Source organism: Massilia varians, from assembly GCF_027923905.1.
GTDB classification, from domain to species: Bacteria; Pseudomonadota; Gammaproteobacteria; order Burkholderiales; family Burkholderiaceae_D; genus Telluria; species Telluria varians_B.
Map to the genome: position 1 here is coordinate 4,540,343 of NZ_AP026966.1, position 57,114 is coordinate 4,597,456.

General features: G+C 63.4%; 54 protein-coding genes (2 of these 54 only partly in view). 23 read left to right on the plus strand and 31 right to left on the minus strand.

What is annotated here, in order from left to right:
• From MasN3_RS20495 to MasN3_RS20515, 5 genes are all read left to right on the plus strand, one after another.
• Window positions 1-202, plus strand: the final stretch of a protein-coding gene (locus MasN3_RS20495; protein WP_281909794.1) for a flagellar assembly protein FliH. It extends 500 nt beyond the left edge of the window; only the last 202 of its 702 coding nucleotides appear in the window; its start codon lies off the left edge, out of view; its stop codon occupies window positions 200-202.
• A 152-nt stretch (window positions 203-354) separates the two neighbouring features.
• The gene (locus MasN3_RS20500) at window positions 355-1,398 is read left to right on the plus strand and encodes an IS110 family transposase (protein ID WP_281909796.1); all 1,044 of its coding nucleotides are present in this window, start codon (window positions 355-357) and stop codon (window positions 1,396-1,398) included.
• Window positions 1,399-1,678: 280 nt separating this feature from the next.
• Complete coding sequence (gene fliI, locus MasN3_RS20505; RefSeq protein WP_281909797.1) at window positions 1,679-3,079, plus strand: flagellar protein export ATPase FliI; 1,401 nt, start codon at window positions 1,679-1,681, stop codon at window positions 3,077-3,079.
• Between the two features lie 37 nt (window positions 3,080-3,116).
• Entirely contained in the window at window positions 3,117-3,560 is a 444-nt protein-coding gene (gene fliJ / locus MasN3_RS20510) for a flagellar export protein FliJ (RefSeq protein WP_281909798.1), read from the plus strand.
• Window positions 3,561-3,567: 7 nt separating this feature from the next.
• On the plus strand, window positions 3,568-4,854 hold the full coding sequence (locus tag MasN3_RS20515) for a flagellar hook-length control protein FliK (RefSeq protein ID WP_281909800.1): 1,287 nt from the start codon (window positions 3,568-3,570) through the stop codon (window positions 4,852-4,854).
• A 286-nt stretch (window positions 4,855-5,140) separates the two neighbouring features.
• On the opposite strand, the gene MasN3_RS20520 is transcribed toward MasN3_RS20515, so the two are convergent.
• Window positions 5,141-6,184, minus strand: coding sequence for an IS110 family transposase (locus MasN3_RS20520; RefSeq protein WP_281909801.1), 1,044 nt, complete (start codon window positions 6,182-6,184; stop codon window positions 5,141-5,143).
• A 359-nt stretch (window positions 6,185-6,543) separates the two neighbouring features.
• On the opposite strand from MasN3_RS20520, the gene fliL reads away from it, so the two are divergent.
• From fliL to MasN3_RS20570, 10 genes are all read left to right on the plus strand, one after another.
• Window positions 6,544-7,080: a flagellar basal body-associated protein FliL gene (gene fliL, locus MasN3_RS20525; protein WP_281914559.1), complete on the plus strand. Its 537-nt coding sequence runs from the start codon at window positions 6,544-6,546 to the stop codon at window positions 7,078-7,080.
• A 10-nt stretch (window positions 7,081-7,090) separates the two neighbouring features.
• Entirely contained in the window at window positions 7,091-8,074 is a 984-nt protein-coding gene (gene fliM, locus MasN3_RS20530; RefSeq protein ID WP_281909803.1) for a flagellar motor switch protein FliM, read from the plus strand.
• Between the two features lie 22 nt (window positions 8,075-8,096).
• Entirely contained in the window at window positions 8,097-8,531 is a 435-nt protein-coding gene (gene fliN / locus MasN3_RS20535; protein WP_281909805.1) for a flagellar motor switch protein FliN, read from the plus strand.
• Window positions 8,528-9,112, plus strand: a complete 585-nt coding sequence (fliO, locus tag MasN3_RS20540; RefSeq protein WP_281909807.1) for a flagellar biosynthetic protein FliO — start codon at window positions 8,528-8,530, stop codon at window positions 9,110-9,112. Before fliN ends, fliO begins: the two co-directional genes overlap by 4 nt.
• Entirely contained in the window at window positions 9,102-9,851 is a 750-nt protein-coding gene (gene fliP / locus MasN3_RS20545; protein WP_281909809.1) for a flagellar type III secretion system pore protein FliP, read from the plus strand. The genes fliO and fliP overlap by 11 nt, the downstream gene beginning before the upstream one ends.
• A 9-nt stretch (window positions 9,852-9,860) precedes the next feature.
• On the plus strand, window positions 9,861-10,130 hold the full coding sequence (gene fliQ / locus MasN3_RS20550; RefSeq protein WP_281909811.1) for a flagellar biosynthesis protein FliQ: 270 nt from the start codon (window positions 9,861-9,863) through the stop codon (window positions 10,128-10,130).
• A gap of 16 nt (window positions 10,131-10,146) precedes the next feature.
• The gene (gene fliR / locus MasN3_RS20555) at window positions 10,147-10,995 is read left to right on the plus strand and encodes a flagellar biosynthetic protein FliR (RefSeq protein WP_281909812.1); all 849 of its coding nucleotides are present in this window, start codon (window positions 10,147-10,149) and stop codon (window positions 10,993-10,995) included.
• Between the two features lie 40 nt (window positions 10,996-11,035).
• Window positions 11,036-11,425 carry a DUF5329 domain-containing protein gene (locus MasN3_RS20560; RefSeq protein WP_281909813.1) on the plus strand — a complete coding sequence of 130 codons (390 nt, stop codon included), beginning with the start codon at window positions 11,036-11,038 and terminating at the stop codon, window positions 11,423-11,425.
• A 60-nt stretch (window positions 11,426-11,485) separates the two neighbouring features.
• Entirely contained in the window at window positions 11,486-12,094 is a 609-nt protein-coding gene (locus MasN3_RS20565) for a PH domain-containing protein (RefSeq protein WP_281909816.1), read from the plus strand.
• A gap of 103 nt (window positions 12,095-12,197) precedes the next feature.
• Entirely contained in the window at window positions 12,198-13,172 is a 975-nt protein-coding gene (locus MasN3_RS20570) for an IS1595 family transposase (RefSeq protein ID WP_281909819.1), read from the plus strand.
• A 63-nt stretch (window positions 13,173-13,235) separates the two neighbouring features.
• Here MasN3_RS20570 and MasN3_RS20575 read toward each other — a convergent pair whose 3' ends face one another.
• The 12 genes from MasN3_RS20575 to flgB all read right to left on the minus strand — a co-directional run bounded on the left by MasN3_RS20575 (window position 13,236) and on the right by flgB (window position 27,459).
• Window positions 13,236-16,034 (minus strand): TonB-dependent receptor plug domain-containing protein, encoded by a 2,799-nt coding sequence (locus MasN3_RS20575; RefSeq protein ID WP_281909822.1) that lies wholly within the window; start codon window positions 16,032-16,034, stop codon window positions 13,236-13,238.
• A 616-nt stretch (window positions 16,035-16,650) separates the two neighbouring features.
• Entirely contained in the window at window positions 16,651-17,856 is a 1,206-nt protein-coding gene (flgL, locus tag MasN3_RS20580) for a flagellar hook-associated protein FlgL (protein ID WP_281909824.1), read from the minus strand.
• Window positions 17,857-17,874: 18 nt separating this feature from the next.
• Window positions 17,875-19,839, minus strand: a complete 1,965-nt coding sequence (gene flgK / locus MasN3_RS20585; RefSeq protein ID WP_281909826.1) for a flagellar hook-associated protein FlgK — start codon at window positions 19,837-19,839, stop codon at window positions 17,875-17,877.
• A gap of 88 nt (window positions 19,840-19,927) precedes the next feature.
• A complete protein-coding gene (gene flgJ, locus MasN3_RS20590; protein WP_281909827.1) occupies window positions 19,928-20,863 on the minus strand; it encodes a flagellar assembly peptidoglycan hydrolase FlgJ in 936 nt (311 codons plus the stop codon).
• 12 nt (window positions 20,864-20,875) lie between these two features.
• Window positions 20,876-21,979, minus strand: a complete 1,104-nt coding sequence (locus tag MasN3_RS20595; RefSeq protein ID WP_281909829.1) for a flagellar basal body P-ring protein FlgI — start codon at window positions 21,977-21,979, stop codon at window positions 20,876-20,878.
• Window positions 21,980-21,990: 11 nt separating this feature from the next.
• Entirely contained in the window at window positions 21,991-22,650 is a 660-nt protein-coding gene (locus MasN3_RS20600) for a flagellar basal body L-ring protein FlgH (RefSeq protein ID WP_281909831.1), read from the minus strand.
• A 1-nt stretch (window position 22,651) separates the two neighbouring features.
• Entirely contained in the window at window positions 22,652-23,434 is a 783-nt protein-coding gene (flgG, locus tag MasN3_RS20605) for a flagellar basal-body rod protein FlgG (protein WP_281909833.1), read from the minus strand.
• A 61-nt stretch (window positions 23,435-23,495) separates the two neighbouring features.
• A complete protein-coding gene (locus MasN3_RS20610; protein ID WP_281909836.1) occupies window positions 23,496-24,239 on the minus strand; it encodes a flagellar basal body rod protein FlgF in 744 nt (247 codons plus the stop codon).
• 118 nt (window positions 24,240-24,357) lie between these two features.
• Window positions 24,358-25,866: a flagellar hook protein FlgE gene (locus MasN3_RS20615; RefSeq protein WP_281909839.1), complete on the minus strand. Its 1,509-nt coding sequence runs from the start codon at window positions 25,864-25,866 to the stop codon at window positions 24,358-24,360.
• Between the two features lie 37 nt (window positions 25,867-25,903).
• Window positions 25,904-26,614: a flagellar hook assembly protein FlgD gene (locus MasN3_RS20620; RefSeq protein WP_281909840.1), complete on the minus strand. Its 711-nt coding sequence runs from the start codon at window positions 26,612-26,614 to the stop codon at window positions 25,904-25,906.
• A gap of 13 nt (window positions 26,615-26,627) precedes the next feature.
• Window positions 26,628-27,029: a flagellar basal body rod protein FlgC gene (flgC, locus tag MasN3_RS20625; RefSeq protein ID WP_281909842.1), complete on the minus strand. Its 402-nt coding sequence runs from the start codon at window positions 27,027-27,029 to the stop codon at window positions 26,628-26,630.
• A gap of 13 nt (window positions 27,030-27,042) precedes the next feature.
• Entirely contained in the window at window positions 27,043-27,459 is a 417-nt protein-coding gene (gene flgB, locus MasN3_RS20630; RefSeq protein ID WP_281909844.1) for a flagellar basal body rod protein FlgB, read from the minus strand.
• Between the two features lie 165 nt (window positions 27,460-27,624).
• Between flgB and flgA the strand changes: the two genes are divergently transcribed.
• The 4 genes from flgA to MasN3_RS20650 all read left to right on the plus strand — a co-directional run bounded on the left by flgA (window position 27,625) and on the right by MasN3_RS20650 (window position 29,976).
• Window positions 27,625-28,311: a flagellar basal body P-ring formation chaperone FlgA gene (flgA, locus tag MasN3_RS20635; RefSeq protein WP_281909845.1), complete on the plus strand. Its 687-nt coding sequence runs from the start codon at window positions 27,625-27,627 to the stop codon at window positions 28,309-28,311.
• Between the two features lie 239 nt (window positions 28,312-28,550).
• On the plus strand, window positions 28,551-28,865 hold the full coding sequence (flgM, locus tag MasN3_RS20640) for a flagellar biosynthesis anti-sigma factor FlgM (RefSeq protein WP_281909846.1): 315 nt from the start codon (window positions 28,551-28,553) through the stop codon (window positions 28,863-28,865).
• A gap of 6 nt (window positions 28,866-28,871) precedes the next feature.
• Window positions 28,872-29,342, plus strand: a complete 471-nt coding sequence (locus tag MasN3_RS20645; RefSeq protein WP_281909848.1) for a flagella synthesis protein FlgN — start codon at window positions 28,872-28,874, stop codon at window positions 29,340-29,342.
• Between the two features lie 124 nt (window positions 29,343-29,466).
• On the plus strand, window positions 29,467-29,976 hold the full coding sequence (locus tag MasN3_RS20650) for a hypothetical protein (RefSeq protein ID WP_281909849.1): 510 nt from the start codon (window positions 29,467-29,469) through the stop codon (window positions 29,974-29,976).
• 28 nt (window positions 29,977-30,004) lie between these two features.
• On the opposite strand, the gene MasN3_RS20655 is transcribed toward MasN3_RS20650, so the two are convergent.
• From MasN3_RS20655 to MasN3_RS20670, 4 genes are all read right to left on the minus strand, one after another.
• Window positions 30,005-31,108: a hypothetical protein gene (locus tag MasN3_RS20655; protein WP_281909850.1), complete on the minus strand. Its 1,104-nt coding sequence runs from the start codon at window positions 31,106-31,108 to the stop codon at window positions 30,005-30,007.
• 123 nt (window positions 31,109-31,231) lie between these two features.
• A complete protein-coding gene (locus tag MasN3_RS20660) occupies window positions 31,232-32,119 on the minus strand; it encodes a phytanoyl-CoA dioxygenase family protein (protein WP_281909851.1) in 888 nt (295 codons plus the stop codon).
• A gap of 85 nt (window positions 32,120-32,204) precedes the next feature.
• A complete protein-coding gene (locus tag MasN3_RS20665) occupies window positions 32,205-33,440 on the minus strand; it encodes a glycosyltransferase family 4 protein (RefSeq protein WP_281909853.1) in 1,236 nt (411 codons plus the stop codon).
• 327 nt (window positions 33,441-33,767) lie between these two features.
• Window positions 33,768-36,335, minus strand: coding sequence for an EAL domain-containing protein (locus tag MasN3_RS20670; RefSeq protein WP_281909854.1), 2,568 nt, complete (start codon window positions 36,333-36,335; stop codon window positions 33,768-33,770).
• Window positions 36,336-36,559: 224 nt separating this feature from the next.
• Between MasN3_RS20670 and MasN3_RS20675 the strand changes: the two genes are divergently transcribed.
• Together MasN3_RS20675 and MasN3_RS20680 are read left to right on the plus strand one after the other, a co-directional pair.
• Window positions 36,560-37,621 carry a M35 family metallo-endopeptidase gene (locus tag MasN3_RS20675; RefSeq protein ID WP_281909855.1) on the plus strand — a complete coding sequence of 354 codons (1,062 nt, stop codon included), beginning with the start codon at window positions 36,560-36,562 and terminating at the stop codon, window positions 37,619-37,621.
• A 50-nt stretch (window positions 37,622-37,671) separates the two neighbouring features.
• Entirely contained in the window at window positions 37,672-38,889 is a 1,218-nt protein-coding gene (locus MasN3_RS20680; RefSeq protein ID WP_281909857.1) for an RNA-guided endonuclease InsQ/TnpB family protein, read from the plus strand.
• A 165-nt stretch (window positions 38,890-39,054) separates the two neighbouring features.
• Here MasN3_RS20680 and motD read toward each other — a convergent pair whose 3' ends face one another.
• The 5 genes from motD to flhF all read right to left on the minus strand — a co-directional run bounded on the left by motD (window position 39,055) and on the right by flhF (window position 43,691).
• Complete coding sequence (gene motD / locus MasN3_RS20685) at window positions 39,055-39,804, minus strand: flagellar motor protein MotD (RefSeq protein ID WP_281909859.1); 750 nt, start codon at window positions 39,802-39,804, stop codon at window positions 39,055-39,057.
• A 9-nt stretch (window positions 39,805-39,813) separates the two neighbouring features.
• On the minus strand, window positions 39,814-40,557 hold the full coding sequence (locus MasN3_RS20690) for a flagellar motor protein (protein ID WP_281909861.1): 744 nt from the start codon (window positions 40,555-40,557) through the stop codon (window positions 39,814-39,816).
• Window positions 40,539-41,276, minus strand: a complete 738-nt coding sequence (locus MasN3_RS20695) for an RNA polymerase sigma factor FliA (RefSeq protein ID WP_281909863.1) — start codon at window positions 41,274-41,276, stop codon at window positions 40,539-40,541. Before MasN3_RS20695 ends, MasN3_RS20690 begins: the two co-directional genes overlap by 19 nt.
• Before the next feature lie 167 nt (window positions 41,277-41,443).
• Complete coding sequence (locus MasN3_RS20700; protein WP_281909865.1) at window positions 41,444-42,241, minus strand: MinD/ParA family ATP-binding protein; 798 nt, start codon at window positions 42,239-42,241, stop codon at window positions 41,444-41,446.
• Window positions 42,234-43,691 (minus strand): flagellar biosynthesis protein FlhF, encoded by a 1,458-nt coding sequence (gene flhF, locus MasN3_RS20705; protein WP_281909867.1) that lies wholly within the window; start codon window positions 43,689-43,691, stop codon window positions 42,234-42,236. The genes MasN3_RS20700 and flhF overlap by 8 nt, the downstream gene beginning before the upstream one ends.
• A gap of 397 nt (window positions 43,692-44,088) precedes the next feature.
• Between flhF and MasN3_RS20710 the strand changes: the two genes are divergently transcribed.
• Window positions 44,089-44,325 carry a hypothetical protein gene (locus tag MasN3_RS20710; RefSeq protein WP_281909868.1) on the plus strand — a complete coding sequence of 79 codons (237 nt, stop codon included), beginning with the start codon at window positions 44,089-44,091 and terminating at the stop codon, window positions 44,323-44,325.
• Window positions 44,326-44,362: 37 nt separating this feature from the next.
• On the opposite strand, the gene MasN3_RS20715 is transcribed toward MasN3_RS20710, so the two are convergent.
• The 8 genes from MasN3_RS20715 to MasN3_RS20750 form a co-directional block, all read right to left on the minus strand.
• Window positions 44,363-45,517 carry an MraY family glycosyltransferase gene (locus MasN3_RS20715; RefSeq protein WP_281909870.1) on the minus strand — a complete coding sequence of 385 codons (1,155 nt, stop codon included), beginning with the start codon at window positions 45,515-45,517 and terminating at the stop codon, window positions 44,363-44,365.
• Between the two features lie 225 nt (window positions 45,518-45,742).
• The gene (gene flhA, locus MasN3_RS20720; protein WP_281909871.1) at window positions 45,743-47,863 is read right to left on the minus strand and encodes a flagellar biosynthesis protein FlhA; all 2,121 of its coding nucleotides are present in this window, start codon (window positions 47,861-47,863) and stop codon (window positions 45,743-45,745) included.
• Window positions 47,864-48,030: 167 nt separating this feature from the next.
• Complete coding sequence (flhB, locus tag MasN3_RS20725; RefSeq protein WP_281909874.1) at window positions 48,031-49,206, minus strand: flagellar biosynthesis protein FlhB; 1,176 nt, start codon at window positions 49,204-49,206, stop codon at window positions 48,031-48,033.
• A 110-nt stretch (window positions 49,207-49,316) separates the two neighbouring features.
• Window positions 49,317-49,862: a dTDP-4-dehydrorhamnose 3,5-epimerase gene (gene rfbC, locus MasN3_RS20730; protein ID WP_281909876.1), complete on the minus strand. Its 546-nt coding sequence runs from the start codon at window positions 49,860-49,862 to the stop codon at window positions 49,317-49,319.
• Window positions 49,862-50,755 (minus strand): glucose-1-phosphate thymidylyltransferase RfbA, encoded by an 894-nt coding sequence (gene rfbA, locus MasN3_RS20735; RefSeq protein ID WP_281909878.1) that lies wholly within the window; start codon window positions 50,753-50,755, stop codon window positions 49,862-49,864. The genes rfbC and rfbA overlap by 1 nt, the downstream gene beginning before the upstream one ends.
• Entirely contained in the window at window positions 50,752-51,657 is a 906-nt protein-coding gene (gene rfbD, locus MasN3_RS20740; RefSeq protein WP_281909879.1) for a dTDP-4-dehydrorhamnose reductase, read from the minus strand. The genes rfbA and rfbD overlap by 4 nt, the downstream gene beginning before the upstream one ends.
• Window positions 51,658-51,663: 6 nt before the next feature.
• A complete protein-coding gene (rfbB, locus tag MasN3_RS20745; protein WP_281909880.1) occupies window positions 51,664-52,725 on the minus strand; it encodes a dTDP-glucose 4,6-dehydratase in 1,062 nt (353 codons plus the stop codon).
• A gap of 212 nt (window positions 52,726-52,937) precedes the next feature.
• Window positions 52,938-54,101 carry an MraY family glycosyltransferase gene (locus tag MasN3_RS20750; protein ID WP_281909881.1) on the minus strand — a complete coding sequence of 388 codons (1,164 nt, stop codon included), beginning with the start codon at window positions 54,099-54,101 and terminating at the stop codon, window positions 52,938-52,940.
• Between the two features lie 261 nt (window positions 54,102-54,362).
• Here MasN3_RS20750 and MasN3_RS20755 point away from each other — a divergent pair, with 261 nt between their 5' ends.
• Window positions 54,363-56,282, plus strand: a complete 1,920-nt coding sequence (locus MasN3_RS20755) for a M64 family metallopeptidase (protein ID WP_281914560.1) — start codon at window positions 54,363-54,365, stop codon at window positions 56,280-56,282.
• A gap of 396 nt (window positions 56,283-56,678) precedes the next feature.
• Here the strand turns inward: MasN3_RS20755 and MasN3_RS20760 are convergent, their stop codons facing one another.
• Window positions 56,679-57,114, minus strand: partial view of a hypothetical protein gene (locus tag MasN3_RS20760; RefSeq protein WP_281909883.1) — the 3' portion only. The gene runs 320 nt beyond the window's last position; 436 of the gene's 756 nt are visible here — the last part of the coding sequence; its start codon lies beyond the right edge, outside the window; the stop codon is at window positions 56,679-56,681.

Below are 57,114 nucleotides of genomic sequence, written 5' to 3' on the forward strand. Positions count from 1 at the left end.
TCCGCTCGACGCCGAGATCGTGCGCCAAGCCATGGGCCAGGAACTGGTCAAGGGCGGCTGGCGCATCGTCGAAGACGCCCAGCTGTCGCGCGGCGGCTGCAAGGTCGATACCGCCAGCAACCAGATCGACGCCCAGGCGCAGGCGCGCTGGGCGCGGCTGACGCATGCCTTGCAGTCCAACGTCGACTGGCTCGGAAATTAACCGTAGTATCACCGCGTGGGGTAACCCGGGCCAGTGGCCCGGGTTACAAGCCGCCCCCCCTAATGTGATGGACTCCACCCTCCCGATATCGGCATCATTGTGCCAAGCGTGCCAGATTGGGCTGGCACGCTAAAACAAGAGGGGGAGTCACCATGAATGCTAACGCAAAAGTGATTGGTTTGGATATTGCGAAGGACGTGTTCTTCGCTGTCGGGCTCGACGAAAGCGGCAAACGGGTGTTCAAGCGTAAGCTTGCACGAGACCAGGTACTTCCAATGTTCACGCAAATGGCGCCGGCGATGATTGGTATCGAAGCCTGCGCTGGCTCACACTATTGGGCACGCAAATTCGTCGAGATGGGACATGACGTCAAGCTGGTCGCGGCACAACACGTCAAGGCTTATGTCACCGGCAACAAAAACGACATGAACGATGCTGCCGCAATTGCCGAGGCGCGTTCGCGCGGTGCGACTAAGTATGTGCCGATCAATACGGCAGCGCAGCAAGATTTGCAGATGCTGCACCGTGCCCGCAGCGCCTTGATGACCGAGCGTGTAGCGATGATCAACCGGCTCCGGGCGTTCGCGGGCGAGTATGGCCAGGTGTTTCCCAAGAGCGTGGAGAAGTTCCGTGATGGACTAAAAGCATGGTTGAACGATTCGGACAACGGCTTGTCTGGCATGGCCCTGGAGACGTTTTGGGAGCTCAAGGCCCAGCTGGACGATAAGGAAGAAAGGATCCAGGCATATGACCGCCGCCTGAATCAGGCCGCGAAATCGGAGTTGGCAAAGCAACTGATGGAAGTGCCGGGTGTAGGGCCGTTGACGGCAACGGCAGTGCAGGCAACCATCGCTGATCCGCGCCACTACAAGAGTGCGCGGGACTTTGCAGCAAATCTAGGCCTCGTGCCACGCGAGCATAGCAGTGGAGGCAAGCAGCGCTTGTATGGCATTACTCGCAAGGGCGATAGCTACCTGCGCACTCTGCTCATACACGGTGCCCGTAGCGCATTGCGAACAGCAAACGGCAAGCCCGACAAGCTCCTGCAATGGGCGACAAGGCTGGCAGAGCGACGCAGTTTCAACGTTGCCGCAACTGCACTGGCCAACAAGATGGCCAGGGTGATCTGGGCATTGATGACGCACGGACGTCCTTATGTTCCGGCCTGGTCGAAATACACGACCAGGCCGGCTTGAAAAGATGATCTACTAACTCAGCAACAAGAAGGAGCAACACCGCCAAGTTTGCGACGATGAAGAAAGAATGATGCCAACAGGTCGGACCGGCGTCGGGTGAATCCGCTGTTCGTAGTGGCCCATCGAGGCCGTCACCCTATGAGGATCCTGGCGCGCGTATCACATCAGGGCCAGAGCACTGGAAACGCTCAACACACAGGCCGAATAGATACAAGCAAACTCTTCCTAAGGCAGAAATTCAATCTTCCTCTTGCAAATCGGGTGGAGTCCATAGATACGAATGACGACAACGACTGACCGCCACACCGCCCGCTGGAAGTCCTTCATCAAGGACTGCGATTCCCTGGTCGGCCTGGCCGAGCCGATGCAGGTCTCGGGCCGCGTCACGCGCGTGGCCGGCCTGGTGATGGAATGCGTGGGACTGAAGCTGGCCGTCGGCAGCGCCTGCACCATCCCGGTGGCCAACGGCCAGCGCATCGAGGCGGAGGTGGTCGGCTTCGAGGGCGAGCGCCTGTTCCTGATGCCGCAGAGCGACGTCGAGGGCGTGGTGCCCGGCTCGCGCGTGTTCCCGGTCGAATCGGCGCTGCCGAAACCGGGCACCGTGCAGCACCCGCGCCGGCGGCCGAGCGACCGCGCGCGCCACCTGCCGGTCGGCATGCAGCTGCTGGGCCGCGTGGTGGACGGCGCCGGCCGCCCGCTGGACGGCAAGGGTCCGCTCGGCACCGACGAAGTCGGCCCGTTGAACGCGCGCCCGATCAACCCGCTCGACCGCGCCCCGATCTCGGAAACCCTGGACGTCGGCGTGCGCGCCATCAATGCCATGCTGACCGTGGGCCGCGGCCAGCGCCTCGGCCTGTTCGCCGGCACCGGCGTCGGCAAGTCGGTCCTGCTGGGGATGATCGCGCGCTACACCACCGCCGACGTCATCGTGGTCGGCCTGATCGGCGAACGCGGACGCGAAGTCAAGGAATTCATCGAGCAGATCCTGGGCCCGGAAGGCCGCGCCCGCTCGGCCGTGGTGGCCGCCCCGGCCGACTCCCCGCCCCTGATGCGCCTGCAGGGCGCGGCCTATGCCACCGCGATCGCCGAACACTTCCGCGAGCAGGGCAAGAACGTCCTCCTGATCATGGATTCGCTGACCCGCTATGCGATGGCGCAGCGCGAGATCGCCCTGGCGATCGGCGAGCCGCCCGCCACCAAGGGCTATCCGCCGTCGGTGTTCGCCAAGCTGCCGGTGCTGGTGGAGCGCGCCGGCAACGGCGTCGAGGGCGGCGGCTCGATCACCGCCTTCTATACCGTGCTGTCCGAAGGCGACGATCAGCAGGATCCGATCGCCGACGCGGCGCGCGGCATCCTGGACGGCCACATCGTCCTGAACCGCCACCTGGCCGAAGCCGGCCACTACCCGGCGATCGACATCGAACAGTCGATCTCGCGGGCGATGCACTCGATTACCTCGCACGAGCACCAGCTGGCCGCGCGCAAGCTCAAGCAGCTGTACTCGCGCTACCAGCGCTCGCGCGACCTGATCAGCGTGGGCGCCTACGCCGCCGGCAGCGACCCGGTGCTGGACCAGGCCATCGCCAAGCACGAGCAGATCGAACAATTCCTGTGCCAGGAAATCCACGACAACGCGGGCATGCTGGAAAGCTTGGGGCAATTAAGCGCCCTATTCCAGTGATTGAAAAATGCCGGGCGGAACTATACTCTGACCCGATATGGCCACTTCTTCCGCCCTCGAGACCCTGATCGACCTTGCGCAGCGCGATTCCGACGCGATCGCCAAGCGCCTGGGCGCAGCCCTCAAGGCCGTGGAAGAAGCCGAGCAGAAGCTGGTGATGCTCGATGGCTACCGCGACGAATACGTCCGTAAGCTCGACGCGGCCCAGATGGCCGGCATCACGCCCTTCGCCTACCACAACTTCGTGGCCTTCATCGGCAAGCTGGACAACGCCATCGTCGGCCAGCGCGAAGTGATCAAGCATGCGCAGTACAAGGCGGACGTGGAAAAGAAGGCATGGCAGGAAAGCGAGCGCAAGCGCCTGTCCTACCGCACCCTGAACGAACGCGCCGCCAGCGCGGCGCTGGCGGTCGAGAACAAGCGCGACCAGAAACTGATGGACGACCACGCAGCCCGTGGCGCCCGCTACAAACAACGCTAAGGTCCCCATGACGATGCAGACGACCACCCTTCCGTTCCAGGTCTCTGGCGCCAGCGCGCTGCCCCAGCCGCAAGCGCAGTTGCCACGTTCCGCCGCCGGCGTGCAGCCCAGCGAGGCCGGGCAGTTCAGCGCCACGCTGTCGCGCGCCATGGCGCCGACGCCGGCGCCGGCCCCCGCTCCGGCCAGCAAGCCGGCCGCGCCCGCGAAGCTGGCCGATAAGCCGGCCGCCCAGGGACCGAAACCCGCGGCACGCGAGCCGGCCAGGCAGAACGAGGCATCGTCCGACGCGCCGGCAACGGCGCAGGGCCCGGCCGGCGCCGAATCGGGCAATTCCGCCGAGGACGCGGCCGCCGCTGCCGAATCGGCGAACGCCGCCGACGCGGCCACCACCCCGGTAACCGACATGCTCGCCTTCATGGCTGCACTAATCCAGCCGCCTGCAGCCACACCGGCCGCGCCGGCCGCGGCCGAGTCGGCGGCCGAGTCGGCGGCTGGCGGCGCCGGCCCGCAGCTTACCGCGCTCCAGTCCGCGTTCGCGAAACTCGATGTCGCGGACGGCAAGGCGGCAGGCACGGATCCGCTGGCAGCCGCCGACGAGGCGGCCGGCTTCCCGCGGGCTGCCGGCGTGCGGACCACCGGCCAGGAAAGCGCCGACCTGCGCGCGCAGCAACAGCAGGCCGCGCTGGCTGCCGCACCCGCGGATGCGGGCAAGGCCCAGCCGCAGCTGCGCGACGGCGCCGCCAACACCGCGGCGAAACCCGATGCGCCCCTGCCTTCCCTCACCCAGCTGCAGGCCCAGAGCGCCAGGCTCGAGAGCGTGCCGAACCCGGCCGCCATGCCGGGCGACCGCATCCCGGCGCGCCTCGGCACCCAGGCCTGGGACAACCAGATCAGCCAGCGCATCGTCTACATGGTGGGCAAGGAGCAGGCCGCGACCCTGACGCTGAATCCGCCGGACCTCGGCCCGGTGCAGGTGGTGCTCAACGTGAGCAACGACGGCGCCAGCGTGGCCTTCTCGTCGAACCAGCAGGAAGTGCGGCAGGCCCTGGAAAACGCCCTCCCGCGCCTGCGCGAGATGATGGGCGAGAGCGGCATCGCGCTCGGTAACGCGACCGTCGATGCCGGCATGCCAGACGGGCGCCAGACGCAGCAGGATGGCGAGCGCCGCCACGCTAACGGTGGCGGCCTTGGCAACGGTGGCGCGGCGGGTACGGCGACCGAGGACAGCGCCGCCCGACCGGCTACCCGCACGGTGAGCCTTGGTGACAACGGCATGGTCGATACGTTTGCATAATCTATAACGTATCTATGGACTCCACCCGATTTGCAAGAGGAAGATTGAATTTCTGCCTTAGGAAGAGTTTGCTTGTATCTATTCGGCCTGTGTGTTGAGCGTTTCCAGTGCTCTGGCCCTGATGTGATACGCGCGCCAGGATCCTCATAGGGTGACGGCCTCGATGGGCCACTACGAACAGCGGATTCACCCGACGCCGGTCCGACCTGTTGGCATCATTCTTTCTTCATCGTCGCAAACTTGGCGGTGTTGCTCCTTCTTGTTGCTGAGTTAGTAGATCATCTTTTCAAGCCGGCCTGGTCGTGTATTTCGACCAGGCCGGAACATAAGGACGTCCGTGCGTCATCAATGCCCAGATCACCCTGGCCATCTTGTTGGCCAGTGCAGTTGCGGCAACGTTGAAACTGCGTCGCTCTGCCAGCCTTGTCGCCCATTGCAGGAGCTTGTCGGGCTTGCCGTTTGCTGTTCGCAATGCGCTACGGGCACCGTGTATGAGCAGAGTGCGCAGGTAGCTATCGCCCTTGCGAGTAATGCCATACAAGCGCTGCTTGCCTCCACTGCTATGCTCGCGTGGCACGAGGCCTAGATTTGCTGCAAAGTCCCGCGCACTCTTGTAGTGGCGCGGATCAGCGATGGTTGCCTGCACTGCCGTTGCCGTCAACGGCCCTACACCCGGCACTTCCATCAGTTGCTTTGCCAACTCCGATTTTGCGACCTGATTCAGGCGGCGGTCATATGCCTGGATCCTTTCTTCCTTATCGTCCAGCTGGGCCTTGAGCTCCCAAAACGTCTCCAGGGCCATGCCAGACAAGCCGTTGTCCGAATCGTTCAACCATGCTTTTAGTCCATCACGGAACTTCTCCACGCTCTTGGGAAACACCTGGCCATACTCGCCCGCGAACGCCCGGAGCCGGTTGATCATCGCTACACGCTCGGTCATCAAGGCGCTGCGGGCACGGTGCAGCATCTGCAAATCTTGCTGCGCTGCCGTATTGATCGGCACATACTTGGTCGCACCGCGCGAACGCGCCTCGGCAATTGCGGCAGCATCGTTCATGTCGTTTTTGTTGCCGGTGACATAAGCCTTGACGTGTTGTGCCGCGACCAGCTTGACGTCATGTCCCATCTCGACGAATTTGCGTGCCCAATAGTGTGAGCCAGCGCAGGCTTCGATACCAATCATCGCCGGCGCCATTTGCGTGAACATTGGAAGTACCTGGTCTCGTGCAAGCTTACGCTTGAACACCCGTTTGCCGCTTTCGTCGAGCCCGACAGCGAAGAACACGTCCTTCGCAATATCCAAACCAATCACTTTTGCGTTAGCATTCATGGTGACTCCCCCTCTTGTTTTAGCGTGCCAGCCCAATCTGGCACGCTTGGCACAATGATGCCGATATCGGGAGGGTGGAGTCCATCACATTAGGGTGGGCGGCTCGTAATCCGGGCCACTGGCCCGGATCACCCCACGCGTTCAAACCGAGCGAGATCCGCCAGCGCGTTATTTAATTGGCTAACTATCACCGCGTGGGCGGGAGACCCGCCCACCCTACCAAACGGTCAAGACACAGGCGCAACAATCACCGGGATTACCACCCCTTCTCCCCTCTTTTCCGGGCATGACGGGTCTGGTTTCCCCGCGATAATGCCATAATGACGAATCATTCTTTTAGGCAGTAAAGAGGCATCTTGATGGCGCAAGCAAAACCAAAGGCCGACCCGAAGGCGGACGCAGCGGCAGCGGCAGCAGCCCCGGCCGGCTCCAAGAAAAAGCTGATCGTGATCGCGGCGGCAGCTGTGCTGGTGCTCGGCGGCGGCGGTGGCGCGGCCTGGTATTTCATGCAGGGCGGCGACGCGGCGGCCGCGCACGAGAGCCCGAAGGAGTCGAAGAAGAAGAAAAAGAAGGAAGGGGTCAAGCTGGAATACTTGCCGGTCGAGGCCTTCACGGTCAACCTGCAGCCGGAAAACGGCGAACAGTACCTGCAAGTGCAGTTCACTCTGCAGGTGGCGGGCACCGAACAGGCAACCTTGATCAAGGACAATATGGCGATCGTGCGCAACCGCGTGCTGCTGCTCCTGTCGGGCAAGCGGGCATCGGAAATCAGCACGGTCGAAGGCAAGCAGCAGCTCGCTGCCGAGATCCAGGCCATCGTCCAGGAACCCTTCAATAAAGGCGGCGACGAGCAGGACGTGACCGACGTTCTGTTCACCTCGTTCATCATCCAGTAACCGAAGCACCATGGCCGATAATTTCCTCTCACAGGAAGAAGTCGATGCCCTCCTCAAGGGGGTCAACGGCGATCAGGACGACATTGCGGCGCCTGAAGACACCTCGGGGGTACGCACCTATAACCTGGCAACGCAGGAGCGGATCGTCCGCGGCCGCATGCCGACGCTCGAGATCATCAACGAGCGTTTCGCCAGGTATCTGCGGGTTGGCCTGTTCAATTTCCTGCGCCGCAGCGCCGAGGTATCGGTCGGCTCGGTGCGGGTCTCGAAGTACAGCGAGTTCATCCGCAACCTGGTGGTCCCCACCAACCTCAACCTGATCCACATGAAGCCGCTGCGCGGCACGGCGCTGATGGTGTTCGACCCGGGCCTCGTGTTCCTGCTGGTGGACAACCTGTTCGGCGGCGACGGCCGCTTCCACACCCGCGTGGAAGGCCGCGACTTCACCCAGACCGAGCAGCGCATCATCATGCGCATCCTCGACATCGTGTTCGAGGCCTATGCCAAGTCGTGGGAGCCGGTGTACCCGATCGAATTCGAGTACATCCGTTCCGAAATGAACACGCAGTTCGCCAACATCGCCACCCCGAACGAGGTCGTGGTGTCCTGCACCTTCACCGTCGAACTCGGTTCGGTGTCGGGCCAGATCCACTTCTGCATGCCCTATTCCATGATCGAGCCGATCCGCGACGCGCTGACCTCGAGCATCCAGGGCGAAGCCCTGGAAGTCGACAAGCGCTGGGTGCGCCTGATGACCCAGCAGATCCAGGTCGCCGAAGTCGAGCTGGTGGCGGTGCTGGGTGAAGGGCGGGCCAATTTCGACGAAATCCTCAACATGAAGGTCGGCGACATCATCCCGATCACGGTGCCGGAAACCCTGCAGGCGACCGTCGACGGCGTGCCGGTGATGGACTGCAGCTATGGCGTCTTCAACGGCCAGTACGCGCTGAAGGTCGAGAAGCTGCTGGCCAACAGCGACAATTTGAACAAATAACAAGCAGTAACAGGAGAGGACCATGTCTGACACCCAGGACGATCAAAGCGCACTCGACGACGATTGGGGCGCGGCGATTGCCGAGCAGGCCGCCGCCGAAGCGGCGGCGCTCGAGCGCCAGCAACAGCAACAGGCCACCGCGACCGCGGCCGTGTTCAAGGATTTCTCGAACAAGGGCACGCGCACCGACACGCCGAACGACATCGACTTCATCCTCGACATCCCGGTCCAGCTGACCGTGGAACTCGGGCGCACCAAGATCGCGATCAAGAATCTCCTTCAACTGGCGCAAGGGTCCGTGGTCGAGCTCGACGGCCTGGCCGGTGAACCGATGGACGTGCTGGTCAATGGCTGCCTGATCGCACAGGGCGAGGTGGTGGTCGTGAACGACAAGTTCGGTATCCGTCTGACTGATATCATTACGCCATCGGAACGGATCAGAAAACTGAATAAATGACCTCGAGCAACGTCGCTCACCGCATTCGCCGGATCGCGGCGGCGCTGCTGTTCGCGCCGCTCCTGACCTGTGCCGCCCCCGCCGGGGCCGCACAGGCGCCGGCGGGCCAGCAACAACAAGCCGCGCCGCGCACCGACGCGGCCGCCCCTGACACCGCCCCCGTCCCGGCAGCCGCCACGCCCGCGCCCGCCCAGCGCCCGCCCCAGGTCGTGATGCCGGCGCCGAGCGCGCCGGCCACCGGCAGCCTGCTGCAGACCATCCTGGCCCTGCTGCTGGTGCTCGGCCTGCTGTTCGGCCTGGCCTGGTTCATGAAGCGCTTCGGTCCGCGCGTCATGGGCGCGAGCGCCAACATCAAGCTGGTCGGCGCGCTCAACATCGGCGGGCGCGAACGCATCATGGTGGTCGAAGTCGGCAACCAGTGGATCGTCGTCGGCGCCTCGCCAGGACAGGTCAACGCCCTGGCCACCATGCCGCGCCAGGAAGGCGCCGAGGGGCAGGCCACGCTGGCCCAGCATACGGCGGGCGCAGGTAGCTTCGGCGACTGGCTCAAGAACACGATAGACAAGCGTAATGCGAAATAAGAAATTGCTGCTGGGCGCCGGCCTGGCTTGCCTGGCCCTGCTGCCGCTGGCCGTGCTGGCCCAGCCCGGCATCCCGGCCTTCACCACCAGCCCGGCCCCGGGCGGCGGCACGCAGTACTCGCTGCCGGTCCAGACCCTGATCCTGCTCACCGCGCTGACCTTCCTGCCGGCCGCGCTCCTGATGATGACGGCCTTCACCCGCATCATCATCGTGCTGTCGCTGCTGCGCCAGGCGCTCGGCACCCAGACCGCGCCGCCCAACCAGGTGATGGTCGGCCTGGCGCTGTTCCTGACCTTCTTCGTGATGGGCCCGACCTTCGATCGCGCCTACACCGATGCTTACCTGCCGCTGCAGCAGAACCGGATCCAGATGAGCGAGGCGCTCGACCGCGGCGTGGTGCCGTTCAAGGAATTCATGCTCAAGCAGACCCGCCAGGCCGACCTGGCGCTGTTCGTCAAGATCTCGCGCTCGCCTGCCCTGCAGGGCCCCGAGGACGTGCCGCTGCGGGTCCTGATCCCGGCTTTCGTGACCAGCGAACTGAAGACGGCCTTCCAGATCGGCTTCGCGATCTTCATCCCCTTCCTCATCATCGACATGGTGGTGGCCTCGGTGCTGATGGCGATGGGCATGATGATGATGTCGCCTGCCGTGATCTCGCTGCCGTTCAAGCTGATGCTGTTCGTGCTGGTGGACGGCTGGCAGCTGCTGCTGGGTTCCCTGACCCAGAGTTTTTATTAGGAACACAGCATGACTCCCGAATCCGTCATGACCATGGGCCGCAACGCGATGGAGATCACGCTGATGGTCGCCGCCCCGATGCTGCTGGTGGCGCTGATCATCGGCCTGATCATCTCGATCTTCCAGGCCGCCACCCAGATCAACGAAGCGACCCTGTCCTTCATCCCGAAGCTGGTGGGCGTGTTCATCGCCCTGGTGCTGGCCGGACCGTGGATGCTGTCGGTCATGCTCGACTACATGCGCGGGGTCTTCACCGGCATCCCCGGCCTGATCGGCTGAGCGCGAGGCCGCACGCGTGCTGAGCCTGACCACGGGCGAGATGAATGCCTGGATCGCGGGGCTGATCTGGCCGCTCACGCGCATCCTCGGCCTGGTCGCTAGCGCGCCCTTGTTCGGCAATGCCGGGGTGCCGATGTCGATCAAGGTCGCCCTCGGCGTGCTGCTGGCCAGCGTCATCGCCCCCACCGTCCCCGAGATTCCCGCGGTCGACCCGGGCTCTTGGGCCGGCATCCTGATCCTGGTGAAGGAACTGCTGATCGGCGTGGCGATGGGCTTCGCCATGCGCATCGTGTTCGCGGCCATCGAATACGCCGGCGAAGTGGCCAGCATGAGCATGGGCCTGGGCTTCGCGGTGTTCTTCGACCCGTCCACCAGCGGCCGCTCGGCGGCGGTGGCGCAGTTCCTGGCGCTGGTGGCGACCATGGCCTTCCTGGCCGTGAACGCCCACCTGGTGCTGCTGGCGGCGCTGGCCGAAAGCTTCCATGCGCTGCCGATCTCCGCCACGCCCTTCTCTGGCAACGCGCCGCTGGAACTGGCGCGCTGGGGCGGCAAGATCTTCTCGACCGGGCTGCAGCTGTCGCTGCCGATCGTGGCCGCCCTCCTGGTCACCAACGTGGCGCTGGGCATCCTGACGCGCGCCGCGCCGCAGCTGAACATCTTCGGTATCGGCTTCCCGGTGACCCTGGGCGTCGGTTTCCTGACCCTGAGCCTGGCCATGCCCTACCTCGGCATGCCGATTGTGAACCTGTTTAACGAGGGGATCGAGAAAGGGCGCGCGGTGCCACGCGCCGGCGCGGCGCGCACTGCCGCGCCGCCGCCAGCGCCGGCGGCGCCCGGCCCGGCGCCGGCTGTGCCCGGTGCTTGATGCGCGCCTGCGCAAGCGGTTTTTCGGTTAGGGTAGCGGCATGAAGACGACCTACCGCCTGATCGCGGCCAGCCTCCTGGCGGCCCTCTCCCTGGGTGCGGCCGCCGCGCCCACGCCGCCCGCCGTGCGCGCCGAGATCGACGCCCTGATGGCGAAGATGAGCGCCTCGCACTGCCAGTTCGAGCGCAACGGCAGCTGGCACTCCGGCCCGGAAGCCCGGCGGCACCTGCTGCGCAAGCTCGACTACATCGAAAAGCGCCGCGAGACGCTCGCCAGCGCCGAGCAGTTCATCGAGGTCGCGGCCACGAAAAGCAGCTTTTCGGGCAAGCCCTACCGCGTCAAGTGCGGCAGCGGCGCGGCCGTGCCCAGCCGCGAATGGCTGAACCGGGAGCTGAAGGCGCTGCGCGCCGCCGGCCACGACGCGCCTTGAAAAGTATTTACCTTAACTAAATAGTGCTAAGGTAATCACTTTCATAACGGGAGGGTGATCATGTTCAAGAAACTGGCAGCGGAAGCATTGGGCATCAGCGATATCGGCGTCATCGTCGGGCCGGCCGACTACAGCAAGGTCGACGCGGACGATTACCTGTTCAGCGAAGATGGCGAACAGATCTTCTTCCTCATCAAGAGCAAGAAGGACGAGTACTGCTTCACCAACCTGGCGCTGATCCACGTCGACGGCGATTCGGCGGTGTCGTCGAAGCGCGCGATCAAGCGCTACGACTATGCCTCGCACCTGATCTCGGGCGTGAGCATCGAGACCGCCGGTACGCTGGACATGGACATCGAACTCAAGTTCAGCCTGGACGGCACGGCCTTCTCGATCGACGTCAAGAAGACCCACATCGAACAGCTCAAGGACATCTACAAGGCCTTGATCACCATCGGCAAGCAGCAGCACCGCGACGCGGTCTGCCGCGACAATGCCCTGCGCGCGCTCGATGCCACGGCCTCGGTGCACAAGCTGAACGTCGCCCCTGGCGAAAGCGGCCTGGTCGGCGTGTACGGCGAGCTGCTGGCGGCCCTGAACACCGCCATGTTCGAGACCCACACCAAGCGCGATTTCAGCGACGTGTTCAGCAAGTACATCCACAACTAGCACCACATAAAAAAAAGGCGCTGTCATCCTTGACTATGGATGAGCGCGGAACTGCCGAGCTGTCTAGACGGTCGAACGGCTGTTGCCACAGACGGAATCGACCATGCGCGCACCGCATTTCAAGAAGTGGTTTGCCAGACTACCTGCGTTGAACCTGCCCCAGCGCCTGCAAACGCTGGCCGCTCTGCATCCCGACGCCGGGCTGGACCAGGTGATCGCCCTCATCGGCCAGATCGGTGCCACACGGAGACGTTGCCCCAGCTGCAGCTGCGAACGCTACTACCGGCACGGACAAGCCAACGGATTGCAGCGCTACCGCTGCCGCGCCTGCGGCCGCACCTATAACGACCTGAGCGGTACACCGCTGGCGCGGTTGCGGCTGCGAGACAAGTGGCTGGATTACCTGGCAAGCGTGCTCGACTCGAAGTCGGTACGCGCCGCCGCCAGCGAGGCCGGCGTGCACCGCAACACCGCTTTTCGCTGGCGTCACCGCTTCCTGCAGGGTCCCAGGCAGGACCAGCCGCAGCGCCTGGGTGGCATCGCCGAGGCGGACGAAATGTTCATGCTCGAATCGCAAAAAGGCGCGCGCAAGCTGGACCGGCCGGCACGCCGGCGCGGTGGCCGCGCAGGCAAGCGCGGCATCTCTCGCGAACTGGACTGTATTTTGGTCGCGCGCGACCGCAGTGGCCAGACCGTCGATGCGGTGGTTGGCCGTGGCGCGCTGACAGTGGCGCAGTTGGAGCGCCACCTGTTGCCCCGGCTCGACCGGCAGGTGCTGTTGGTCAGCGATGCGCACGCCGCCTATCGCAGCTTCGCCCGCAAGCATGGCATTGCGCACGAGGCAGTGAACCTGCGTGCTGGGGTGCGGGTACGCCGCGGCCTTGCCGGCGCCGTCCATGTTCAAAATGTCAATGCCTACCACCAGCGCTTCCGCCAATGGTTGAGCCGCTTCCGCGGCGTGGCGTCGCGCTACCTGCCGAACTACCTCGGATGGCGCCGGGCGCTCGATGGTGGACGGGTCACGACGGTGGAGCAATTGCTGCGCATCGCGATCGGACACATCCATAGCCAACGGTGACAGCGCCTAAAAAAAGACCAGGCCGAAGCCTGGTCTTTTGCAATCATCTAAACCTTCAGACGATTAGTAGGTGTAGCTGGCAGCGAAGCCGAAGCGGCGGAACTGCGGGCCCCAGCCACCGCGCCAGTTGATCGGTGCTTCGCGACCAAAGACGTTGTCGACGTAGGCGTTCAGCTTGACGTGCGGGATGCCCGTGTAAGCCAGCGCGTAGTTCCAGGTGGTGTTGCTGCCGACGCGGCCGCAGGTGTCCATGTATTGCGCGGCGACATTCTGGGTCTTGCAGTAGGTCGGTTGCGCGATGCTGTTGGTGCTGTAGCTGCTGGCGAAGTTGGCGGTGACGGCGTGGTCGAAGTCACCCTGCTTCATGTAGGCCTTGGCCACGACGGTCAGGCGCGAGCCGTAGTCGTAGGTGCCGGTTTCGTTCGGACCGTAGGCGTTGTCGGTGACGCTGAAGGTCTGGAATTTCCAGACGTAGCTGCCTTCGAGGCCCAGGCGCACGGTCTGGCCCAGCACGCTGAAACGGCCCTTGCCGTCGAAATCGAAGCCCTGCACACGGGTGCGGCCGCTATTGACGTACGGGTTGTAGATCATGCCCAGCTGACCGACCGGGTAGGCCAGGGTCGTGTTCGGCGCATACTTCTTCACCAGTGCGAGGAACTGGTTGTCGTTGGCGCTGCTGTCGATACGGACCAGCTGGCCAGCCGGCAGGGCGTCTTCGCCGCGCAGGATGTCGACCACCGAGCGGCTGCCGATTTCGTTACGGCGCTCGATGAAGTAGTAGTCCAGGCCAGCGCTCCAGTTCTTGATCGGCTCGAACACCACGCCAGCGGTCAGCGAGCGCGAGGTTTCCGGCTTCAGGTCCGGGTTCGACGACACGAAGCTCGGCAGGCCGCCCGAGCATTCCGAGTTGCGGAAGCTGTTGGCTTGGGTCTTGTCGGCGCTGGTGGCGTTCGGTGCGTTCTGCACCAGTGCGTTCAGCTGGTTGGCGATCGGGCAGCGCTTCGGATCGTTGACGCTGGTGGCCACCGAGGAGCGGCCCAGGCCGTTACCCGATTCGACCACGTTCGGAGCGCGGAAGCCGCCCGACGCGGTGGCGCGCAGCAGCAGGCTGTCGGTGACGGTGTACTTCAGGCCCAGCTTCGGCGACACGTGTGCGTCCTGGTTGTCGGACTTGTCGAGGCGGGCTGCGGCGTCCAGCACCAGCTTCTTGGTCAGCGGCACGCGGGCTTCGGTGAACAGCGCGTACTGGTTGACCTTGTCGTCGACCTGCAGGCCGAAGATACCGACCAACTCGCCGCGCAGCACGTTGTCCGAGCTCGCCATGCGGTGGGCGGTGTTACGGATGTCGGTACCGATTGCAACGCTCAGCGGGCCTGCCGGCAGCTGCATGACTTCGCGAGTGACGGTGGCGTCGAAGAACTTGATGGTTGCTTCTCCGTCGGTGGTACGGACCGGGAACATCGCGTTCAGCAGGGCCGGATCGTTCTGCTGGCCGAACTTGTACTTGTTGTTGACGATCGCGTCGACGTAACCCTTGGCGCTGACGGCGCGGGTCGCCTTGTTGGCGGTCGACTTCATCCAGCCTGCGGCCGATTTCCAGTCCCAGCCGGCGTAGCTGCCGTTCAGGGTCAGCATCACACGCGACTGCTCGCTGTCGGTGGTATTGAAGTTGAAGCCCTCGCCGGTGTCCATCAGGCGGGCACGGTATTCAACCGGGTAGCTGTACGGGTTCTTCGGATGGCCGACCGGCAGTTTCGGGTACGAGAACGGGCCCACCATCTTGCCTTCCATCACGTTGTACCAGATCGAGGACGAGGTGGTGGTGCTGCCGTTGCTCATGTTGAACGGCGTGACGATGTAGTCGTTCTCGGCGCCGGCGTGCATGATCTCGAAGCTGGCGTCGATGTCCTGGCCGATGCGGAAGCTCGTCACACTGGTGAGGGCGTAACGCTTGTTGTCGGTGCTCTGGCCGCTGTACGGCAGGATGTCCATCTTGCACAGCTTGTCGGTCGGGTCGATGTCGCCGGCCGGGCAGCCCGGAGCCGCCACGTAGTTGCTTGCGCTGGTGTAGTAGTTACCGGTCGGCGAGAAGGCGCTCTTCGCGTCCCAGGTCGAGCGGCCCGGGGTCAGGCGGTGCCAGTCCGGGTAGAACGGGCGCAGGTCGCCGGTGCTGTAGCCGTCGCGCTTGTAGACTTCCGCGGTGACATAGGTGTTGAAACCGTTGGTGTCGATGTCGCCCCAGCCTGCGATGAACGACAGGTTGCGGTTACGGTTTTCCTTCAGGTGCTCGGATTCACGGTAGCCGCCGCGGATACGGAAGCCAGTGAAGTCCTTGCGCAGGACGAAGTTGATGACCGATGCGATCGCGTCGGAGCCGTAGATTGCCGATGCGCCGTCCTTGAAGACTTCGACGCGCTCGATTGCGTCGGCCGGGATGGCGTCCAGGTTGGTGAAGCTTTCCTGGGCGTTGTCGAACAGGCCGTAAGGCGCGATGCGGCGGCCGTTGACCAGCACCAGGGTCGCAACCTTGCTCAGGCCGCGCGAGGAGGCGGACGAGGAACCGGTTGCGAAGCTGCCCGAACTGGCGGTTGCCGAGTTGCTGCCGGCGTAGACAGAAGCGGTGGAGGTCAGGATGCCCAGGGCCGTCGTTTCGCCGGTCTTCTCGATGTCGTCGCGGTTCAGGACGTGGATGGCGGCGGCGGCTTCCGCTTCGGTGCGCTTGATGCTCGAACCGGTCACTTCGACGCGTTGCATCTTTTGCGGCGCAATTGCCGGTGCTTCCTGTGCGCCGACGAATGCCGGGAAGGCCATGCTCAGAGCGACAGCAATCGCGCTCTTGTTAAAAGTACTCTTGTGCTTCACAACGACTCCTGGACAATAAATTTTTCTATGACTCGTATCTCCCTAGTAGCATGTTTTCTACTAGTTATGAGATGCGGGAAAATACTCTTACACAACATTACCCTATTGCAAAGCAAAGAGAGTAATTTTTTGATGTTCTCTTTTAACTCAATAATATTTGTCGCGTAATTACCACGCTTTCTTATTTAAACTGAAATTTCATTACGCATATCTCATATTTTCTTCATAAAGATATGCACGCCGCATGACGCGGGAAGACATCCCAAGCTGCGCCCCCTTTGGAGGAGAAATATTCTCGCGCTCAAACACAGAACGAGGCGCATGCCAAGTCACGCAAAAGGAAGATGGAAATACTGCAGGCACTGTAATAGGCGAGTGGAATCTGACACGGCCTGAGCAATAACACTGCGCAATGCTCGATCTGTGTCCCCCTCGGGATGCCGGGAAGGTATCCAGCACCGGAGCAAGTCGATAGCGCTGCATGGCAAGCGAGGGCAAGACGCGGGGAGAACACATGGCGAACCATGCAACGACGAGTAGCATGGCATGCTTGCCATGTCACGCAGACCCGCTTGCCAGGCCCCTGCAAGGACGCAATCCCTACCGCGATAAGTTCTTACAGATAGTTGAAGAGCGACAGTCCCGACATCGTCTTGAACGACATTTGCGCCGCCTGCAAGGTGGTTTGTTGGCGCGAGAACTCGGAAATGGCCTTGACGACGTCGAGATCTTCCAGTCCTGACAAGGTCGCCTGGTACTGGATGCCGAGGTCGTCGCCTGCGCTGTCGAGAAAGTCGAGTTCTTTCATGTGAGCACCGACGGACGCACGCACGGTCAGGATCTTGTCGAGCGCGTGTGCCAGGTTGCCCGTCGCGGTGCTCAGGCTGTTCGTCAGCGCCGCCCGGTCCTGGGCGGTGTCCGCTGGCGCGCGCAGGGCCGTGATCATGTTGGTCACGGTCGCAAACAGCGATTCCTTCGTGCTCGGCGCCACCGTGAACACGTCGCCGGGGGCCGGCGCCCCCTGGATCTCGACGCTGACGCCGCCAAACGAAATCGATTTGCCTGCCGTGTAAGTCTGGTTGGGCAGGATCACTTCCGGCGGCGTGACCGAGGTGTCGCTCACGTCGAAAGTACCGGCGGCCGTGAAACTCAACGCATAGCTGTAGCCGCCGGGGCCGGCCGCACCGGTCACCGAGCCGGTCGAGATCGCGCCAGTCCCGGTGTTGCTTGGCGCGGCGGCGGTCTGGAAGCGGCCGTTGCCGGTCAGGTTGCCGTCGAACACAGCGCTGCCGGGCACCGACTGGGGAATGCGGCGCGAATCGGCTACCTGTAGCTGGCGCTGTCCCTGGTCGCCGTCGTAGCGCGCGCCATCCGGCGTGGCGGTATAGGGTTGGGTGGTGGTCCGGTAACCCGAGAACAGGTAGGCGCCCTGGCCGTCGGTGCTGTTGGCCACGCCCAGCAGGTCCGCCAGCCGCCCTTCCAGCTCGGTGGCGATCGCCTCGCGGTCGCTTGCCTGCAGGATGCCGCTGCCGGCGCGCAGCGCCAGCTCCTGGATATCCTGTACCAGGCTGCCGGCGCTGTGCAGCGCGCCTTCCGTCATCGCCAGAGACGAGTGCGCCGCCGAGCGGTTAGTGGCATATTGCTCGTTCATCTGCAGCGACTGCTTGACCTGCAGGGCGCGTGCCGAAGCGATCGGGTCGTCAGAGGGCGACACGATGCGACGGTTGGTGGCCAGCTGCTCCTGGGTACGCGCCAGCGCGGATTGCAGGGAGTTCAGCTGGCTGGTCGCGTTGCTGTAGAGTGATAGCGTACTGATGCGCATGATGGATTCCGTCTGGGTTTATCGGCCGATCGACAACAGCGTGTCGAAGATGGTGCCGGCGATCTGCATGATCTTGCCCGCCGCCTGGTAAGCCTGCTGGTACTTGATCAGGTTGGTCGCCTCCTCGTCCAGGTTGACGCCCGATACGTCCTGCATCGTGGTCTGCGTCTGGGCCAGCAGTGCGTTGCTGGCTTGGCCCGTGACCTGCACTTCACGCGTCTTGTTGCCGATCGTGCTGACCAGCTGGGCGTAAGAGCCCTGCAACGTGGCGGCGCCGCCGCTGAAAATGTTTTTGGTCTGCAGGTCGCCCAGCAGGCCGGCGTTGCGCACATCGCCGATGCCGCCGCCGTTGCCTCTGATCTCGAACAGGTCGCCGTTGGCCGGTTTGCCGCTCAGGCTGAAGCTGACGCCGCCAACCGTGTAGGTGTCGCCTTCTACGAAGGCCACCCCGGCCACCGGCGGCAGGTAGGACGGCTTGGCCTTGCCGTTGCGGTCGACCACGTCGACCTGCATGTTTGCCGGAAAGCCATTCAGGTTCCCCGTCACGCCGTCGTAGCGCAGCGTCACCGGCAGCACGGGTGGGCCCGACAGGAATGCCGGACCCACCGTGCCTGCGCTGATCTTGGCGGTGCCGCCATTGTTCACGTCGGCAAAGGTGGCGACCGGTGCGGCCGCGGCGATCAGCGACTCGTGCTGGATGGCGACATTGAAATTGGCGGCGCCGGCGATGGTGGGGCGCACCAGGTAGCGATCGCCCGCGGTCGCGGCCGTCCCGGTAATCGTGAACTCGATGCCGTCGCCGCTGGGCGGCGGCCCACCGTTTGGCACATAGTTCGAGATGATGGGCGTCTTGTCGGACAGACGGGTGACGTCGTAACCGGTGCCGTTGAAGCGGACCTCGTAATCGCTGTCCACCAGCTTCGATGGCTCCCTGACGATTGCCTCGACCTTGGTGTCGCTGGTGCTGGCGTTGCGCTCGTGCGCCCCGGTCCAGGCCTTGGCGACCGTGAAAAAATCGCCTCCGCGGTCGCCGTTCTGGTCCAGGCCGAGGCGGTGTTGCGCGTTGAATTCGACCGCCATGCCGATCGCGACCTTGCCGAGCGCGCTCTGGGCCGGGTCGAGCGTCTTGTTGCGGAACTCGAGGATGCCGCCCAGTTCGCCGCCGGACAAGGCATTGTCTCCCAGCGGGCTCACGCTGGCGCCCAGCACGTAGCCGACTTCCAGGCGCGACTGGTCGTAGGGCGACATGATCGCCGCCAACTGGAAGGTACGCTGCCCAACTACCAGCGGCTGGCCATTGCCGATCGAGACCGTCAGGCTGTTGTTGTCGCCCGGAGTGACGCTCGCTTTGACGTGGGTATTGAGCTCGAGCACCAACTGGCTGCGCTTGTCGAGCAGGTCGTTGGGGGCACTGCGCTCGGCAGAGGCAAAACTGCTGATCTGGCGGTTCAGTTCAGCAATTTCCGAGGCATACGCATTAATCGCCGTCACGTTCGACGCGATCGTATTGTTGACCCCTTCACGGATCTCGCTGAAGCGTGCGTCGAGGGCCTGGAAACGCGTGGCCAGCGCCTGGGCGCCCGACAGCATGGCCTGGCGCGAGGGCACCGATGCGTGACCGGACACCACGTCCTGCACGCCGCTGAAGAACCCTTGCAGCGCCGGCGACAGGCCGGCACTCTGATCGGCCAGCATGTTGTCGAGCTGCTTGATCTGGGCATGGTAGGCATCCAGCGCACTGGCGCCGGCCTGGGCAGTGCGGACCTGGCTGTTCAGGAATTCGTCGCTGTAGCGCTTGATCTGGGAGATCTGCGTACCGGTACCCATGAAACCGTAGCCCATGTCGAGCATTGGCGCGGTCGCCTGCTGGACCAGCTGGCGGCTGTAGCCGGCAACATTGGCGTTTGCAATGTTGTGGCCGGTCGTCGTCAAGCCTGCCTGGGCGGCGAACAGGCCACTCTTGCCGATGCTGAGGAGGGACATGGTGATTTCTTTCTCTAACGGGTCTGTCTACGGCATGGTTCCGGAAAACTTGAACGTCGATGCCACGCGTGGCCGCCGCACCGGGTCCTCATGCCAGCGAGTGCTGAATAATGCGGGTCAGCTTGGCCGCGTACATCGGGTCGGTCGCATAGCCGGCGCGCTGCAGGCCATGGGCGAAGGCCGAGGCATCGCCACCACTGGCCAGCACCTTTTCGTAGCGCGGGTTATTGGCCAGCAGCCTGGCATAGTCCTTGAAGGAGTCGGCCGGCGTGTCATAAGCGCGGAACTTTTCGACCCGGGTATGCGGGCGGCCGTTGATGTATTCGGTCGTCACGGCGGTTGCCACCTTGCCTTTCCAGCCCGGTCCGGCCTTGATGCCGAACAGGTTGTTGCTGTTGCTGCCATCCGCGTTGCGGATCATGCGCTTGCCCCAGCCGCTTTCCAGTGCTGCCTGGCCGAGCATGAACCTGGCCGGCACGCCGGTGGCGCGCTCGGCCTCGGCCGCATGGACGTGCAGCTTTTCCTGGAACGCGCGCACGTGCGGCGGCTGCACCCGGCCGCTGGCGGTGGTCAGGGGCAGCGCAGGCACGCCCGGCTGGACGGCGCCGGTCCTGATCATCGTCGCCGCATCCATCCCCGGACGCATGCCGCCTGCGCCCGGCGCCAGCGCCGGGACCGCCCCGTCCGCCCCGAGCGCCAGGGCCTGCGCGCCCAGCTGGTTGGCGCTGAGCTGGCGGGTCAAGACATCGGCCAGGCCCATGCCGCGCTTGGCCAGGTTCTGGCTCATCTGCTGATCCAGCATCGAGGTGAACATCTTGCTCTGCTGGTTGTCTAGCATGCCTTCTTGGGGCGTCGCGTCGCGCATGCTTTTCATCATCATGTTGATGAACATGGCTTCGAACTGCGTTGCCGCCTCGTTCAGCGCGGCCGGCGTGCCGGCCTTGGCCGATTGCCTGAGTTCGCCCAGGCCCTTGGTGTCAAGGGCGAACTTGCCGGTCAGGTCAGTGGAAGAAGAACCGATCATGGGTCAGGCCGCTCAGATGATCTCGAGTTCGGCGCGCAGCGAGCCGGCAGCCTTGAGTGCCTGCAGGATGGCCAGCAAGTCTTGCGGAGTGGCGCCGATCGAATTCATGGCCTTGACCACCTCGGCCAGCGAGGCGCCGCCCTTGACCATCAGCACGCGGCCGGGGTCCTTCTTGACATCGACCGAATTGTTGCGGGTCACGGCGGTGCCGCCCAGCGAGCCCGGGGCTGGCTGGCTGACGCTGGTATCCGCGCCGACCGTCACGGTCAGGTTGCCGTGCGAGATCGCGCAATTCTCCAGTATCACGGCCTGGTTCATCACCACCGATCCGGTACGGGCATTCATGATCACTTTGGCCGTATCCCTGGCGCGCGCCACATCGATGCTTTCCAGCTGGCCGATGAAGGCCACCCGCTGGTCGCTCGAGGAGGGGGTGCGCACGCGCACCACGCGGCCGTCCAGGGCGGTCGCGACACCGGCGCCGAACTGGTCGTTGATGGCCTCCACCATGCGCGCGGCGGTCGAGAAATCGGTCTGCTTCAGCTCCAGGCGGATCTGGTTGTCGGCACCCAGGTTCGAGGCGACGGCGCGCTCGACGGTGGCACCGTCCGAGATCTTGCCCACCGACAGATGATTGACCTGGACTTGGGCGCCGCCGGCCTGGGCGCCGACGCCGCCAACCAGCACATTGCCCTGGGCCATGGCATACACCTGGCCGTCAGCGCCATGCAAGGGCGTCATGAGCAAGGTGCCGCCGCGCAGGCTTTTCGCATTGCCGATCGACGACACCGTGATGTCGATGGTCTGGCCCGGCTGTGCAAAAGCTGGTAGCGAGGTCGTGACCATCACGGCGGCGACGTTCTTCAGCTGCAGCTGGGTGCCCGGCGGCAGGGTGACGCCCTTCTGCTGCAGCATCGCCCCAATCGACTGCACGGTGAACGGGGTTTGGCTGGTCTGGTCGCCAGTGCCGTCCAGACCCACGACGATGCCGTAGCCGGACAGCTGGTTCTGGCGCACGCCGGCGATGCTGGCGAGGTCCTTGATGCGCTCGCCCCGGGCCAAGGGCGCCGTGCCAAGCAAGGCAGCGCAAATCAGGAAGATGGAAGCGGATTTCATGACGGCGATTCTCAGAACGGCAGCATCGACTGGAAGAAGCGCGAGAACATATTGCTCACTTCGGCGCGGTCGATGCGACTGTTGGTACGGTATTCGACGCGTGCGTCGGCGATCACGGTGGACGAGACGATATTGCCCGCCTGGATGGTATCCGGCGCCACCATGCCCGAAAAGCGGATGAATTCGACGCCCTTGTTCATGGCTACCTGCTTTTCGCCGGCCACGACCAGGTTGCCGTTGGCGAGCACTTCGGTGACGGTCACGCCGATGGTGCCGGTAAAGTTGTTCGAGGCGCTCTGGGTATCGGCGTCGGCGAACTTGTTGGCGCCTTCGAGTCCAACGTTCGCACCGATGCGGGCCTGCAATGGGCCGGGCACCGAGAAGCTGGCGCTGCCCGACTTGCTGCCGGTGCTGGCGCCCGACTTGCCGGCCGAGGTGCGTTCGCTGATGTTCACCGTCAGCAGGTCGCCAATGTGGCGCGCGCGGCGGTCTTCGAACATCGGGCGGTAGCTGTTGGCATTGTAGATGGCGCCGTCGTTGCCTGGGGCGGCCTGCACCAGCATCGGACGGCTCGTGGTCGCCCCCTGGACGATGGTGCTTGGCGTGCTCGAGCAGCCGGCGATGGTCAGGGCGGCCGCAGTGGCGACGACAAGGACAATGAGTCGTTTCATTTTATAACTGGGCCAGCTTCTGCAGCATCTGGTCGGAGGTGGTGATGGCCTTGCTATTAATTTCGTAGGCACGCTGGGTCTGGATCATGTTGACCATTTCCTCGACCACGTTCACGTTCGAGGATTCGACATAGCCCTGCATCAGGACGCCGGCGCCGTTGGTGCCCGGCACGTTCAGGTTCGGATTGCCCGAGGCGCCGGTCTCGACGTACAGGTTCTCGCCGCGCGATTCCAGTCCGGCCGGATTGACGAAGGTGGCCAGCTGCAGCGAGCCGACCTGGGTCGGGGCGGCGACGCCCGGCAGCTTGACCGACACCGTGCCGTCGCGGCCGACGGTAATCGCCTCCGCGTTGGCCGGGATCGTGATCGCAGGCTCGATGGCGTAGCCGCTGGAAGTCACCAGGCGGCCGTTGGCATCGCTCTGGAAGGAGCCGTCGCGGGTATAGGCCTGGGTGCCGTCCGGCAGCAGGACCGGAAAGAAACCGGAGCCATTGACCATGACGTCCTTGGAATTGCCGGTCAGCTGGGGATTGCCCTGGGTAAACATGCGTTCGGTCGCCACGGCGCGCACGCCCGTCCCGATCTGCATGCCCGAAGGCAGGTTGCTCTGCTGCGAAGACTGGGCGCCCGGCTGGCGCACGTTCTGGTACAGCAGGTCTTCGAACACGGCGCGCGAACGCTTGAAGCCGGTGGTGCTGACGTTCGCGAGATTGTTGGTAATGACGTCGAGCTTGGTTTGTTGCGCTTCCAGGCCGGTCTTGGCGATGAACAGCGAGCGGATCATGGGTTTCTCCTATGGGCGGCAGGCAAAGTCCGCCATGTACAGGAGAATTATGCTGCAGCAACTATCCATTCAAAGCGAGGATCTGGGTGGCTTTCGCGGCGTTATTCTCGGCGTTCTTCAGCAGGCTCATCTGAGTGTCGAAGGAGCGTGCCAGGCTGATCATGTCGACCATCGAGTCGATGGCGCTGACGTTGCTGCCTTCGAGCGCGCCGCCGCTCACGCGCACCGCCGGGTCGGCTGCGGCCGCGCTGCCATCCTTCAGGCGAAACAGTCCGTCGTCGCCGCGCACCATGTTCGCCTCCGGCGGATTGACCAGCTTGAGGCGGCCCAGGATGATCGGGACGGGGGGATTGTCCACCAACGACATGGTGGAGATGGTGCCGTCGCCGCCGACCGTCACCGCGGCGTCCGGTGGAATCGTGATCGGGCCGGCATCGCCCGCGACGGGGATGCCGCCGGCGGTGGTCAGGATGCCGTTCGGGCTCATCTGGAGCGAACCGTTACGGGTGTAGGCCTCGCTGCCGTCGGGCATGCCGACCGCGAGCCAGCCGGCACCCTGTACCGCGACGTCAAGCTCGCGCCCCGTGATTTGCAGCGCGCCCGCGGAAAAGTCGGCGGCGGGCGTCGAGTTGACCACGAAGGCGCGGGTCGGCAGGCCTTCGCCCCGCACCGGCACGGCGCGGAACACATCGAGCTGGGCGCGGAAGCCCGTGGTGTTCACATTGGCCAGGTTGTTCGAGGTCGTGGCCTGCTTTTCCAGGATGTGCTTGGCGCCGCTGGCGGCAGTGTAGATCAGGCGGTCCATATTGATTTCCCTCTTGTACGGCTGTGCTGGAGCTGGTTGACCGCGTGGGCGGCAAAGCCGCCCACCCTACGAAAACCTTGGTCCTGCCCACGCGTTCAGATCACACTTGCAATCTCGATTAACGCAGGTTCACCAGCGTCTGCAGCACCGAATCCTGGGTCTTGATGGTCTGCGCATTCGCCTGGTACACGCGCTGCGCCGTAATCATGTTGACCAGTTCGGCAGTCAGGTCGACGTTCGAGCTCTCCACCGCCGACGACTGCAGCACGCCCAGGCTGCCCGAACCGGGGGTGCCGATCAGGGGGACGCCTGAATTGGCCGACTCGGCCCAGGCATTGTTGCCGAGCGACTCCAGTCCGTTGGGATTGGTGAAGTTGGCCAGGACGACCTGGCCCAGCGGCCGGGTCTGGCCATTGCTGTACTGGCCCAGGATGGTGCCGTCGGCGCCGGCGCTGAAGCGCTGCAAGTTGCCCGGCGAATAGCCGTTCTGGACCAGTTTTTTCTCGCTGGTGACGCTGCCGTACTGGGTCGTGCCCTTGTAGTCGATCTCAAGGCCCAGCATGGACTTGGCCCCGGTGGCCGGGAAGACCGGCATGTCGAACGTGAACTTGCCGTTTTGAGTCGGATCAGCCTTGCTCAAGCCGCCGCTGGTGTCGAAGTTGAGCGTGCCGATCGCCACCGGGGTGACCTTGATCTCCTTGATCATGGCAGCATCGACCTCATCCGGCGTGGCCCCGCGTGTCCGGGCCGCATCGACGGCGGCTGCCGTAATGGCGGCCTGGTTGCTGCCGGCCGCGGCGCCGACCACTGCCGAGGCCGCCTGGGCATAGGCTTCCAGCGCTGCGGTGACGGCCGCGGGCGCCGCCGGTGGAACCGACTTGGCAGCCGCCTCCCATGCCGCGCGCGCCGCCTCCACCCCGGCGTCGCCCTGCGCAGCCGCGGCGGCTTTGAGCGCCGTGATCTCGACGCCATCCTTGGCCGCATACACGTTCCAGGTGCCGGCATTGCCTTTCACGTAATAGGTCGACAGCACGTGCGCATTGCCGAGCGTGTCGTACACGCTGATCGGGGTCTGCTTGTTGTAGCTTGTCGGATCGTTCACATCGAAGGCGCTGGTGGCCGGCGGCATGCTGCGCGAATCCAGGTTCAGCTGCATCCCGATCGAGTCGGTCGCGACCGGTTCCAGGTCGGAGGTATCGATCCGCAGCGGCACCGGCGCCCCCGACGCCAGCTGGCCGGTGACATTCAAACCATAGCCAGTCAGCTTGGCACCCTGGGCATTGACCATGTAGCCGTTCTTGTCGAGCGAGAATTGGCCGTTGCGGGAATACTGCACCATGCCCGCGGTCTCGGTCCGGAAAAAGCCGCCGCCGTTGATGGCAATGTCGAGCGGATTGTTCGACGATTCGACGTTACCTTGCGAAAACTGCTGGGCAATCCCGGCGACTTTGACGCCGATACCGGCCGTCACGCCCCCCGCCCCGCTGAGCGAGTTGGCATACACGTCGGCGAACTGGGTCGTGGCGCCCTTGAAACCCACCGTACTGGCGTTGGCGATGTTGTTACCGATGACGTCGAGGGCTTTTGCCGCGCCGTTCAAGCCGCTCAGACCTTGTTGGAAAGACATGTTTTACTCCTGAAAGAGGTGAAGTAAGCGGCTCGGCTTACAGTACTTGTTTGATGTCCGCCATCGTGACGGCGCCCTTGACCGGCAGGTTCAGCTTGATGCCGTCCTTGCCGCCGGTGGTGACGCTGGCGACGCTGTCGAAGGACAGGGTGCGCGCATCCTTCAGCTCTTCGCCGCCGCGGCTCGCGACCACCTTGTAGGTATAGGTGCCGTTCGGCAGCACGATCGGCTTGCCGTCCTCGTCCAGCTTGTCGGGGTCGGGCACGCCGTCCCAGGCAATCGGCAGCACGCCTGCTTCCTGGGCGCCCAGTTCGATGGTGGCGACTTCCTTGCCGGTGGTGTTGCTGGTGATGACCACCTGCACCTTGTCCGCCGGGCTGTCGAGTTCGACGCCGAGGATGGCCTTGCCGTCCTGGAGGCCCAGCTTGTAGCCCTCGACCAGCACGCCGTGGCCGATCAGGTTGGTCGCCTGCATCGCTTCGGAAGACTGGTAGCTGCTCTTCAAGGATTCCAGGGTGGCGTTGAGCTTATTGACGCCGGTGACGGTCGACAGTTGCGCCAGCTGGCTGGTGACCTGGGCATTGTCGAGCGGGTTCAGCGGGTCCTGGTTCTTCAGCTGGGTGACCAGGAGGGTCATAAACTTGTCGGTGTCGGCCTGGACGCTGTCGACTTCGGCCTTCTTGCCGTTCATGGTCGACATCAGGTCGGTCACGTTGGCGCCCGGCTTGGCGGTGTGAATGGTGGTCATGGCTTAGCTGTTGTTATTGGCCGAGGGTTAGGGTTTTGAGCAACATGGTCTTGGCCGCGTTCATGGTCTCGACGTTGGTCTGGTAGGAGCGCGAGGCCGACAGCATGTTAACCATCTCGTCCACCACGTTTACGTTGGGCATCGCCACATAGCCCTTCTCGTCGGCCAGCGGGTGCTTGGGATCGTAGACCTGCTTGAGCGGCGACGGGTCCTCGACCACTTCGCGCACGCGCACGCCGGTGGCGCCGGACTGCTGGGGCACGGCCTCGAACACGACCGCCTTGGCGCGGTAGGCTTCGCCCGTGGGGCTGGTGGCGCTGTCGGCATTGGCCAGGTTGGAGGCCACGGTGTTCAGGCGCTGCGCCTGGGCGCTCATGGCCGAACCGGAGACGTTGAAGATATTGAAGAGCGACATGGTTAATTAATCCTTACTGTCCCTGGATGGCCGCCAGCAGGCCCTTGATCTGGTGGTTGATCATCGTGATGCCCGCCTCGTAGCGCAGCGCATTGTCGGCGAACTGGTTGCGTTCCACGTCCATGTCCACGGTATTGCCGTCCACGCTGCCCTGCACTTCGCCGCGGTACAGCACCGGGGTGCCGTTGGCCAGCACGTCGCCGGTGGCGGCGCCGCGCGCCAAGTGCTTCTGGGCGGTGGTGGCCAGCGGCCCGCCGGCGCCTTTCGAGGCCAGGGCATTTTGCAGGGCGCTGGAAAAATCGATGTCGCGCGCCTTGTAGTTCGGGGTGTCGGCGTTGGCGATGTTCGACGCCAGCAATTCCTGGCGCTGGGCGCGCAGGGACAGGGCCGTTTCATTGAAACTCAGGTACTGGTCGATCTTGCCGATCATGCCGCCTCCACGAGAGACTTGTTGGGACAGCACCGATGATACGTAGAGGCAACACTTCCCAATCGATCGATAAAGATGGGCAAACCCCGGCTATTCAAAGTTTCGCACCCGGAGGCGACTACCTAGAATGGCAGCATCTCCCACCTGCATCTGCCGGATCCGCCCATGAAACGCACCATCGCCGCCGCCCTGCTCGTCCTGCTCGCCCCGCTCGCGAGCGCGCAAGGCCGCCAGAACCTTCCGGCCCTGCGCACGGTCGTGGAACAATACTTGCAGAGCCAGAGCGCCGGCCTGCCGGGCCAGGTGACGATCAAGGTCGGGCAAGTCGACCCGCGCACCAGCCTGGCAAGCTGCCCGGCGCCGGAAGCCTTCCAGCAGCCGGGCGCGCGCGCGTGGGGAAAAACAACGGTCGGGGTACGCTGCACCGCCCCCTCGCCCTGGACGGTGTATATTCAGGCCACCGTGCAGGTGATGGCCGACTACGTCGCCGCCGCCGTGCCCCTGGCACAGGGCCAGCCGGTCGACGCCAGCCAGCTGGTCATGATGAAGGGCGACATCGCCGCCATGCCGAACGGCATCATCACCGACATGGCCCAGGCCATCGGCCGCACGCCGACCGCCTCCCTGCCGTCCGGCACGCCGCTGCGCCTCGATACCTTGAAATCGCGCCCGGTGGTCCAGCAGGGCCAGGCGGTACGCCTGGTGTCGAAGGGAACGAATTTCTCGGTATCAAGCGAAGCGAAGGCGATCAGCAATGCTGGCGAAGGCCAGGTGGCGCAGGCGCGGACCCAGTCGGGCCAAGTCGTGAGCGGCACCGCACGCGCGGGCGGGATCATCGAAGTGGCGATCTGACACCACGCCGCATATTTTCATCGAGCGCCCTTTTCTGCACCATGGACACCTCGAAAAACCGTCGCGAGCGGCAGCAATGGTGGTTGAGAAGCGCAGCTGTACGAGTAGTACAGCGAGCATCGCAGACCGCCAGTGCAACGCGCAGCAGGTTTTTCGACGTGGCCTAAAGTTTGTGAAATCCTTGCCGTTACACGGTGCAGATCCCGGAGTTTCCGCTCCGAACAGAGAAGGATGATGCTGTGAAAATCAACGATACCCTCAAAAGCAACCCAGGCCTTCAGCCAACCAACACCAATGGCGCGGCGAACGCACGCGCCGACAAGGCCGCCACGACGGCAGCGACGACCCAGGTCGCGACCGACAGCGTGCGCCTGTCCTCGCAGGGCCAGGCCATGGCCAATGCCGTGGGCGGCAACAACGGGGTGTTCGACACCAAGAAAGTCGAGCGCATCAAGATGGCCATCGCCGATGGCCAGTTCCAGGTCAACTCCGAGAAAGTCGCCGACGGCCTGCTCGACACCGTGCGCGACTTGCTCCATTCACGCAAGCGATAATCCTTCATGCTCACCAGCCCCATCTCGACCGTCCTTCAAGAACAGCAACACCTCGGCTCCCTGATCGAGCTGATGAAACAGGAACAGCAGCTGCTCGTCGCAGCTGACGCCGATGGGCTGGCGCACACCACTCCCCGCAAGAACGCACTGCTGCAGGCGCTCGCCGATTTGTCGGCCCAGCGCCACGCCGCGTTGCTGGCGGCCGGCTGCGAAGAATCGGAAGCCGGCATGGAACCCTGGCTGGCCGTGGGCGGCAATGACGAGGCCCGCACCCAATGGGAAGCGCTGCTGGCGCTGGCACGCGAAGCCAAGGAACTCAACCGCGTCAACGGCATGCTGATCAACAAGCAGCTGGCGCACAACCAGGGCGTGCTCAATGCCCTGCGCATGCCGGCCGGGCTTGAGGCGGGCGGCGTGTATGGCGCCAGCGGCCAGGCGGTGGGAAGCGGACCGTCCAGGCGCTACGTGATCGGCTGAGCGCTCCTTCCCTTCCAGCGACAAGGGCCGCAGCATGCGGCCCTTTGTTTTTCGGTGAAAATTCGCGCATTTTGCGCGGCGCTCGTCTGGTACGCTCGCGCGTTTTCGAATGAAGAAAACGCACATGCAAACGATCGGATCTCTGAATAACTGGCAGCGTCGTGGACTCGGCATCCTGGCCCTTGGTGGCGGGGCGGTCGGCTTCGCTTCCAGCATGAGCGCAGTCCTGCAAGCTCAGGTGCCGACCACAACGACGATCCTCCCCTTCACGCTGGCCCAGGCTTTTTTCCTATGGGGTATATGGTGTGGCGTGCAGATGCTCGAAGGTGGCCGGCAGGCCCTGTACCGGAATGCTCTTTTCTGGCTGGCTCAGGTGCCTCTGCTGCAAACGCCGGTTTTCGGCTACGCGGTGTTCTGCGGCGGGCAGCTTCAGGTCTTTGCCAAGCTGTCGCCCTTCCAGCTCGGCTTTTTCGGTTCCGGATTCGGCGCGCAATTCAGCCTCAACCTGGGGCAACCCGGCGCACGCTTCGCCATCGGCGTGAACCTCCTCGCCCTATGCATGTCATTCTGGCTCATGCGTCAATGCGAGCGCGCCGACCGGGCCTTGTCCCCGGCTCCTGCAACACCGGCATGAGCGGATAAGGCGCGCTTCTCCGAGGCGTTCAGCCGCCGCCCAGCGCAATGCGCGTCGGCGCATCGCGCTCCACGCGCAGCCGGTCGCCGGACTGGATCAGTTCCGTCACCTGCAGCGAACTGCGGCGCTGCTCCGGGCCATCCGTGCCGGTGCCGGCGCCGCCCTGCACCTGGCCGCGCCCCGGATGGGTGAAGTAGAACAGCCAGGCGCGCTCGCCTCTGACCACGACGTCGGCATGCCCGCCGATGACGCCATCGTCGAGGCCCTGGCCCGGCTGCTGCAGCAGGTTGTCCGGCTGGCGGGTCCAGTTCACGGCGTCCTGCGAGCGATACACCGCCAGGCCGCGCCACACGTCGGTGATCATCCACCAGGCGCCGCGCCACTGGAACACCTTCGGCCCTTCGCCGGCCTGGTCGGCGACCACCTTCCCGCGCCCGCTCCAGCTCACCAGGTCCGGGCTGTCGGCGTAGTAGATCGACTTGCCGTCGCGCTCGTTGTTGTACCACATGCGCCAGCCGCCGCCCGGCAGGCGGGTGACGGCGGCATCGATGACGCGGTCCGAGGCCAAGGGAATGGCGCGCGCGTTGCGCCAGGTGCGCAGGTCGGTGCTGGTGAGCTGCACGATGTGGCGCGGATGCTTCCAGTCGGTGAACACGCCCGGCACCACGGTCAGGAACATGTGGTAGGTGCCGTCGTCGGCGCGCACCACGTCCGGCGCCCAGTGCGTCGCATCGGATCCGCCGAGCGCCGCCGGCAGTTCGATGTCGGCGGTGCCGACGTAGCGCCAGCTGGCGCCTTCGTCGCGCGATTCGGCGATGCCGATCCTGGTGCCGTGCACCCACGAGACGCCGGGCAGGCCGCTCGCGTTGGCGCGGCGGTTGGTGTAGAACATCCACCAGGTGCCGCGCGCCGCATTGCGAATCACGACCGGGTCGGCGGCGCCGTCGAAAACGGGATCGCGGAACAGCGGCTTGGCGGCGATGCGGCCCTTGGGCATCGGCTGGTCAGGCGCAGCTGCCACCGGCTTCAGAGCGGCAGCGTGCGCAAGCGGACTGGCCGCTTCCGTTTGCGCGATTGCGTGCGCGTTGGCGAACAGGCAGGCATAGACAAGGAAGCGCAGCAGAATATTCATTGGCCAGGACGCGGTGGGTAATGGCGCCAGTATCCGCATCCGCGTGCGCCGCAGTCAATCCTGCCAGGGCGAATCCAAGAAAGAATCAACAAGCTGAGCAGAACGGCTGGCGCCCCGGCAATGTCAGGCACGCGGCGGCATGCGCTTGAGCGGCAGGACCCGGTGGGCGATCCGTTCGCCAAGGTCCTGCAGGCGCGTCTTCACCGATGCACTGTCGAGCCGGTCGAGGCGCCGGGAAAAGTGGCTGACGCCAGGAAGATCGACACCGAACAACTGCTGGCGACTGGGTGAATCAGCAAACTGGGCCAGGTCGGATGGCGCCGCGCTGGCATGCGCCTTCATCCAGAAATGGGCATAGGTATAAATCAGGGACTTGCGCACGTGCTCGGTACGGTTGTCCTCGGCCATATGGAGGACGTGCGTATTGAAAAGCACACCGTCGCCCGCGCGCGGCACCACGCGCGTCACCGCCGACGAGCGTGCGAGGGTGGGCCTGTGCGGATTGACGTGCAAGGGAGGGAAGCGGTGGCTTCCCGGTATGAAAGCCAGGCATCCCTGCTCGGGAGCGAGGTCTTCGAAAAAGATGTGCAGCTTGACCAGCAGATTGCTTGTGTGCGCGTGGTCGACGCCCAGCACGCGCGCCACATCTGAGTGGAACGGGCTGGTAAAGGTCGGGCCCGGGAAAAACAGCCTGGCGCTGGTTTCGTTCAGGGCCAGGTCCTCGCCGATCGTCAGTCGCAGCAGCGGCAGCAGCTGCGGCAGGTCGACAAGGTCGATGAACACGGGATCGGCGTTCAGGATACCGGGCAGGTCCACGAAGCTCGCCCCGTCCCTGCGCTGCCGTTCCACCTGCCCGGCGTGGCGCACGTGCGCCTCTTCGAAGGCGTCGCGAACACGTTGCGTCATCCCGGGAGACAGCAGTCCGGGCAGGTGCACGAAGCCTTGTGTATCGAATTGCAGTTTTAGATCGAGCAGATCGTCGGCACTATACTTATCCATTGCGATGGTCATGAAAACGTTGGCGCCGGCTGGCACTATGGTTGTCGAATCGGGACGGCGTATCCGCACGGGCTTGATGCCTGATGATGACTACCCTTCAGTGGTCAAGACCGTGTCCGTCGGAAGCATGCGCCGGCACGGGCTGCGAGATCTTCTCCGGATGTACTGCCCGCGTTGCCAGCCTGAACAAACGAAGCTGTCCGCGCGTCGTCTCGTCCCAGCTGAATTGTTCCGCATAGGCACGGGTCAAACGGGGTTCCGGGCTGCGTGAACGCAGTTCCCGCACACCGTCGATGACACCCTGCGCCGAGTTGATCGTCATGAGAACGCCCGCCGCCGGCTCCCGTACCACCTCCGGCGTTCCCCAAACATTGCTAGCAATCACCCTTGTTCCGCAGGCCATTGCCTCAAGCAGAACATTGGCCCAGCCTTCACGGCTGGACGCCAGCACCAGTGCATCGACCGCGCTGTAGTAGTCGCACAGTCGTTCCTGAGTCATTGCTCCCGCGAAGACGACACGGTCCGCTACGCCCTTGGCACGCGCAAGTGAGACCAAGCGCTTGTGATCCGGTCCGCTGCCCACGATCACGAGGCGCGCATCGGGAATGCCGGGCAGCGCCGAAATGACGTGCGCATGTCCCTTGCGCGGGTCAAGGTGGCCGACCGAGAGCAGTGTGAAATGCCGCAGGCCCAGAGCATCGCGGGCAGCGGCACGGTCTACCGGCCTGAACAGGTCGAGGTCGACGCCGTTACGCAAGGTCGTGATGCGGGAGGGATCCATCCCGGAGCGCAGCATTTCGTTCCTCAGTGCGTCGCATACGGTGATCATGGCAGCCGCGTGCTTGCCTGCCCAGTGAATCATGGCGCGCGGGATACGTCGCCGCATGATGAGGTTGATATCTGTCCCCAGCGCGGAAATGATCACCGGCTTGTTGAAGTATTTGCCCAGCAAAACCGCCGCAACGCCGTCAGGGTAGAAATAGTGCGCATCGATGACATCGAAATCGAATCCTTCGTCCAGCAGCTTTCCCATGACACCACGAGTAGCAAGCGCCAGGCTCATGGGCGTAAGGTTAGCCCCCAGTTTGGGAATGACCACATATCGAGGATGGTAAACCTCCGTGCCGACACGCGTTTCCAGGAATGGTGCCATAGCGAATGTGCCATATTCCCCGAAGCGTTGGCTGGGGAATGGAAACCATGGAATCGGAGCGACGACTTTAGCCTCCACTTCACCAGTCGCAAGCTGATGACGCAGTGTGGTCTCGGTGAAAATGCCGTGGTGTGGCTTGGCTGAATTGGGGAACAGCGTACTGAAGGTAAGAATTCTCATGATACGCACAGCCCAGGCTAGGAATTGACGAACGCATCAGCGAAACCATTTCCGTCGCGTCATCTTCAGGTAATCAAGCAGGCTCTAGCGCGAATGCATGCAGAGCGTCACGAACCGGGAATCGATATCCACTCTAACACAATCAGTTACTTATTTACCAAAAAAACAATTGTGTATTGGAATTAATAGTTTGATTCGAGCTCGGCGGACTGTGAGCCAGGACGGAGCTGAAGGACTGGATCTACAACTACTGAACGCCGGAGGCGCCGGGCGATCCGGGCTACTGGTTCGGCTACCCTGTCAACAGCGGCTGGCATGCAGAGGGCTTTAGGCCGTGCCCAGCATCGCCGCGATCGCCTGCGGCTCGACCGGCCGGCTGAAGCAGTAGCCCTGCATCTGGTCGCAACCCCGCTCCTGCAGGAAGGCCAGCTGCTCGCTGGTCTCGACGCCTTCCGCGATCACGTTCAGCTTCATCGAATGCGCCAGCGCGATCACGGCGTTGACGATGGCCGCGTCGTCGGCGTCCTGGGTCAGGTCCATCACGAAGGAGCGGTCGATCTTCAGGCTGTGGATCGGGAAGCGCTTCAGGCTGGCCAGGCTCGAGTAGCCGGTGCCGAAGTCGTCGATGGCCAGCTGCACGCCCATCGCCGCCAGGCGGCCCATGGTCTCGGTGGCCGCGGCCGGATTCTCCATCAGCACGCTCTCGGTGATCTCGAGGGTCAGGAAGCCTGGGTCGCAGCCGGTTTCCGCCAGCAGCGCGGCCACGCGCTGGGCCACGTCCTGGCCCAGGAACTGGCGCGCCGACAGGTTCACGCTGATGCGCACCGCGGGCAAGCCGGCGCGGCGCCAGGCCACCTGCTGGCGCATGGCGGTAGCCAGCACCCAGTCGCCGATCGGCACGATCAGGCCGGTTTCCTCGGCCAGCGGGATGAACTCGGCGGGCGAGACCATCGGCCCGCCGGCCGGCTGCCAGCGCAGCAGCGCCTCCACGCCGGCCACCACGCCGCTGCCGATGTCCACCACCGGCTGGTAGTACAACAGGAATTCCTCGCGCTGCAGGGCGCGCTGCAGCGCCCCTTCCATGCGCAGGTGCAGGGCCGCCTGCTCGCCCATCGCGGCGGCGTAGAAGGAATAATGGTTGCCGCCGCTGCCCTTGGAGCCGTACATGGCACTGTCGGCGTTCTTCAGCAGGGTGGCGCTGTCCTCGCCGTCGGCCGGGTACATGGCGATGCCGATGCTCCCCGACGGAAACACTTCCTGGCCGCACAGGATCATGGGCTGGAACAGGTTGTCGAGCAGCTTGCGCGCCACCTTGGCCGCGTCGTCCTGGCAGGCCAGGTCCGGCAGCACCACCACGAATTCGTCGCCGCCCTGGCGCGCCACGGTGTCGCTCTCGCGCAGGCTGCCGGACAGGCGGCGCGCGATCTCGACGATCAGGGCGTCGCCGGCATCGTGGCCGAGGCTGTCGTTGACGTGCTTGAAGCGGTCCAGGTCGATGAACATCACCGCCACCTGGCGGCCGGCGCGGTGGGCATGCATGATGGCCTGGCCCAGGCGGTCCTGCATCAAGACCCGGTTGGGCAGGCCGGTCAGGGCGTCGTGGTTGGCCAGGCGCAGCAGGGCTTCCTCGGCCTGCTTCTGGCGCTGGATGTCCTTGATCACGCAGATGAAGCGCTGGTTGCCGTTGGCGTCGCGCATGCGCGAGACGTTGACGCTGACCCAGACCCGCGAACCGTCGCGCCGGATCAGGCGCTTCTCGCGCTGGTAGTCGCTGATCTCGCCGGCCTTCAGGCGCTCGATCAGCGCCAGCTCCTCCGGCAGGTCTTCAATGCAGGTGAGCTGCTGGAAGAAGCGCTGCAGCAACTCGATCTCGGAATAGCCGAGGATGTGCGACATCTTGCTGTTGGTGCGCAGCACGCGGCCGTCGCTGCCCAGCAGCGCGATACCGACCGCGGCCTGGTTGAAGGTGAGGCGGAAGAATTCCTCGCTCTCCTGCAGGCGCAGCCTGGCCTTGCGCCGGAAAGTGATGTCCTGGCCGATCAGGAGCAGCATGTAGCTGCCGTCCTTGCGCGCGCGGCGGATGTTGAAGTCGACGTAGCGCACGCCGTCGGCGCGCCGGTCGAGCGTGACCAGCACGTTGTCCTGGCGCGCGCCCGAGGCCAGCGCCTCAGCCGCGCGGTCGGCCAGCTCGCGGCAGGAAATCAGCTCTTCCAGCGCGGGCTTGTGTTCGAGCAGCAGGCTGTCGGATGCCCCCAGCAGGTCGGCCATGCTGCGGTTCATCGAGCGCACGCGCAGCTCGGCATCGACGACCAGCAGGCCCGCCGGCATGCCGTCGATGACCTGCTCCAGGTAGTTCTGGTTCTGCAGGCTGCTGCGCTGGCTGGCATGGGTATAGGTGTCGAGCGCCAGGCCCATGTCGAAGCAGACGATCTTGAGCACCGCTTCCATGGCGGCGCGCAGGCGCTCCGGCTGCCCTTGCAGGCGGCGCCACAGCAGGCCGGACAGCTCAGACAGGTATTTGCGGTAGGCCCCGATGTACCACGTCGGATCGAGCCCGATGTGCTGGTGGGTCGCGCCCACGCGCAGGCGCTCGCGCATGTATTCCTCGCCATATTCGCCGGCCGTCAGGCTGCTGAAGTAGGCGGCCTGCACGTCCCGCAGGCGCGCCTCGGCGCCGTCGCCCAGCATGCCGCGCAGCTTCGGGAAGGACATCAGGTGCGCGTAGAAGCGGTCCGAGAAGGCGTCGCGATGGGACGCGAGCAGCGCGTGCACGTCGCGCAGGGCGTCGATGTCCGACTCCTCGAGTTCGAGGTAAGCCTTGCGCGCGGCGACTTCGTCGCAGTCGAGCCCGATCTCGCGGGCGAGCTCGTCGACAAGGTCGTGAGGGACGTTCATGGCTTAAAAAAGAGGAATATTTACTGAGGGATAGAGTGGTTGCATCATAGCAATGGCCTTGTCCTGAATCGAGCAAATAATCACAGATAATCACATCTGTTGTTAATAGGCCATACCCACGGTGTGGTTTTGTTGCCCAGGATAAATATACGCTTGGGATTGCTCAAGATGCGGTCGCGCCGGCGGCGCACAGTAGGTTCAATCCCAACTGCAAGGAGCCCGCCATGCGCCACTCAATCCTGCCGCGCCTGCTGTCCTTGACGCTGGCCCTGTCGGCCCTGCCCGCGCTGGCGCAGGACGTCAACGTCACCCTGCAACCCGTGCGTGAGAAATTCGCCCGCAGCGACGAGGTGCTGGTGCGCGTCACCCTGCAGAACAACAGCGCCACGCCGCAGTTCCTGCTCAAGTGGCACACCCCGGTGGCGGGCGTGCAGGCGCCGCTGTTCGAGGTGCTGCGCGACGGCCAGAAGGTAAGCTACCTCGGCATCAAGGCCAAGCGCCCGGCCCCCGGCCCGGACGACTATCTGCGGCTGGAACCGGGAGCCACGCTCACCAGCACGGTCGAGCTGTCGGCGCTGTACGAGATGAGCGTCACCGGCCCCTACCAGCTGCGCTACCGCACCGCCTCGAGCGGCCTGTTCGCCGCCTCCGGAATGCGCCCGGTGCCGGGTGCGCTGGCCTCCAGCCAGGTCGGGATCTGGATCGACGGGCGCCTGCCGCGCGGGGCCAGGGTACCGGCCAGGCAGGCCGTCGCCGGCGCCGCCTCACTGGAATTCAGCAAGTGCTCGAACGCCCAGCAGGAGCAACTGGCGGCGGCCGTGGACGCGGGCAAGGCGATGACGGTCGACGCCCACAATTACCTGGCGGCGGGCAGCGGGGGCGCGCAGTACGGCGCGCGCTACGGCACCTGGTTCGGCGCCCCCGATGCCGGCCGCGCCGCCACCGTGAACACCAACTTCACGGCGATCCGCGACGCGTTCGAGACCAAGCCCCTGAAAATCGACTGCGGCTGCAACGAAAACTATTTCGCCTACGTGTACCCGGCCCAGCCCTACGCGATCTATGTCTGCAAGGCGTTCTGGACCGCACCCCTGACCGGCACCGACTCGCGCGGCGGCACCCTGCTGCACGAGCTGAGCCACTTCGACGTGGTCGCCGCCACCGACGACCATGTGTACGGCCAGCAGGGAGCGGCCGAGCTGGCCCGGAGCGCCCCGGCACGGGCGGTCAACAACGCCGATTCGCACGAGTATTTCGGGGAGAATAGCCCGCCCATGATTGAGTGAAATCACACGCAGATTGGCAATCCGTCCTGGTTGCTGGCTATACTACTTGCATGCAGCGTCTTCAGGCTTTCAAATTCGAGTTGATGCCGACCGGCGAACAGCAAAGCATGATGCGCCGCTTTGCCGGGTCGTGCCGGTTCGTCTTCAACAAGGCGTTATCCTTACAAAAGGAACGCTACGAACGCGACGAGAAGAAGCTTTGCTACTTTGAATTGTGCAGGTTGCTTACAGCGTGGCGCCATGAAGCAGACACTGCCTGGCTGATGCAAGCGCCGGTTCACCCGCTGCAGCAGGTTTTGAAGGATCTCGAACGAGCCTACGCCAATTTTTTCGCCAAGCGAGCAGGGTTCCCGCGGTTCAAGAAGAAGGGGCGAGCCGACAGTTTCCGCTTTCCGGACCCAAAGCAAATCAAACTTGATCAGGCAAACAATCGCGTATTCCTGCCCAAGCTTGGTTGGCTGCGTTATCGTAACAGTCGCAATCTTCTTGGCAGGCTGAAGAACGCTACCCTTAGTCTGTCGTGCGGTAAGTGGTTCGTATCGTTCCAGAGCGAGCGTGAAGTCGAGCAACCCATCCCACAAGGTGGCGTGGTCGGAATCGACATGGGTATTGCCCGCTTCGCTACGCTTTCAGACGGCACGTACTACGCGCCGCTCAACAGCTTCAAGCTGCACGAAGACCGCTTACGTCGCGCACAGCAATCGATGAGTCGCAAGATTAAGTTCAGCAGCAATTGGATTAAGTCCAAAACTCGCGTCCAACGTCTCTATTCCCGCATCGGCAACGCCCGCCGCGACTACCTGCACAAGATCACAACCGCGATCAGCCAAAACCACGCGATGGTATGTATCGAAGATTTGCAGGTGCAAAACATGTCCAAATCAGCGGCAGGCACGAGCGAACGACCAGGGAGGAAAGTTCGAGCCAAGGCAGGTCTGAACAAATCTATCCTTGATCAAGGGTGGTCCGAGTTCCGTCGCCAACTGGACTACAAGTTGGCATGGTCCGGGGGCTGGCTCATTGCCATTCCACCACACGATACAAGCCGCACCTGTCCGCGTTGCGGCTCTGTCTCGGCAGATAACCGACAGACGCAATCTTGGTTCAAATGTGTGCAATGCAACTTTAAGCAAAACGCCGATCTAGTTGGCGCGATCAACGTTCTCAGGGCGGGACACGCCCATTGCGCCTGTGGAGTGAGCGATGCAACGAGGTCGCCAGCAGCAGGAACCCACCGAAGCGACTCTTCTCAGCACGATACTGGATGAGCGCAGTAGGGATCCCTCGGCTTTAATAGAGAGGGAGGATGTCAACATCATGCCGGTGTAGTCGACTAGCTCGTGCATACCAGACAGGGCGACGTCTTACATTCGAGTAGAGTTTTGAAATACTATTTCAAAAGAACCGCAGAAACGAACTTTTATTTCATTCCTCTATACACCCGCCGGCAGCGGTTCCGGCACCGACGCCAGGATCATCACCGCCACGCGCCGGTTGCGCGCCTGGTTGGCCGGCGTGTCGTTCGGCGCCACCGGGCGCGTGGCGCCATGGCCGATGGCCGACAGGCGCACATCCTGCACACCGCTCTCGATGAACAGACGCACCACGCTGGCCGCGCGCACCGCCGACAGTTCCCAGTTGGAGGCGAAGCGCTCGTTGGTGATCGGCAGGTTGTCGGTATGGCCCTCGACCTCGATGCGCTGCGGCGCATCCTTGAGCAGGCCCGCCACCGCGCCCAGCACCTCGCGCGCCTCCTGCTGCAGGGTCGCTTCGCCCTGGTCGAACAGCACGCTGGCATTGAGTTCGATGCCGATGCCGCGCGCATTCTGCGTCACCCTTACCTGGCCCGATTTCACCAGCGGCATCAGGGTGGTGGTCAGGTCCTTCGCCAGGATTTCCATGCGCTCGCGCTCGCGCCGCGCCGCTTCATGGCGCTTGCGGTTGACGATGTGCGACAGCGGCAGCACCGGCTCGACGCTGGTGTGCGCCTGCGGCGCCACGCTGCGTCCGCCGAAGGCGTCGCCCAGGGCTTCGGACAGCACCGCGTATTTTCCTTCGTTGACGATCGAGATCGCGTACATCACGACGAAGAAGGCGAACAGCAGCGTGATGAAATCGGCGTAGGAGATCAGCCAGCGCTCGTGGTTTTCCTGCGATCCGTCGTCGTAGCGTTTGCGCGCCATGCCGTGGCCTCAGTGGCGCGTCAGGAGACTGGCCACCCGTTCGTCGACCACGCGGGTGTGGTCGCCGGTGGCGAGGTCGTGGAAGACTTCGGCGAGGATCTCGTACTGGGCCACCTTGTCGCTGACGATGGCCTTGAGCTTGTTCCCGACCGGGTAGAAGAACAGGTTGGCCAGCCCCACGCCGTACACGGTGGAGACGAAGGCCACCGCGATGCCGGAACCCAGGCGCGACGGATCCGACAGGTTCTCCATCACGTGGATCAGGCCCAGCACCGCACCCAGGATGCCGATGGTGGGCGCGTAGCCGGCCGCCGATTCCCAGATGCGCGCCGCCTGGCGCTGCGAGAACTCGTAGGCGTTGATCTCGTTCTCGAGCAGGCTGCGCAGCTTCTCGGGCTGGATGCCGTCGATCACCAGGCGCAGGCCCTTCTGGACGAACTTGTCCTTGGTGCCCATGTACTGCTCGAGCGAGAGCAGGCCGTCGCGCCGCGCGGACAGGCTCCACAGCGCGATCTCGCGCGAGAGCAGCTCGCGGCCGGACTTGGGCGGCACGAAGACCCAGCGCAGCATGCGCAGGCCCAGCATGAAGCTGCGCCGCTCGCTCTGCAGCAGCACGGCCCCGAAGGTGCCGATCACGACGATGGCAAAGGCGGCCGGCTGCATCAGCGACGCGAACTTGCCGCCGTCCAGGGTATGGCCGACCAGCACGCCCGCGATCGCGAGCACCAGGCCGGCTACGCTGGCCCAGTCCATAATTGCTCCCGCAGCGCTGCGCGAAGGCGCGACACGGCCTGGGTGTGCAGTTGCGACACCCGCGACTCGCTCACGCCCATGACGGCGCCGATTTCCTTCAGGTTGAGTTCTTCCTCGTAGTAGAGGCCCATCAGCATCTTCTCGCGCGGCGGCAGCTTATCGATGGCGTCGATCACGGCCTGGCGGAAGCCCGTGTCGAGCAGGCTGCGCAGCGGATCGCTGTCGTCCACCGCATAGCGGTCGAGGAAGCTGTCGCTGCCGCCGTCCTCGCCCTGGTCGTGGAAGTCTTCGTAGTACAGCAGCTGGTGGCCGCCGCCGTCGCCCAGCATCTCCTGGTAGTCGGCGAGCGACATCTTGAGCGACTTGGCGATCTCGGACTCGCTGGCCGGACGGCCCAGGCGCTGCTGCAGCGCCTCCATCGCGGCTTCGACCTTGCGCATGTTCTGGCGCGTACTGCGCGGCATCCAGTCGCTGTTGCGCAGCTCGTCGAGCATGGCGCCGCGGATGCGCAGCACCGCATAGGTTTCGAACTGGGCGCCGTGGTTGTCCTCGTAGCGGTTGATCGCATCGAGCAGGCCCATCATGCCGGCCTGGATCAGGTCATCGACTTCCACCGAAGGCGGCAGCTTGGCCTTCATGTGGTGGGCAAGACGCTTCACCAACGGCATATGCTCCGTCAGCAAATGGTTCTTGTCCGCTCTCCCTTTGACCGTGTACATGCCTTATGCTTTTCTCTTCCGCTATCTCTATTCTTGTGTGGGACTCTGCCGCACTCGTGCCATTGTAGGGTGGTCGGCTTCGCCGGCCGCGCGTCCAGCCAGTGCAGGCGATGCGGTAACGCGTCTTTCAGTTGAACGCGCGGTCGGCACAGCCGACCACCCTACATTTAACCCCTGCCCATGCCGGGCATCGCGTGCAACGCGAACTGGCCCGCCAGGCGCCGGAACGCGACCGAGGCCCCCGCCAGCGGGAAGGCATCGACCACCGCCCGGCCCAGGCGCGCGGCCCGGTGCAGGTACTCGTCGGCCGGCACCGAACCCATCGAACTCAGGTTGACCGCCAGGTAACGTGTTGCCGCAGCTGACATATTATCGTATACGACCTTGGCCTCCGCCTCTGTCGCGCCGGTCACCAGGATACCGAAGGGACGGCGGCCCAGCTGCTGCGCCAGGCGCTTGATCAGCGCATAGGCATTCGTGATCGACGCGGCGGAGGTACCGACCTGCACCACGATCTCCGAGCTCGCCATCAGCGGCAGCGGGAATTCGCCGCTTGGTCCCAGCTCGCCGTCGACCATCACGATGCCGGCCTGCCCCACCAGCACGTCGAAGGTCTTGGCCAGGCGGCGCGCGTCGTTGTCCCCCAGCGGACGGCCGAGCGACGCCACCGAGAAGCCCTGCGGCACCGCGTGCAGCACCTGGTTCAGGCCATACTCCTGGCGCGCCACCGCGGCCAGGCTGGCGGCGCGGTTCAGGCCCAGGCGGCGCGCCACCCCATAGTCGCGCTCGCAGGCGTCGACGATCAGGACCTCGTTGCCCAACTGGGCCAGCGAGGCGCCCAGGTTGACCAGCATGGCGCCCTTGTCGTCTTCCGGCGTGGCAGAGAGAAAGGTGACGATGCGCGGGCGCGGGCCCTGCAGCATCCGGCGCAGGCCTTCGGCCTGGTCGAAATCGAAACTAGCCAAGGTGCACCTCGCGCAGTGAACGATCCTGGCCGGCAGCGGCCATCATCAGCGGCAGGTCGGCGTCGCCGAACTGGGCGCTGGCATTGCGGTTGTTGCGGAAGGCGCGGTCGACCAGCATGGCGCGGTCGGCCAGGTGCAGGTCTTCCGGCACGCGCTGGCCGTTCGAGATGTAATGAAGATTGAGCTTCTGCCGGATCACGACGTCGAGCACGTTGCCGATCGAGGCGGCTTCGTCCAGCTTGGTCATGATGCAGCCGGCCAGGCCCGAGCCCTGATACGCGCGCACCACTTCGTTCAGGGTTTCGTTGGTCGCCGTCGCGTTCAGGCACAGCAGGCGTTTCACGTCGGCGCCGGATTCGGAGAGCATGGCCACCTGTTCCGTCACCATCTGGTCGCGCTGCGACATGCCGATGGTGTCGATCAGGACGGTGTGCTTGTTCTTGAGTTCCTTCAGGGCGATGCGCAGGTCGGCCTCGTCCTTCACCGAGTGCACCATCACGCCGAGGATCTTGCCGTAGATGCGCAGCTGCTCGTGGCCGCCGATACGGTAGGCGTCGGTGGTGATCAGGGCCAGCTTGTCCGGACCATGGCGCATCACGCAGCGCGCGGCCAGCTTGGCGGTGGTGGTGGTCTTGCCGACGCCGGTGGGGCCGACCAGTGCGAACACGCCGCCGCGGTTCAGGAGGTCGTCTTCGTTGGCGATGGTGGTGAGGTTGCGCGCCAGGACGGTCTTGATCCAACGCAGGGCGTCGACCGCATCCTTCGTCGCCGGCATCTTGTCGATCAGGTAGCGCGCCAGGGTGGCCGAGAAACCGGCGGCCAGCATCTCGCGCAGCACTGCGGCCTTCTGCGGCTCGCGCTGCGCGCTAGCGTTCCAGGACAGCTCGGCCAGCTGGGTTTCCATCAGGCCGCGCATGGCGCGCATCTCGTTTATCATGCCGCTCATTTCAAGAGCGGCCGATTCCTTGGCCTGGGCGATCGCGGCGCTCATCATCTGGGTCATGGCGGCCATGTCGATGCCCGGTTCCGAGGCCGGGGCGCGGCGGTTGACGTAGGTCGGCGGGATTTCCGGTGCGATGGCGGGTGCGGCGCGGCGCTCGACGTAGGGCCGGGCCACGTCAGGCTGGCCGGCGAACGGGTCCAGCTTAGGTACTGCGGCACGTGGCGCCGGCTGGCGCGCCTGCGTTGCGGCGGGCGCGAAGGCAGCCGCGGCGCGGCTGAAGACCGGTTCCGGGTCGAAGTCATTGTCGAAGGCCTGGAAGCTCGGCGCCTGCGGCTCTTCGATGGCCGGGGAAGCCAGCGCGGCGACGTCGTCGTTGTCCAGCGCAAGGATCTCGACCACGCCGTCGACCGGGCGGTTGGAGAGGATGACCGCGTCAGGGCCGAGCGCCTCGCGCACCTTGCGCAAGGCGTCACGGGAAGTAGCCGCTGTAAATTTCTTGACGTTCATCGTTTCTCTCCGCACTTCATTCAGCTGTACTGTTCTGGGTTGCGCGGGCGTAGTGCCCGTCCATAGGCAACATTATTGGCGATGCTGCGAGGAAACCATCGGAAGAGTAAAGAGGGGAAACAGGTCTATTTCAAGGCTGCTGTGCTCCTTGGCCATGGATGAGCGCAGAACTGCCGGGCTGTTGACGAAGTTGAACTCAATTGCGGATTCGTGCGACAAAGCTGACTATTATGCAATATCATGTCCTGAATGAATGACTGATATAAATAGCGGCCTCACAACGCTGATCCATGCACTCATTAGTGAGCAAACGCAATTCTCTCACATTGTAACTCTGATGAATTTGAGGCATACTCGGCTCTACCGAGTTTCTGGAACAATAACGAAAGGCCTACCGATGAAGTTCAGGATACCGAAGCGTCAAGCCGGCATGTCTGGAGAAGCCTTTTTGATTTTCTGTTGCAGAGCGCTCGACAGCAGCATCCCTGCCCTGAGAACGGTATTCCTGCTCGCGGGAGTTATTGCCGCAGGCCTGCGCCTGGGTGGTGTGGGGGATTTCCTGTTCGTCACAGGATTGCTGTTGCACTTCTCGATCAGGTTCGAGAACTGGTGGGTCCAGCGGCGACCTCACTGATACCGGCCGCCGCGGGCCGGTATCGATGGCGTGCAAATCAGGAAGATGAGGAAGCGCCGGCACGGGCCGACATCGCGCCGGCACGGCCGATAACACCCCAGCGGCCACGCACGAGACGGCCGTACACCGCGATGTAGAGCACAAGCTGCGCTACCACGATCGCCAGGCTGACCGGCGCCGACGCGCCGGCAATCACACTCACCGCCACGCACACTGCCACCGCGGGGGCGATCAAGCACACCACACTGGCATTACGGCTCCACGGACGGGAAGCGTCGCGTCGCACATGCTTGAAGACGAGGCGGCGGTACACCAGCGTGTGCAGGTGCAGCGCATCCGGCGCGCCAGGGCTGACATTCTGGATCACGCGACGGCGATACATGCTGAACAGCACTTCGATGACCGGATAGCCGCAGATCGCCAGCACCTGCCACGCATTCACCGACGGGTTACGCACCAAGAGCAGCACCGCGATCTCCGATACCAGGAAACCCAGGAAGTAAGCGCCGCCATCGCCCAGGAACAGCTTCCCGAACGGATAATTCAAGGCCAGGAAACCGGCGGCCGCGCCGATGCACAGAACGCCGAGGGCCACCACCAGGGAGTCGCCATGCTGCAGGCCGACGGCAGCCAGGCCGGCGGCCATGATGATGATCGTGCTGCTCGACAAGCCATTGAAACCGTCGATGATGTTGATGGCGTTCGAACCGCCCGAGACGACCACGGCCGTCACCATGATGGCGAACGGCGCGAACGCGAGCAGCGTATCCACACCCCAAAGGTCGAGTTCGGTCACGGTCGCGCCCAGCAGGGCGCTGGCGATCATCGCACTCATGGCGGTCGCCGCAAGGCGTACTCGAACGGACACGCGCTTGGTGAAGTCTTCGATCAAACCCGCGAGAAAAGCCGGCAGGCTGGCGAGCAACAGCAGGCGGATGTCGGCAGAATGCAAGGGATTGATGCTGGCCGGTGCCAGCATCTGGAACAGCGCCAGGCCCAGCACTACCCCTGCCATGACACCAATACCGCCGATGCGCGGCACCGCGGTCGTGTGCACCTTCTGTACGCCGCTCAGGTCGTGGTCGTGGGAGAGTTTGCCGTGCCATTTCTGCGACAGGACAATGAGCAGGCATACTGCAAAGCTCACGGCAAATGCCGTCAAGCCGAGCCCAAATTGTTGATATTCCAGCATTTTTTATCGCAAAGATACCGAACGTGTTCGATCCAACGGAACAACGTTGGCTGATCGGAAAGTGGTTAAAAAGCGGCGATGGCGTCGCAGTGTTGGCATTGGTCTTTACTTTTGTACCAATGCAATGTTATCACAGATCAACTACAAATGTTGACTCTTGGCACTCCTGAGAGCCCTTGAAACGACCAAGTGAAGCTGAAATGACACACATTCAGCCACCAGTATTTACATTGGGATGCCGACCAGACTGGTCACCCGAATGGTCTTGGTCTCCGGAATCTCGTTATGCGACAGCACCTTCAACTGCGGCACCGCACGCCGCAGGAAGCGCGACAGCAGCACCCGTAGCGGCGCAGGCACCAGCAGCACCGGATTCAGCCCCATCTGCTCCTGCTGCTGGGCCGCGCTGGCAGCCTGCTGCGCAATCGTATCGGCCAGCCCCGGCTCGATGCCGGTGCCGTCGCCCCCCGCCCCCATCGCCTGCATCAGGAGCCGCTCGAGACGGTTATCCAGGGTCATCACCGACAGTTCATTCGTGCCCGGGAACAGCTGCTGCACGATCGCCCGTCCCAGCGCTACCCGCACCATGGCGGTCAGTTCGCCCGGATCCTGGGTCTGCCCGGCATACTCCGAGAGGCACTCGATGATGGTGCGCATGTCGCGGATGTGCACGCCTTCCAGCAGCAGGTTCTGCAGCACTTTCTGCAGGGTCGACAGCGACACGACCTTCGGTACCAGGTCTTCCACCAGCTTCGGCGTGTCTTTGCCCAGGTGATCGAGCAGCGCCTGCACTTCCATCCGGCCCAGCAGCTCCGAAGCGTGGGTCGTGATCAGGTGGTTCAGGTGCGTTGCCACCACGGTGCCGGCATCGACTACGGTATAGCCCAGGCTTTGCGCCTCGTCGCGCAGGCTGGCGTCGATCCAGGTGGCAGGCAGGCCGAAGGCCGGATCGGTCGTGGGCTGGCCCGGCAGCGTGCCGCTGGCCATGCCCGGATTGATCGCCAGGTATTGCCCGTTCATCGCTTCGCCCGTGCCCACTTCCACGCCCTTGAGCGTGATGCGGTAGGCCGAGGGTTTCAGTTCCAGGTTGTCGCGGATGTGCACCGGCGGCGCCAGGAAGCCGACTTCCTGGGCGAATTTCTTGCGGATCCCCTTGATGCGCTTGAGCAGTTCCCCGCCCTGGGTCTTGTCGACCAGGGGGATCAGGCGGTAACCCACTTCCAGCCCCAGGGTGTCGACCGCCATGACGTCCTGCCAGGTCGCCTCTTCCGATTCGGGCGCCGTCGCCGCGCCGGTCGCCGCTGCCGTGGCTGCTGCGTCCGCCGCCGCGGCCGCTTCCTTGGCCGGTCCGTCCATCTTGCGCTTGGCAATCAGCCAGCCGCCGCCGACCAGGGCGCTGCCCAGCAGCAGGAAGATCAGGTTCGGCATGCCGGGGATCACGCCCAGCGCGAAGATGATGCCGCCGGTGATGTACAGCGCTTCCGGGCGGGCGAACAGCTGGTTGGTGACCTGGCTGCTGATGTCGTCTTCGTTGGCCACGCGCGAGACCACCATACCGGCCGCGATCGAGATGATCAAGGAGGGAATCTGCGCCACCAGGCCGTCACCGATGGCCAGCAGCGTATAGGTTTCGGCCGCCTGGCCGGCGGGCAGGTCGTGCTGCACCATACCGACGATCAGGCCGCCGATCACGTTGATCAGGGTGATCATGATGCCGGCGACGGCGTCGCCTTTCACGTACTTGGACGCACCGTCCATCGCGCCATAGAACTCGGCTTCCTGCGCCACTTCGCTGCGGCGCTTGCGGGCGTCGGCCTCGCCGATCAGGCCGGCGTTCAGGTCGGCATCGATCGCCATCTGCTTGCCCGGCATCGCGTCCAGGGCGAAGCGCGCGCCCACTTCAGCGATACGGCCCGCGCCCTTGGTCACGACGGTGAAGTTGATGATGGTCAGGATGACGAAAACGACGATACCGACCGTGAAATTGCCGCCGATGAGGAAGTGGCCGAAGGCTTCGACCACCTTGCCGGCGGCCGCACCGCCGGTGTGCCCCTCGGTCAGCACAATGCGGGTAGAAGCGACATTGAGCGCCAGGCGCAGCATCGTCGAGATCAGCAGGATGGCCGGGAAGGCCATGAAGTCGAGCGGCTTGACCGTGTACAGCGCGGTGAGCAGGACAATGACGGACAGCGCGATGTTAAAGCTGAAGAACACGTCCAGCACGAAGGCCGGCAGCGGCAGGATCATCATCGCCAGCAGGATGACGATGAAGATCGGGGCGGCGAGCGCGCTGGCGCCCCTGGCCGCAAGGCCGCTCGTCCATGCCGGCAGTTTGATGCTGTTCATTAGTGCAGTGCTCCGTTATTCGTGTTACAGCTCGTGACGCTTGTTTCGTAGGGTGGGCGGGTTTCCCGCCCACGCGGTGATCGTTATCGGCTCCGCTTTCGTGCCGGATGATCTTGCCGTTAACTATCACCGTGTGGGCAAGAAACTTGCCCACCCTACATGGCCCCTTATTGCAGCGACCCGGTGCTCGCCCCGGGTCCCCTGTAGGCCGGGTTGTTCGGGTCCATCTCCGGCGGTACCGCAAGCCTGGTCGGACGATCCGGGTAGATGCCCTCGCCCTTCCTGTAGGCGCGCAACTGGTAGACGTAGGCCAGCACTTCCGCCACGGCCGAGAACAGCTTCTCCGGGATTTCTTCGTCGATGTCGGTGTGCTTGTAGAGCGCCCGGGCCAGGGCCGGTGCTTCGAGCAGGGTCACCTTGTGCTCGAGGCCGAGTTCGCGGATCTTCGCGGCGACCTCGTCGACACCCTTGGCCACCACCCGCGGCGCGCCCTTCTGGCCCTCGGCATACTTCAGCGCCACCGCATAGTGGGTCGGATTGGTGACGATCACATCCGCAGTGGGCACATTCTGCATCATGCGGCCGCGCGCCATTTCGCGCTGCATCTGGCGAATCTTCCCTTTGATCTGCGGATTGCCGTCCGACTCCTTCGATTCCTGGATCAGTTCCTGGCGCGTCATCTTCATCTTGTCGTGGTAGTGCCACAGCTGCCAGGGGCCGTCGATGGCGGCGATCACGCCCAGCGCGCCGGTAATGAACAGGAAAGCCTTGGCCACCAGTTCGCCCACGTGGGCGCTGCCGGCATTCAGCGGCTCGAGCGCCAAGCCGATCACCGCATCCTTCTGGCCCATGATGACCACCCAGGCCACGGCGCCGACCACCACGGTCTTGGCGACGGCCTTCAGCAGCTCGATCAGGGCATTGGTGGAGAACATGTTGCCGATGCCCTTGATCGGGTCCAGCTTCATGAAGTTCGGCATGAACGCCTTGGACGAAAAATTCCAGCCGCCGATCAGGAGCGGCGAAGCCAGGGCCACCAGCATGATCAGGCCGGCCAGCGGCAGGCAGGCGAACAGCACCGCCACCAGGTCGGCGGTGATGCGTTCGATCAGGATGCTGGGGTTGAAGACCTGGTCACGGCTGAGCGACAGGCCGGACTGCATTGCCTGCTCCAGCTTGCCGATCAGGGAACCGCCCGTCATCCACAGGCCGGCGCCGGCGGTCATCAGGACGGTGAAGGTGGCGATTTCGCGCGAGCGGGGGACGTCGCCGTCTTCGCGCGCTTTCTCCAGCCTTCTGGGTGACGCGGGTTCGGTCTTTTCTGCGTCGCTGTCTTCCGACATGCCCTGCTCTCCTGTTGCTCGTACCGATCGAAAACAGGATTATCGCAGGTGTTGCCGTAGGGCTAGAAGCGGAAAAGGGTCGGGATTACCCTCCATTTGCCCGCATGCGATCAATCGAACAGATCGGCTGCGAGGAAGGGCATCCCTTTTTCATCCTTGGCCGAGACGATCGGTGCGGCCTGCAGCGGCCAGTCGATTGCCAGCGTCGGATCGTTCCAGACGATGCTGCGCTCGTGCTCGGGTGCGTAATAGTCCGTCGTCTTGTACACGAATTCCGCCGATTCCGACAGCACCACGAACCCATGGGCGAAGCCTTCCGGCACCCATAGCTGCGCCTTGTTCTCTGCACTCAAGATTTCTCCGACCCACTGGCCGAAGGTCGGTGACGAACGGCGCAGGTCGACCGCTACATCAAATACGCTGCCCGCCACCACGCGCACCAGCTTGCCCTGGGTTTGCTGCATTTGATAGTGCAGGCCGCGCAGGACGTGCCGGGCCGATTTCGAATGATTGTCCTGTACGAATTCCACCTTGCGGCCGACAGCTTCCTCGAACCGGGCCTGATGAAAACTCTCAAAAAAGAAGCCACGCTCGTCGCCGAACACGCGTGGCTCGACCAGCAAGACTTCAGGAATAGCCAAAGGAGTCATCTTCATCAAAACACCGTTTCTTTCAAAATACGCATCAGATACTGACCATAACCATTTTTCTTCATCGGCGCGGCCAGTTCCTCAAGCTGGGCGGCATTGATCCAGCCTTTACGGAAAGCGACCTCTTCCGGACAAGCCACCTTCAAACCCTGGCGGTGTTCGATCGTTGCGATAAACTGGCTTGCGTCCAGCAAGGACTCATGGGTACCGGTATCGAGCCAGGCATAGCCTCGTCCCATGATCTCGACGTGAAGCTTGTCCATCTCCATATAAATCTTGTTCAGGTCGGTGATCTCGAGTTCGCCGCGCGCCGATGGTTCAATGGTGCGAGCGAACTCGGCAACGTTGTTGTCATAGAAGTAGAGCCCCGTTACCGCGTAGTTGGAACGCGGCGCCGCAGGCTTTTCTTCGAGGCTGACTGCCCTGCCCTCATCGTTGAATTCGACCACGCCATAACGCTCGGGATCATGGACGTGGTGGGCAAATACGCTTGCACATCCGTCGCGGGCATCCGCACGCTCGAGCAGCGTTACGAAGTCATGCCCGTAGAACAGGTTGTCACCCAAGGCCAAGGCTGAAGGTGAGTTACCCAGGAACTCCTTGCCGATCAGAAAAGCCTGGGCCAATCCATCTGGCGATTCCTGAACCGCATACGACAGGTTCAGGCCCCAACGGCTGCCGTCGCCAAGCAACTGCTGAAACAAGGGCCTATCTCGTGGGGTCGAAATGATCAGAATATCGCGAATCCCACCAAGCATCAGCGTGCTGAGTGGGTAATAAATCATTGGCTTATCGAAAACTGGCAGCAATTGCTTGGAAATCGCGAGGGTGGCCGGGTGCAGGCGTGTGCCACTGCCGCCGGCAAGGATAATGCCTTTACGTTTCGTGGATTGACTCATAAATTTCCTTGCACCGACAGTTCGGCGATCAAACGGTTGACGTGATAGCGCCAGTCGGGCAGACGGAGCCCGAAAGTCGCACAAAACTTGCTACTGTCGAGGCGTGAATTGGCGGGACGCGGTGCAGGCACCGGCAAGGCACTGGAGGCGATCGGCAATACCTGGGCTGGCCCAGCCTTTAATACCGCGCCACAGGCCAAAGCCTGATCCAGTACGTGCTGCGCGTAAGCATGCCAGCTTGTTTTACCGGATGCAGCAAGATGATAGGTTCCTGACAGGGAATGTGCTTCAGCGCCAAGCAATACGATGCGGTGCAGCGCCAGCGCCGTCGCATCAGCGAGCAGTTCAGCGCCAGTAGGTGCGCCATACTGGTCAGCCACGACATTGAGGGTCTCACGCTCTTTTGCCAGACGCAACATCGTCTTGGCAAAATTACCTCCACGCCGAGCAAAAACCCAGCTGGTACGCAGGATCAAGTGACGCGCTCCACTGGCGCGGATGCGTTCCTCGCCTTCGCATTTGGTGCGGCCATAGACCGACAGGGGGGTGCTTGTGTCGGTTTCCACCCAGGCGCCCTGTTTCTTGCCGTCAAAAACGTAGTCGGTCGAGTAATGGACCAGCCATGCGCCGATAGCCTGCGCTTCTTCGGCCAGTACACCGGGAGAAACCGCGTTGACCACACGCGCAGTCACGGCGTCACTCTCCGCCTTGTCGACTGCGGTATATGCTGCGGCGTTGACGATCAGGTCCGGGCGCACGCTGCGCACGAGCGCGCGCAGCGACTCGGGATCGGTGAAATCGGCTTCGTGGCGCCCGCATGCATGCAGTTCGCCCAGCACGACGAGCGAGCGCTGCAGCTCCCACCCAAGCTGGCCGTCCTTGCCTAATAACAGGATCTTCATACGCGTTCAGGCCGAGTACTGGCGTTCGACCCACTCGCGATAGGCGCCGCTGGTGACGTTGTGCACCCATCCCTGGTTTGCCAGGTACCACTCGACGGTCTTGCGGATACCGGTCTCGAAGGTTTCGGCCGGACGCCAGCCCAGCTCGCGCTCGAGCTTGCCAGCGTCGATGGCATAACGGCGATCATGGCCTGGACGATCTTTTACAAAGGTCATCTGATCCGCATACGATCGGCCATCGGCGCGTGGCTGGAGTTCATCCAGTATGGCGCACAGGGTGCGCACGACATCGATGTTCGCCTTTTCGTTGCAGCCGCCAACGTTATACGTGTCGCCCACCCTGCCCTCGGCAAGCACGCGGCGAATCGCGCTGCAGTGATCCGTGACATACAGCCAGTCGCGAATCTGCTGGCCATCGCCATAGATCGGCAGCGGCTTGCCGGCCAGCGCATTGTGAATCACCAGCGGGATCAGTTTTTCCGGGAAGTGGTAGGGACCGTAATTGTTCGAGCAATTGGTGGTCAACACCGGCAGGCCATAGGTGTGATGGTAGGCACGCACCAGGTGGTCCGACGCAGCCTTGGTGGCCGAGTACGGGCTGTTTGGTTCATAACGGTTCTGCTCGTTGAACGCGGGCGCATCGCTCGACAGCGTACCGTACACCTCGTCGGTGGACACATGCAGGAAGCGGAATGCGGCCTGGGCTTCGGCGTCGAGTCCACTCCAGTAAGCGCGCACGGCTTCGAGAAGTTTGAAGATGCCGACAACATTGGTCTCGATGAAATCGGCAGGGCCCTCGATGGAGCGGTCGACATGGCTCTCGGCCGCAAAGTTCAGCACCGCGCGCACCTTGTGCTCAGCCAACAGGCCCGCTACCAGGACGTTGTCGCCGATGTCGCCGCGGACGAAATGGTGCAGCGGGTTGTTGTCGAGACTCGTCAGGTTCTGAAGATTCCCTGCATAGGTCAGTTTGTCGAGGTTGACGACTGGCTCGTCATGGTGTCCAAGCCAGTCGATGACGAAGTTCGAGCCGATAAAGCCTGCTCCACCCGTAACGAGGATAGTCATCCTGTAATTCCTAGTATGGTTGTGGTTTTGCTGAAGGTTAAATTTAAGTCAATTTAGACTACAAAGCAGCAATATTTGCTCTCAGTACAGGAATTAAGACGGCATTACGTCTGCACGCAATGCCGCTACCAGGCTACAAGAGGTCGCACCTGCCACCTGAATAATCAGGAAAACAATCGTACGCAACGACAGGGCGCAGTCCTTCAGCCTGGCTATGACAGGCCGCGTCGGATGAAAGACGAGCTGGATTGCTCGATGGCGACGACTGGCCGCGGCGCAGCGCGCCCCGCCCCACGCATGCGGCGCCGTCGCGCCCACCAGGCCGAGACCGCAAAGGCGTACGCCGACAGGTAGAGCAGGAAGCTGGACAGCACGCCCTGCAACAGCGCCTCCGGCATGGCGGCGAAGCGCACCGCCATCATGGCCGGCACCAGCGCCACCAGCCAGGACAGCGGCGACACGCAGGCGTTGCGCAGCGGCGCCGGCAGCCAATGCAGGAAGCGCGCCACGATCGCGGTCTTGACCAGGCTGTGCAGGTGCCAGCTGTCCGGGTGGCCCGGATGGCGGCGGTGCCATAGGCGGCGCAGGATCGTAAACACGGTTTCGAACACGGGATAGCCGCAGGCCAGCAGCGGCGCCCAGGGCGACACTTGCGGATTGCGGTAGACCAGCATGATCGACATCCAGGCCAGCAGGAAACCGAGCAGGTAGGCGCCACCGTCGCCCAGGAACAGCTTACCGAACGGGAAGTTGACCACGAAGAATCCGGCTGTCACGGCGCAGACGACAAAGCACAGCTGCGCGAGGGCGGCGTCGCCGGCTTGCTGGGCGATCAGGCCGAGCGCGGCCATGCCGATCAGCACGGTGCCGCTGGCCAGGCCGTTGAAGCCGTCGATGATATTGACCGCATTGGCCACGCCGCCCACCGCAAACGCCGTGAAAGCGACCGAAAGCGGCAGCCAGGCTAGCAGCGCATCGAATGGCGGGATGCCGATATGCGCCAAGCTGACCCCGGTCAGGCCCCAGCAGCAAACGCCGCTGGCCATGGTCGCCAGCAGGCGCGCGCCTACCGAAATACGCCGGGTAAGGTCTTCGGCCAGGCCGAACAGGAAAGCCGGCACGGCCGACACCAGCACCGGCAGGAACAGCTCCTGTTGGGCGGCAGGCAGGACCGCAAGCGCCAGCCAGAGGCCAGCCATGATGGCGGCGCCGCCCACGCGCGGCGTCGGCGTGACATGGAATTTTTGTACGCCGTGGGTCGCGTCGAGCGAATAGTGGCCATGCCAGCGCGTCGTCAGGACAAGCAGCAGCGAGCCGGCCAGCGTCGCCGCGAAGCCGATTTCAAGACCGGTAAATTTTAATTCAGCAATGCTCATAAGACCACTTTATTAACTCTGCAATTTTATCGCATTTCAATCCTTATTCATTCATGGCCTAGCGTTTGTTTCAGTCTTGACAGCAAAATAGATTTTGTGCATCAACGAATTTGATTCATTCTTTTAAGCAATTCCAAAGCCCTCCTGCCTGACAAACTACAAACATACTGTTGAGCTATCGTGCGCCACGATAGTTATAATAATTTTATTATTTTTAAAACAACTATGTCGGCCAAATTAACTTGATTTGGAGGAACTTTGGTGGATATTGCCTCTATTTTCCAGACAGGCTCCTCTTCTACACGCGTAGACATTACTTTTGTCGCTGAGGGCTACTCGTCTGTTGAACGCGATAAATTTTTCGCAGATGCAACGAACTTTACTAATTATATTTTTAGTATAAACAACACCGACCTGAATGCACCATTCTCGAATTACAAACAGTATTTTAATATCCAGGCATTATTCGTTCCCTCAAATCAATCTTTATGGAATAGCACGCCGGGTTATGCCAACACGTATTTCAACAGCAAAAGTTATCTCGCAGACGGCCGCCTGATCTATGGGGACGACGTTGCCGTCCACAGGACGCTCAACGCCGCCCTGCCCGGTGACGCCCGGGACATCACGGTCGTCATCGTCAACTCGCAACAGTATGGCGGTTCGGGCGGCCCGGTAATCTGGGTAACCAGTGGCAACCTGAGCTCAGCCGAGGTGCTGCTGCACGAACTGGGCCATACCGTCGCCAATCTGGGCGATGAATACATCGACCACGCAGTAGGCAAAACCATGGGGCATGCGCCGGGGGCTTACCCCAACCTCACCACCTCCCCCTCCTCTCCCCCCTGGAAGGCGTGGCTGGGCTACGAAGACAGCCTGGGCAAGGTCGGTGTCTACGAGGGCGGTTACTACGGCGCCAGCGACGTCTGGCGGGCCACGAAAGATTCCAAGATGCTCAGCCTCGGGAAGGCATTCAATGCGCCCCAGAAGGAAGCCTTTGCGCTGGCGTTCTACGGGATGATCGGCGACTACCTTTCGCTCGACACCAGCATTCCAGGCTTCTGCTTCGCCAATGTCCCCGACACAAGCAATCTCGGCTATACCTGGAGCCTGGACAATGCCGTCGTCGCAAACAGCGGAAGCTATTATCTGGACATCTATGCCAGCGGCCAATACAGTCCGGGGGCAACGGTTTCCCTCAGCACTATCGATGCAACCGGGTTGATACGAACGAACCTGTCGGCAACCCGGCAGACAGAGAGTGCCAGCCTGCAGGGAAGCATCGTCGAGATCGCGGGGACTGTGTCGGAAATAAGCCAAGGCGGCAGTGTGTTCTGCTTCGACGATAGGGACAATACCATTACCGTACGCGACAGCGTCATCTCGGCCTACTTCGACGGCGGTGCAGGCTTCGACACGATCGTGTTGGACATGGGCAGGGCCAGCGCCAGCCTGGAAAAATTGGCTTCCGACACCTGGCTGCTGCTGAGCAGCGCTGCGGTGCCTCTGATGGCCTTCCGTAACGTGGAGTTCGTGCAGTTCAGCGACTACACCGAGATCCTGGCCCCGACGCGGTCAGGCACCGCCGCCCAAGACATATTTCAGAATGGCCCAGGCAGCGAGCTCATCGACGGCGGCGCAGGCACGGATTTCCTGGTCTATTCGGCACAGCATGCCAGCTTTACCATTGAAGCGCGCGGCATCGGCTTCCGGATCACCGACCTGGCCAGCGGCAGTGTGGACATGGCCTGCAATGTCGAACGCCTGGTGTTCAACGACATCAACGTTGCCCTCGGCATCACGGGAGCAGGTGGACAGGTCAGCAGCCTGTACCAGGTGGCGTTCAACCGCACCCCCAACAGCGCCGAGCTTGGCTACTGGATCAGCATCATGGATCAAGGCATGAGTTTGCGCGACGTCTCGCTCAGCTTTACCGCGTCCGCGGAATTCCAGGCCGTCCATGGCAGCAGTGCGTCCAATGCGCAGATCGTCGAAGGGCTGTACCGGAACATCCCGCTTCCGAACGCCAATGCCGATGGCGTGGCGTATTGGCTCGGCATGCTCGACAGCGGAAGGGAATCCGTGGCCGGCGTGCTGGCTTTATTGGTTGATAACGCCGAGAACCAGGATGCGTTGGCTACGCTGATCGGCAACAGCTTCGCCTACGTTCCCTACGGTTGAAGAATCGAGAGCGTGCGGCCACACTATGGCAAGCACGCCGGCCAAAAAATAAGCCGCGGCTTGCGCTAATGCCGTTCAGTTAGCGTAACAATGTAGGGTGGTCGGCTTCGCCGACCGCGCGTCCAAGTCACTCATGCACTGTGGCAGAGCACAATGGCGTTGAACGCGCGGCCGGGAAACCCGGCCACGCTTAACTGAAGGGCATTACCGCGGCTTGCGCTGTTTCCCGCCCACGCGTTCAACTTACGGCCGCACTGTGACGGCGCTCTTGTCAATCGAACGTGTGGCCAAGGAAACTGCCCGCCCTACGAAAACCCGGCAGCGCTCAACTGAACGGCGAAGATCCAAAAAAAAACCGCGGCTTGCAGCCGCGGTTTTGATCAGCACATGCGGATATTAGTTACCGCTGCCGCCGGTGCCGCCGGTGACGGTATTCTTGGCAGCATCATTGCGCACATTGGTCAGGACGGCCGGAGCCACCGCACCGTTTGCGTCGACCACATTGCGTGCCTTCAGCGCTTCCAGAATCGCATCCTGGGCGTTACCCGGATTGGTGGCGCTCTTCGGCACCAGGGCCGCCGACAGGAAGTCGGTCGGCACGGCGACGCTGCCGCCGGTGGCGGTCGAGACGATCTGCACCAGGCGGTTGACCGTGGCCGACATCATGGTTGCATTGGTCACGACCGTTTTGACGTTGGCGTTGGCGGCCAGTTGCGCTGGGGTGGCGCCGGTGCCGGCACCCGACGAAACGGCGATGTAGGACACCAGCATTTCGGTCAGCGGGGTGATGTTCGCCTTGGCGCCATCGCCGGCTGCGATGGAACGCAGGGTC

Coding starts and splice junctions, on each gene's coding strand:
- MasN3_RS20680 (WP_281909857.1), top strand. CDS start 37,672: ATGCAGCGTCTTCAGGCTTTCAAATTCGAGTTGATGCCGACCGGCGAA.
- fliM (WP_281909803.1), top strand. CDS start 7,091: ATGGCCGATAATTTCCTCTCACAGGAAGAAGTCGATGCCCTCCTCAAG.
- MasN3_RS20620 (WP_281909840.1), bottom strand. CDS start 26,614: ATGACCACCATTCACACCGCCAAGCCGGGCGCCAACGTGACCGACCTG.
- rfbB (WP_281909880.1), bottom strand. CDS start 52,725: ATGACTATCCTCGTTACGGGTGGAGCAGGCTTTATCGGCTCGAACTTC.
- MasN3_RS20595 (WP_281909829.1), bottom strand. CDS start 21,979: ATGAAATCCGCTTCCATCTTCCTGATTTGCGCTGCCTTGCTTGGCACG.
- MasN3_RS20645 (WP_281909848.1), top strand. CDS start 28,872: ATGCTCACCAGCCCCATCTCGACCGTCCTTCAAGAACAGCAACACCTC.
- flgG (WP_281909833.1), bottom strand. CDS start 23,434: ATGATCCGCTCGCTGTTCATCGCCAAGACCGGCCTGGAAGCGCAACAA.
- flgC (WP_281909842.1), bottom strand. CDS start 27,029: ATGTCGCTCTTCAATATCTTCAACGTCTCCGGTTCGGCCATGAGCGCC.
- rfbC (WP_281909876.1), bottom strand. CDS start 49,862: ATGAAGATGACTCCTTTGGCTATTCCTGAAGTCTTGCTGGTCGAGCCA.
- flgJ (WP_281909827.1), bottom strand. CDS start 20,863: ATGATCGGTTCTTCTTCCACTGACCTGACCGGCAAGTTCGCCCTTGAC.
- fliQ (WP_281909811.1), top strand. CDS start 9,861: ATGACTCCCGAATCCGTCATGACCATGGGCCGCAACGCGATGGAGATC.
- flhB (WP_281909874.1), bottom strand. CDS start 49,206: ATGTCGGAAGACAGCGACGCAGAAAAGACCGAACCCGCGTCACCCAGA.
- MasN3_RS20500 (WP_281909796.1), top strand. CDS start 355: ATGAATGCTAACGCAAAAGTGATTGGTTTGGATATTGCGAAGGACGTG.
- MasN3_RS20610 (WP_281909836.1), bottom strand. CDS start 24,239: ATGGACCGCCTGATCTACACTGCCGCCAGCGGCGCCAAGCACATCCTG.
- fliI (WP_281909797.1), top strand. CDS start 1,679: ATGACGACAACGACTGACCGCCACACCGCCCGCTGGAAGTCCTTCATC.
- flgA (WP_281909845.1), top strand. CDS start 27,625: ATGAAACGCACCATCGCCGCCGCCCTGCTCGTCCTGCTCGCCCCGCTC.
- motD (WP_281909859.1), bottom strand. CDS start 39,804: ATGGCGCGCAAACGCTACGACGACGGATCGCAGGAAAACCACGAGCGC.
- MasN3_RS20565 (WP_281909816.1), top strand. CDS start 11,486: ATGTTCAAGAAACTGGCAGCGGAAGCATTGGGCATCAGCGATATCGGC.
- MasN3_RS20615 (WP_281909839.1), bottom strand. CDS start 25,866: ATGTCTTTCCAACAAGGTCTGAGCGGCTTGAACGGCGCGGCAAAAGCC.
- MasN3_RS20715 (WP_281909870.1), bottom strand. CDS start 45,517: ATGCTGGAATATCAACAATTTGGGCTCGGCTTGACGGCATTTGCCGTG.
- MasN3_RS20570 (WP_281909819.1), top strand. CDS start 12,198: ATGCGCGCACCGCATTTCAAGAAGTGGTTTGCCAGACTACCTGCGTTG.
- flgL (WP_281909824.1), bottom strand. CDS start 17,856: ATGCGCATCAGTACGCTATCACTCTACAGCAACGCGACCAGCCAGCTG.
- rfbD (WP_281909879.1), bottom strand. CDS start 51,657: ATGAAGATCCTGTTATTAGGCAAGGACGGCCAGCTTGGGTGGGAGCTG.
- fliP (WP_281909809.1), top strand. CDS start 9,102: ATGCGAAATAAGAAATTGCTGCTGGGCGCCGGCCTGGCTTGCCTGGCC.
- fliL (WP_281914559.1), top strand. CDS start 6,544: ATGGCGCAAGCAAAACCAAAGGCCGACCCGAAGGCGGACGCAGCGGCA.
- MasN3_RS20520 (WP_281909801.1), bottom strand. CDS start 6,184: ATGAATGCTAACGCAAAAGTGATTGGTTTGGATATTGCGAAGGACGTG.
- MasN3_RS20695 (WP_281909863.1), bottom strand. CDS start 41,276: ATGTACACGGTCAAAGGGAGAGCGGACAAGAACCATTTGCTGACGGAG.
- MasN3_RS20515 (WP_281909800.1), top strand. CDS start 3,568: ATGACGATGCAGACGACCACCCTTCCGTTCCAGGTCTCTGGCGCCAGC.
- MasN3_RS20710 (WP_281909868.1), top strand. CDS start 44,089: ATGAAGTTCAGGATACCGAAGCGTCAAGCCGGCATGTCTGGAGAAGCC.
- MasN3_RS20675 (WP_281909855.1), top strand. CDS start 36,560: ATGCGCCACTCAATCCTGCCGCGCCTGCTGTCCTTGACGCTGGCCCTG.
- MasN3_RS20660 (WP_281909851.1), bottom strand. CDS start 32,119: ATGACCATCGCAATGGATAAGTATAGTGCCGACGATCTGCTCGATCTA.
- fliO (WP_281909807.1), top strand. CDS start 8,528: ATGACCTCGAGCAACGTCGCTCACCGCATTCGCCGGATCGCGGCGGCG.
- MasN3_RS20670 (WP_281909854.1), bottom strand. CDS start 36,335: ATGAACGTCCCTCACGACCTTGTCGACGAGCTCGCCCGCGAGATCGGG.
- MasN3_RS20665 (WP_281909853.1), bottom strand. CDS start 33,440: ATGAGAATTCTTACCTTCAGTACGCTGTTCCCCAATTCAGCCAAGCCA.
- MasN3_RS20600 (WP_281909831.1), bottom strand. CDS start 22,650: ATGAAACGACTCATTGTCCTTGTCGTCGCCACTGCGGCCGCCCTGACC.
- MasN3_RS20655 (WP_281909850.1), bottom strand. CDS start 31,108: ATGAATATTCTGCTGCGCTTCCTTGTCTATGCCTGCCTGTTCGCCAAC.
- rfbA (WP_281909878.1), bottom strand. CDS start 50,755: ATGAGTCAATCCACGAAACGTAAAGGCATTATCCTTGCCGGCGGCAGT.
- flhF (WP_281909867.1), bottom strand. CDS start 43,691: ATGAACGTCAAGAAATTTACAGCGGCTACTTCCCGTGACGCCTTGCGC.
- MasN3_RS20650 (WP_281909849.1), top strand. CDS start 29,467: ATGCAAACGATCGGATCTCTGAATAACTGGCAGCGTCGTGGACTCGGC.
- MasN3_RS20560 (WP_281909813.1), top strand. CDS start 11,036: ATGAAGACGACCTACCGCCTGATCGCGGCCAGCCTCCTGGCGGCCCTC.
- MasN3_RS20750 (WP_281909881.1), bottom strand. CDS start 54,101: ATGAGCATTGCTGAATTAAAATTTACCGGTCTTGAAATCGGCTTCGCG.
- flgB (WP_281909844.1), bottom strand. CDS start 27,459: ATGATCGGCAAGATCGACCAGTACCTGAGTTTCAATGAAACGGCCCTG.
- flgK (WP_281909826.1), bottom strand. CDS start 19,839: ATGTCCCTCCTCAGCATCGGCAAGAGTGGCCTGTTCGCCGCCCAGGCA.
- flhA (WP_281909871.1), bottom strand. CDS start 47,863: ATGAACAGCATCAAACTGCCGGCATGGACGAGCGGCCTTGCGGCCAGG.
- fliJ (WP_281909798.1), top strand. CDS start 3,117: ATGGCCACTTCTTCCGCCCTCGAGACCCTGATCGACCTTGCGCAGCGC.
- MasN3_RS20690 (WP_281909861.1), bottom strand. CDS start 40,557: ATGGACTGGGCCAGCGTAGCCGGCCTGGTGCTCGCGATCGCGGGCGTG.
- fliN (WP_281909805.1), top strand. CDS start 8,097: ATGTCTGACACCCAGGACGATCAAAGCGCACTCGACGACGATTGGGGC.